The organism is Rhodomicrobium sp. R_RK_3 (genome assembly GCF_002198715.1).
GTDB lineage: Bacteria > Pseudomonadota > Alphaproteobacteria > Rhizobiales > Rhodomicrobiaceae > R-RK-3.
This window is the reverse complement of the sequence record NZ_MWLK01000006.1, coordinates 221,995-278,027: the sequence shown is the minus strand read 5'-3', so window position 1 is coordinate 278,027 and position 56,033 is coordinate 221,995. Positions and strand designations below refer to the sequence as shown.

The window sequence follows — 56,033 nt, the reverse complement described above, 5'->3', positions numbered from 1 at the left end:
TCGATGATGGGCATTACCGATTACGGCCATCGCGGCGTGCCCAACGTCTATCTGTCCGCCCCCTTGATGAGCGAGGGAAGCTGGAACGCCTCGCATTTCAAGAACGCCAGCTATGACGGACTGGCCAAAAGCTACATCGCGGCACTTGACCTCGAAAGCCAGAAACAGTCCGCCGGCAAGATTCAGCGCCTGCTTCTGGATGAGACGCCGGTCATCTTCGGCTATTTCTTCGACTTCCTGACTGCGGCAGCGAAAGGCGTGACCGGCGTTCAGCCGACCGCGATGTCCCAACTCTATCTCGATAAGGCGTCGAAGGCCTGACGGGCGGTCGCGTGCCATCTTTGCATTGGCGGGCTTGCTTTAACTGGCCTGTCTCCGGAAGGAGTGCGAGCCATCCTCAGCTTCCTCGTCCAGCGTGTTTCGCTATCGCTCGTGACCCTGTTCCTGCTCAGCGTGATGGTGTTCATCGCCGGTCAGGTGCTGCCGGGCAATGTTGGGCGGGCCATCCTCGGACCGCTGGCCGACATGCGTGCGGTCGAGTTGCTCAACACGCAGCTCGGCCTCGACCGGCCTATCCTCGTGCAGTACTGGGACTGGATCAGCAATTTCGTCCAAGGCGATATGGGCACGTCCTACATCTTCCGCGCGCCCGTCGCACCCTTCGTCTTCGAGGCGCTGGGCCATACGCTGAAGCTCGCCGCCGTCGCCCTGGTGCTTGTCGTGCCGCTCGGCATAGCCGCTGGCGTCGTAGCGGCCTTGAACGTCAATCGGCCGCTGGACCGCATCATCAGCCTCGGCGGGCTCTCGGCGACCGTGCTGCCTGAATTCGTCACCGGTATCGTTCTCATCCTCGTTTTCGGCGTCTGGCTGCAATGGCTTCCGATTTCCGCCGCCTGGCCGCCCGGCGCGGGCCTCACCACGCAGATCTATTACCTCATCCTTCCAGCTCTGCCGCTGTTTCTGGTGCTGTTCGGCTATATTGCCCGTATGGCACGGTCCGGCATGATCGAGGCGCTCGACAGCGATTATGTCCGCACGGCGGTGCTGAAGGGGCTGCCGTGGCGGACGGTGATCTGGCGGCATGCTCTGCGCAACGCGCTTCTGCCGACCATCACCGTGATCGCTTCGCAGACCACGTACCTGGTGGGCGGCGTCGTCGTCGTCGAGACGCTGTTTCGCTACCAGGGGATCGGGTCGCTGATCTTCACCGCCGCGCGCGGCAAGGATTTCCCAATCCTCGAGGCCGGCATATTGACGATCGGCATCGTGCTGTCGATCGCAACACTCCTCGCCGACCTGCTTTATTCCGTCCTCAACCCGCGCATCAGGCTGGGAGGCGGACGATGAGTGTGGAACCGGCGGACATCAGCCTTCCGGGCGATGAGGAGAAGCGGCGGGGCGGGCTGGCGCAAACGCTCGCCCTGCTCGGCCGTTCCGGGTCTTTCGTCATCGGGTTCGGCATCGTGGCATTTTGGGTCGTATGCGCTCTGTTCGGCCGGCATTTCGTGCCCTACGATCCGCTTGCCGACGACATCATCAATTCGCTGAAGCCGCCATCCGCCGAACACTGGTTCGGCACCGATCAGATCGGCCGCGACGTCTTCTCCCGCGTCATCGTCGGCTCACGCGATATCTTGATGGTCGCGCCGCTGGCGACGCTTCTGGCCACGGTCGCGGGAACGGCTCTTGGGCTGGTGACCGGTTATTTTCGCGGCATCGTGGACGAGGTCATCAGCCGCATCTTCGAAGCCTTCATGGCCGTTCCCGTGGTCATCATCGCGCTGCTGGTCGTCGTTGCGCTCGGGCCATCGACCACGACAGTGATCTGCGTAATCGGCCTCAGCTTCTCGCCGCTGATCGCCCGGACCGTGCGCTCCGCAGTCATCGCGGAACGCGAACTGGACTACGTCTCGGCGGCGAAACTGCGCCGGGAAAACACGCTCTACATTCTGTTCGTCGAGATCCTGCCGAATGTCGTCCCCTCGATCCTCGTCGAGGCGAGCGTCAGGCTCGGCTATGCCATATTCGTCGTTGCCACCTTGAGCTTTGTGGGTTTCGGCATTCAACCGCCATCGCCCGACTGGGGACTGAGCATCTCCAGCAATTACGGCATGATCGGCGGTGGCTATTGGTGGACCGTTTTGTTCGATGCGCTGGCGATCGCAACGCTGGTGATCGGAGTGAACCTCGTCGCTGACGGCGTACAGGGGGCGCTCGATGCTTGACCAGCCCGAGGTAGCGCAGATCGGCCGCGATGCGCTGACGATTGCAGGGCTGTCCGTGGCCTACCGGACGCAGGGGCGCGACAGGACGGTGCTGCGCGACCTCAGTCTGCGCATCGGTAAGGGCGAAGCCTATGGGCTGGTGGGAGAGTCCGGTTGCGGCAAGTCGACGGTCGCCCTGACGGCCGTCCGCTATCTGCCGCGCAATGGCAGCGTGACCGGCGGGCATGTCCTGGTCGATGGCGCCGACGTGATCGCGCTCGACAGTGTTTCCCTGCGCCGGATGCGGGCAAAGACGATCTCGATGGTCTATCAGGATCCGGGCAAGGCGCTCAATCCGTCGATGAGAATCGGCCGGCAGATCACCGAGATCTTCGAGCTGGCCGGTCTCGCCGCCGGCCCATCTAAGGACCGCGCCATCGATACGCTGAAGCGCGTGCGCATATCCGATCCGGTCCGCGTCATGCAGCGCTACCCGCATCAGCTTTCCGGAGGCATGCAGCAGCGGGTCGGGATCGCCATGGCGCTCGCCAGCGATCCCACCATGCTGATACTCGATGAGCCGACCACCGGGCTCGACGCCACGGTCGAGGCCGAAGTGCTCGACCTCATCGTCCAGCTTCGCCAGGAATTCCAGACGTCCTTACTGTTCATCAGCCACAATCTCGCGGTGGTGTCGCGCATGTGCGACCGGGTGGGTGTGCTCTATGCCGGGATGCTGGTCGAGGAAGGGCCGACGAAAGACCTGTTCGACAACCCGCGCCACCCGTACACGGTGGCGCTGCTGCGCTGCCTGCCGCGCGGCGGTCAGCGAAAGGATCTGGGGCGGCTCGACACGATTCCGGGCAATCTTCCCGCTCCAGGCGCGACGATCTCCGGCTGCGCGTTCGCGGATCGCTGCGCCCTGGCGGACGACCTCTGCCGCACGAAATTGCCGCCGCTGTTCGACCTGGGCGGGCGCCTGTCACGCTGCCACTATCATGACCGCGCGCTGACCCTGCCACGGACGCTGCCTGCCGAAGCGGCAAGTCCGGCCGCGGCGAAATACGACGCGCCGGTGCTCAAGGTGGACAACCTCAACATGACCTTCGGCAGCGGCAGCCATGCTTTACACGCGGTGACGGATGTGTCGCTCAGCCTGCTGCCCGGCGAGACGCTCGGGCTGGTGGGCGAATCCGGCAGCGGCAAAACCACCCTGGCGAGGATGCTCCTCGGTGTCATCGAGCCGGATCCGGGCGGACGGATCATGCTGGAGGGAAACCTCGTCGAGCCAAGCCTGGAGCGCCGGTCGTGGCAGCAGGTGAAGGCGATGCAGATCGTTTTCCAGAACCCTGACTCGGCGCTCAACCGCTCGCATCCGGTCAGCCGCATCATCGGCCGCGCCCTGCGGCGTCTCGCCGGACTGAGCGGCGCGCCTCTGAAGCAGCGGCTGCTGTCGCTCATGCAATCGGTGCGGCTGTCCGAAAGACACCTGCAGGCAAAGCCGCGACAGCTCTCGGGCGGCCTCAAGCAGCGCGTGGCGATCGCGCGGGCTTTTGCGGGCGATCCTCGTATCGTCGTTTGCGACGAGCCGACCTCGGCGCTCGACGTGTCCGTGCAGTCGGCGATCCTCAACCTGCTCGTCGACCTCCAGGCCCGCCATCATGTAAGCTACATCTTCATCTCGCACGACCTGGGCGTGGTCCGCTACCTGTCCGACAAGATCGTCGTGCTCTATCTCGGCCGCGTTATGGAGACAGGTCCCGCCGAGCAGGTGTTTTCCGGGCCGCATCATCCCTATACGGAAGCATTGCTTTCCGCGGTGCCGACCCTCGACGGGCCTGGCATGGCGCGCATCCGCCTCCAGGGGGAAATCCCGAGCGCCGTCAATCCACCGAGTGGCTGCGTCTTTCATACGCGCTGTCCGCGCAAAATCGGCCCCGTCTGCGAACAGGCGGAGCCGCCACTCGCCCGCAACCAGGCCGGCCACGCGATCCGCTGCCACATTCCGGCAGCCGAACTGGCGGAGCTGCAGACCGCGAAGACCGTTGGGCCGCAGCCGCAATAGCAATCGGAGGCGCCCGCTCTATTCAAGCTCGGCCATGTCGTCCGGCGTCGCCGCCTGCCGCGCGATCGGCCAGGGCCGGCGGTCGATGCCGGCGAACCGCGTAATGATCCAGTTCCGGAATAGCGAGATCAGCGGATCGTCGAGATCCTCGGGCCGGAGCGAGAGGAAATAGCCAAAACCATCCTTGATCTCGATCGTGCTCGGCACGCCGAGGCGCCCCTCTTGCATATCGTCGATGAACATGTCGATATCGCACAAGACGATGCCATCGCCGCGCTGGGCATATTGAACGGCGAGCGCCAGTGTGTCGAAGGTCATGCCGCGGCTGGTATCGAGCTCGACATTAACCTGCTGCGCGAAACGGGACCAAAGGTGGTTGGCCGGCTGTCCCTCGATACGGACATGCAGCAGCTCCGTCGCGCCAAGCAGATCTGCCAGCGGCCGGTCGGCGAAGCGGGCGGCAAGCTCCGGCGAACAGACGGGCGTCGCCCGCTCCATCCAAAGCAGATCGAGGATCGCGTCGCTGACCTTCGGCTTGTCGTAGAGCACCGCGACATCGACCTTCTTGGTGGGCAGCCAGGTGCCGTAGCTGCTGGAGACGTCGAGAGCAATCCCGGGAAACTCACTGCGGAATTCGTGCAGCATCTGCAGACCGAAACGCTGCAGGAAGGTCGGTGGCATGTGCACCCTCAAGACCCGCTCGTAAGCCGCGCCGTCGTTTTGGATCTCGTTGAGGATTTTTTCGATCTGGCTGAAGGATTTCTCGACGACGGGCAGCAACTTCGCGCCTGCATGCGTCAGAACCAGGCCATTGGGATTGCGGTGGAAGAGACGTTTGCCGAGGAGGTCTTCCAGACTGCCGACATGCCGGCTTATGGCGCTCTGCGTAACGCTCAGGCTTTGCGCGCCGACGGTAAAGCTGAGACGCCGGCCGACAGCCTCGAATGCACGGAGCGCATTGAGGGGGAGCCATTTCCGATCAATCACCTCGCCTCACCGGCCATGTCTTGCTGTCATGAAACGTGCTTTTGCACCCCGCCGCGGCCATGCTCCTTCCACACCACCTATCCGCGTATCATCGCCGGTCGGGACGCCGGCGACAATTGCTTTTTTCAGATGGAGGCATGAGCAAATTGAAATTGCCGGTGCCTCGGCCGCAATGAGATGCTCATTTTATTTACGGAGGATTTCAATGCGCCGCAGGCACGAACTTTGCGACCTTCTCGACGAGCGGCGCCCCGGATATTCGCTGCCGCAGCCATTCTACAATGATCCAGACATCTACGCGCTCGATATCGAGGGCGTCTTCAATGCCTGCTGGCTGATGATCGGTTTCTCGGTGGAACTGCCTAAGCCGGGCAATTATCTGGCCATGACGATCGGCCGCACGCCCGTCGTCGTGATCCGTGACCGCGCCGGCGCCATCCGTGGTTTCTTCAATAGCTGCCGGCATCGCGGCGCGCAGATCTGCCAGGACGGCACCGGGCGCGCCGCCAAGCTGGTTTGTCCGTACCACCAATGGACCTACGGCCTCGACGGACGCCTCTTGCATGCCGGCGCGATGCCCGAGAATTTCGACGCGAACGACCATCCCTTGCGGCCCATTCACGTCGAAGTGGTCGCGGGCGCGATCTATATCTGCCTAGCTCAGACACCGCCTGACTTTGCACCTTTCCGCCGCGCCCTGGAGCCGATGCTCGCGCCGCATGGCTTCGAGAACGCCAAGCTCGCCCACCAATATGTGCTGGTTGAAAAGGCGAACTGGAAGCTGGTCATGGAGAATGGCCGCGAGTGCTACCATTGTGCCGCCAATCATCCCGAACTCGGCATCAGCTTTCCGATCGGGATTTCGGCGAATATGAGCATTGAGGACGATACGCGGATGCGGGGCTATTGTCAGCGCATGGCGGCGCACGGCCTTGAGGTGGGACCGACCGACGGTTCATGGTGGCAGATTGCCCGCTTCCCCCTCAATGAGGGGATGATCTCGATGTCGCCCGACGGCGCGCCGCTGGTGAAGAAGCCGATGCTCGACCTCGACGGCGGCGACACCGGTTCGCTGCGTTTTTCGATCGAGCCGCATAATTTCTGCCATGCGCTTGGCGATTATGCCTTCATGTTCTCGGTCTTGCCGGTCGGGCCGGAGGAGACGCATGTCGTGGCCAAGTGGCTCGTTCATGAGGACGCCGTCGAAGGCGTGGATTACGACGTGCCCAGCTTGATCAACACGTGGGACATGACCAATCGCCAGGATCGCGACCTGGCCGAGAACAACCAGCGGGGAGTCAACGGCCTTGGCTATCTGCCTGGCCCCTATTCACCGAAAGCGGAGGGCCTCGTGCTGCGCTTCATCGACTGGTATTGCGAGCGGATGCGCGCCCATATCGGTGCGCCCTCGGCCAGGATCGCCGAGGTCGCATGACGGGAGAGGTGATGTTACAGCAGAGCGCAGCCGCTCATACGGAAGCCGGGATATCCGTGCGCATCCTTCCCTATGATGTGGAGGTTTTCGTGCGCCCGGGCGAGACCATCCTCGAAGCTGGCCTGCGCTGCGGCGTCGCGCTCGCAAGCTCGTGCCGCCAGGGCGTATGCGGCACTTGCAGGCTGCACAAGCTCTCCGGCGAGGTCGAGATGCATCAGAATGGCGGCCTGTTCGAGGACGAGGTGGAGGATGGCGATATCCTCGCCTGCTGCTCCTATCCGCTGACGCCGCTGGTTTTGGAGTGGGCATGAGCGAAGGCGCGCGGGTGAGCAACATGGACTCGGATGCCCCCGGTTTGCATCCCGAGACGCTGACGGTCGGGCATGGCTACGACCCGAAGGCCGCGAGCGGTGCTGCGAAGCCCCCGGTCTATCTCTCCTCGACCTTCGTCTACGGTTCCGCCGCCGAAGCGAAGCGCCTGCACGAGGCGTTTTTCGATGGCGCGGAGAATGGCGCCACCGGGCACATTTATGGCCGCCTCGGTCATCCCGGCCTGGATATCGTCGAAGCCCGGCTTGCCGCGCTAGATGGCGGGGAGGATGCGGCCTGCTTCGCCAGCGGCATGGCGGCGATTACTTCGATCATGCTCGCCTTTCTCGCGCCGGGCGACGTGCTTGCGCATACCGGCCCGATCTATGGCGGCACCGACGCGCTGCTGAATGGCGAGCTGACGCGGCTCGGCATCAAGCCTGTCGGCCTGCGCAGCGGCCTCGACCGGGAGACGCTCGCCGCCGATGCCGAACGCGCGATGGCCGAGGGCAGCGTCGGCGTGATCTGGGTGGAGACGCCGGCCAATCCCACCGCCGCCATCGTCGATATAGCGCTCGTCGCAGCCAGCGCCGGGGAGATAGGGGCCGCTCAGGGCCGCCGGCCGCTCGTCTGCGTCGACAACACCTTCCTCGGCCCCTTCGTGCAGAGCCCGCTGGCGCTCGGTGCCGATCTCTGCATGACCTCGCTGACCAAATATGCCGGCGGTCATAGCGACTTTCTTGCTGGAGGCGTCAGCGGCCCGAAGGCGCTGACCGGACGGCTGAAAATGCTGCGCACATTATTCGGCTCGACGCTCGACGCCCATTCGGCATGGCTGCTGGCGCGCTCCTTCGAGACGATGCATCTTCGCACCGCGCGCGCCGCCGAGAATGCCGCCAGGATCGCGGGCTTGCTCCGCGAGCATCCAAAAGTGTCCTCCGTCACCTATCTAGGTTTCACGCCGCCGGAGGCGCCCGCCGGAGCTGTCTTCGCGCGCCAGTGCCGCGGGGCGGGTTCGACCTTCTCCTTCCGCATCCGCGGCGACGAGGCGGCGGCTTTCCGTTTGCTGGACGCCCTCAAGGTGCTGCGTCTTGCGGTCAGTCTCGGCGGGACCGAGACGCTAATCTGCCACCCGGCCTCGACGACCCATTACGCCGTCCCGCGCGAGCGGCGCGAGGCGGTCGGGATCGACGACGCGACTTTGCGGATTTCGGTCGGTATCGAGCATGCCGAGGATCTCGCCGCCGATCTCCTCCAGGCCCTGGAGCGCGTATGATGTCCGTGATCGATGCCCACTCCATCGCAGGCAAACTGGCCGCCCCCGAAGCGACGGTCGACGTTCTCGTCGTCGGCGCCGGCGCGGCTGGGGTCGCGGCTGCGACGGAACTGGCCGAAGCGGGCCTCTCGGTTATGCTGGTCGACGAAAATCCGGTTGATGCCGCTCTGATCGGCATGGATGTTCCGCATTATTTCGGCGGGAGAGCCGGAGCGGCGGTGCAGAACAAAGGCCGCATGCTGGAGCAGGTCGTTGCCTCCGAGCCGGCTCTGGAAGGCGCATTGGCGGCGGGCGTCGAAATCCTGCTCGGGACGTCCTGCTGGGGCGTGTTCTTGCCCGGGCCTGCCACGCGCGAACTGCCCGGCGCGGTCGCCGGGCTGACGGACGATGCCCGCGCCTGGACCGTCGGCTTTCGGCGCATCGTGGTGGCGATCGGCGCGCGCGATCTCGTGGTCTATTTCGACGGCGCCGATCAGCCCGGCGTGATGGGCGCGGCGGCATTCCACGCGCTCGCCGCGCGCTATGATGCCTTCGACGGGCGCAGGCTCGTTATTTTTGGCTCGGACGAGCTGGCGCTGGCGACCGCCGAACTGGCCTTCGCGCGCGGTCTCGAAATTGCCGCCCTGATCGAGGTGGACGCAACCCCGCGGGGACCCGCGCAGCGCGTGTCGGCCTTGGCGGAGCGCGGCGTTCCCGTGCTTTGTGGACAGGTCATCAAGTCGGCTGGTCGCGGTCCGACCGGCGTCACCGGCGTTGAGATCGCGTCCCTCGATGGCGGCCCGGCGCGCACGATTGCGTGCGACACCGTTTGCCTTGCCATCGGACTTGTGCCGGTGATCGAGCTTTTCGACACGGCCGGCGTCCCGCTCGCACTGGACACCGATCGCGGTGGCTTCGTGGCAGGCAGCACTGACGGTGTTTCGACCGGCTCGCCTCTCGTCTTCGGCGCCGGGGATTGCATGGCCGTCTCCGCCGCCCTGGCCACGCGATCCGAGACGGAAGCGCATGGACGGCGCGCGGCGCGTGCGGTGCTGGCATCGCTCGGCCGGGCCGATCCGCTTGACACTTCGCCGCCCCCACGAAACGCCGACCAACTCGCCTATCAGCGGCGGGTGATGGAAGCGCTGTTGTCCACGGGCGGCCTGAACGTGCTCGCCTGTCAGTGCGAGGACGTCACCCGCGCCGATCTCCTTGGCGTTCGCGCGCCGCGTTATCTCGCCAGTCCCTCGGACAGGTCCGTCCACCGGGATCTCGCGACGCTGGCCGCCGACGGGCCCCTCAACCACGACCAGATGAAGCGCCTGACGCGTGTCTCGATGGGCCCATGCCAGGCACGGCGCTGCCGTGAGCAGGTGGCGATGCTGATGGCGATGGGCGGCGGCGTCCCACCCGAATCCATTCCCGTCGCTGGATATCGCGCGCCGGTCCGGCCGCTACCGCTCGCCGTGCTCGCAACGCTCGAGGAGACCGACGCCATGGCCGCCAACTGGCCGATCTGGTTCAGCATCGCGTCGCAATGGATCCCCTACGACCTGATCGGCACCGACGCCGAAGCGACCTTCATCGACGATCACACGCATCTGTAACCGGAGACCCCGCAATGAACCCAGGCATCGGCACCGACGCCCGGGGCCGTCCCGGCGCATCCGTCATCGTGGTCGGTGGCGGCGTCACCGGCCTTTCCTCCGCCTGGTGGCTGGCGCGGTCCGGGGTCGACGTGCTCGTCATCGACAAGGGCATCGTCGGCTGGGAGGCATCCGGGCGCAATGGCGGCGGTTGCACGCACTACCAAAGCGCGCTCTTCCACGAAGAGCAGCGCCTCTGGCCGCTGATGGACGAACTGCTCGGCTATCCGACCGAATATCGGCGCGAGCGGATCATCTTCGCGACGACGGAGCCGCTCCTCCGGATTTATCAGTCGATCGGCGAGACCATCGGCCGGCTCGGCTATGAGTGGGACCTCCTCGACGGCGACGCCGTGCGCGAGCGGGTGCCGCTGGCCGGTGACAGCGCCCTTGGCGGCATCCACCTCAAAGTCGGCGGTCACGCCAATCCTCAGCGCACGGTGCAGGCTTATGCCTGGGCGATCCAGGATCTCGGTGGCCGCATCCTTCAGCACACGCCCGTCCGTGCCATAAGGATGGCCGGCGGCAAGGTGACCGGCATCGAGACGTCTGCCGGGGTCCTTGGCTGCGATCACCTCGTCCTGGCGGCCGGACCGCAAACCGGACGGTTGATGGCGACCATCGGCATCGACGTTCCGCTCGCCGTCGCGCGCGCCGAGATGATCGTGACGGAACCGGTGCCGCTGATGCCGATCGGCGGCGTCGACGGCGAGGGGATCTACGGACGGCAGACGCTGCGCGGCAATCTCGCCTATGGTGGCGGGCCGCATGAATGGATCGAGCTGCCGGAGGATGGCGAAATGCTCTCGCGTCCTTCAACCCCGCTCCTCGGCCATCTGGCTCGGCGGCTCCGGCAGCTACTCCCGAAGGCTGGCCATGTGCGCGTGATCCGAAGCTGGGCCGGGCTCATCGAGAATACGCCAGACGGCCGGCCCATCGTCGAACGCCTCGCGGAGCCCTCCAACCTGACCTTATGCATCATGTCGAGCGTGGGCTTCGGCCTGTCTCCGGCAACTGGGCATGCCATCCGCGATCTGGTCATCGACGGCGCCTGCTCCTTCACCGATATCGCGAAATACAATCTGGCTCGCTTCGCCGGCATTCCGGCCGACTGGGCGGCACAGAAAGGCTGGAAGGCGCGCCCTTTGGAGACGGCGACATGAACAAGGCGAAAGTGATTATCGTGGGCGCCGGCATCAACGGGCTCGCCACGGCGTGGGCGCTCGTCCGCCGCGGCTATCAGGTCGAGGTCTTCGACAAGAGCGCCATTCCCAATCCCGTTGCCAGCTCCTATGACGAGCACCGCATCATCCGGCGCCACTATGGCGACTTGCAACTCTACGCCGACAGGATGCCCGAGGCTTTCCGCCTGTGGGACGAGATGTTCGCCGATATCGGCGCGCGCCATTTCGATCCGCTGCCGCAACTGCTGCTCGAGCGGGGTGACACCGGCTGGGTCAGCGCCTCGATCGCCCATCTCGACACCATCGACATCGCTTGGCGCGAAATCCCCCTCGAGGGCATCGCCCGCGCCTATCCGATGATCCGCGCGGACGGGTTGACGCGCGCCCTGGAATTCAGCGGCGGCGGCGCCCTGTTCCCGATCCGCATCCTGACCGATCTCGTCGTCCACCTCGCCGCGCGCGGCGTCGTCTTCCGCCAGGGGACGGACGTGACCTCGGTCGATCTGGAGGCCGGCCGCCTCGTCGCCAATGGCAAATCCCATTCGGCCGACCACATCGTGATCGCCGCCGGAGCTTGGGTGACGCGGCTATTGCCGGAATTGGCGCCGATCCTCGTGCCATCGCGCCAGGCGGTGATGTTTCTGGCTCCGCCACCCGCGCTCGCCCCGCTCTGGCGGGCGGCGCCGCTCATTCTCGACCTCGGCGAGCACAGCAGTTGCTACGTGCTGCCGCCTCGTCCCGGCACGCGGCTGAAGATCGGCGATCATGTGTTTACCCGCCAGGGCGATCCGGATGCCTCGCGGACGGCCACCGATGCAGATGTGGAACGGTTGATCACGGCCGGTCGCCTGGCCTTTGCCGATTTCGACAGCTACACGGTGCTGGAACGCAAGGCCTGCTATTACACGGTCACCGAAAATGAGCACTTCATCATCCGCTCTATGGGCCCGCGCGGCACAGTCATCTCAGCCTGCTCGGGACATGGCTTCAAACTGGCGCCCGTGTCGGGAGAGGAGGCCGCATCTTTGGTGAGCGGGTTTGGCTGAACGTGACGCAAGATGGGCTTGGCGCGTGGCCTTCGTGGCTCGCGCGTGCCAGGCATGTTAGGCCTTAACCGTACCATTCATCCGGTGCTTTGCGCCTATCTCGTAAACGTGATCTGCCTGCCAAGTCCTTGATAGCCCGGGGATAAGGTCTGTCTTATGGGCAAATCGCAGTTGGCGCGTACCGGCTCCCGGAACCATAACATTCCCTTTCCGTTCTATTTCAATACACGAGCAATTATATTGCCTGCGTTGGCACACGAGATGGAAAGGAAGATGGGAATGAGAGAATTGAAGCGGGTGGGAGCGGCCGCCCTGATGGCCGCCGCCCTCGCATTGGGCGCATCGGCGTCGGCAAGTGCGGCTCCGGCTGCCGGTATCGCCATAGGGCCGGCCGCCCCCACGGATGGGGCCTTGCTCCAGATCCGCGATGGCGGCGGCCGCTGGCAGGGTGGCGGCGGCGGTCGCGGCGGTCACTGGGGCGGACGCGGGCATTGGGGCGGCGGGCATGGCGGGCATTTCCGCGGACGCCATCATCGCGGCTTCCGCAATGACGGCGCCTGGATCGGGCTCGGCGTTGCCGGCGCGTTGCTGGCAGACGGCCTTTATGACGGCGACTATTATGACTACGATTCCGATGCGGGGCCGTCTTCGGGCGCTGCCGAGCGTTGCGCCGCGACGTTCAGATCCTTTGAGTGGGACACCGGCCTTTACACCACCTATGGTGGCCAGAAGCGGGTTTGCCCCTATCTCGACTGATAAGACTGAAGAAGACTGAGACTTCCGGCTGGCCAGCGCGCCAGCCTATTTTTTGCGCGGGCCCGGCGCAGCGTCGACGGCCGGAAACATGCAAATGGCCGGAGAAACCCCGGCCGTTTCAACGCGCGAAGCCCTTAAACGGCTAGCTGGTAAGATCCATCTGCGCCGGGGTGATCGCGACGGACTCGCCGCAACCGCAGGCGCTGGTCTGGTTGGGATTGTTGAAGACAAAGCCCGAGGTGAGCTTTTCCGTGCGGAAATCCATCTCGGTGCCCAGCAGGAACAGGATCGCCTTGGGCTCGATAAAGATTTTTACGCCCTTATCCTCGACCATGTCTTCATGAGGCTTTTGCGACTGGACATACTCCATCGTATATTCCATGCCCGCGCAGCCGCCCTTTTTCACGCCCACGCGCAAGCCGAGTACCGGCTCATCCGTGCTCGCCATGATCTGCTTCACGCGCGCCGCAGCGGCGTCGGTGAGGGTCAAAACCTTCGGTCGTTCCATTCTGGCCATGCGCACACCTCTTCGTCCCCTAATATGTGCGCCCTGCCGGCATGAATGCAAGTCTCCTCGTCGCGCAGGCCAGCTTTGCGCGATGTGAAAGGGTCCATCCCAAATATGCATGGCTAATTTATTGGCAGTATGATCCATTCGCGGCTAGTTTGGCCATCCGCCTTTATTGACGCCCGCATCCGCGCCGTTTCGCGCGCCTATGCTCAACCGCGACACCGCATAATGTCCCAGGCTGGTCCAGCCGGCGCCGCCCCGAACGTCCCTGTTCCGCAGGATTCCCCGCTCATCGGCATGGCCGCCGCCGTCGGCGCCTTTTTCATGCTGAGCGTGATGAGCCTGTTTGCAAAGCTGCTCAGCGCGCACCACCATGTCATCGAAATCGCCTTCTGGCGCAATCTGCTGGCGCTGACGCCGTTCCTGGTCGCCATCGTCTTCTTTGGGCAGCGCCAGCTTCTGCGAATCCAGAGCAAGCCGGGGATCGTCATCACCCGGTCGGTGGTGGCCACGGCAAGCATTCTGTTCCTGTTCGCGGCATTCTCCCTGCTGCCGATGGCCGATGCGACGTCCCTCGTGTTCACGGCCGCGCTGTTCGTGCCGATGCTGGGTTTCTTCTTCCTCGGGGAGCGCGTCGGCCTGTGGCGCTGGAGCGCGATCCTCGTCGGCTTCGTCGGCGTGCTGTTCGTGGCGCAGCCGGGCGGCGGCTGGAACCTACTCGGCATGATCTTCGGCCTCTGCGCCGCCGTGCTGAACGCGACGCTCAGCACCATGCTGCGGCTGCTCGGCCGCACCGAGAACCCGACCACGCTGACCTTCTACCTGCTGCTGATCGGTGCAATTCTCCTCGCCCCGATCATGCCCTTCGTCGCCACCATGCCCGGCCGCGACGAGATCTGGCTGCTGATCGGCCTCGGCATATCGGGCGTCTTCATGCAGCTGCTTTTGTCGACGGCGTTCAAATATGCGCCTGCCGCCCTCGCCTCGGTGTTCAGCTATACGCAGATCGTCTGGGCGACCTTTTTCGGCTGGGCGATTTTCGACGACTGGCCGTCGAGCAACATCCTGATCGGCGCTACGATCATCATCGCCTCCAGCGTCTTCGTCGTGCTGCGCGAGCGCTACCTGGCGCGCAAAGGCAAGCTGGCGCGGCCAGCCGCCGGGGAAGCTGCGGCCGGCGAATAGCTGGAGACGGTCGACGCAGCGACATCATCCCGCGCAATCGGGGACCCAATTGCGAGGCCGCTGAAACGTTTCTGGCTAAAGCTCGTCTTCGCTGTCGAGCCACTTCTCACGGACAGCCGGCGGCCGGTAATCGTGAAACCTTTCGAGCAGCCCGTTTGCGTCCTCGGCGACGAGCAGCCTGTCGCGGTCAAGCTGGGGCAGCAGGCGCTCGGCCACGGCGTGGTCGAGAAAGCCGAGTAGCCGGTCGAAATAGCCGTCGATATTTATCAGGCCGCAAGGCTTTTGGTGAAAGCCGAGCTGGCTCCAGGTGAGCACTTCGAACAGTTCCTCCATCGTGCCGATGCCGCCCGGCAGCACGGCGAAACCGTCGGACAGTTCCGACATCATCGCTTTGCGCTCATGCATCGACGCCACGATGTGGAGCGCGGTGAGCTCGTAATGCGCCAGCTCGCGGTCGACCAGCGATTGCGGGATGATGCCGATGACCTCGCCGCCGGCGGCAAGCGCCGCATTTGCCGCAACGCCCATCAGACCGACATGGGCTCCGCCATAGACGAGGCCGATGCCGCGGGAGGCGACGAGTTGCCCGAAAGCGGCTGCCGCTTGGGCGTAGGAGGCGCGGGCGCCCATGCTCGATGCGGCGAAGAGGCAGATCCGCTTCATTTCAGATTCGATTTGATGAATTGCGCCACGACGCCGACCGCCTCGTCTTCGATGCCGAGAAAGCCATGTTGGGATTTCGCCTCGCAGGGCTCCGAGATTGGCGGGCTCCCGCCCTCCAGCAGGCGGGTCTCGATCTTGGAGGCCTTGGTGAGGCGGGTCTGCAATTTCGGCATGTCCGCCGCCGGCGTGATGGCGCAGGCGTCGTCCTTGTGCGAGACAATCAGCACCGGCACGCTGACCTGTTGCAGCGCCATGCTGGCGACGCCGTCGCGATGGCTGGCGGCGATTTTCCAATCCGGCTTGGAGCGGGTGATCGTCGAAGTCAGCACGAGGCCGTCAATATTGCTCGCGCCGATGGCGCCGTTCGCCGCCGAGAACGTGCCCATGCTGGTGCCGATCAGCCAGACCGGAACATCGGCATCCTTCTTCAGATAGGCAGCGACCGCGGCGATGTCCTCGGCATGGGCCTTGCTCATGCGGAAGATGGCGTTCATGCGCTCCCTCTGATCGGACGGCGCGTCGATCACCGCCACCATCAGCCCGTGCGCCGCGAATGTCTCTCGCGTGCGCACCAGGAAATTGCCCGAGCCCCAATTCATGGCGGAGGCGCTTTTCAGCCCCAGCACGCCCTTGCCGCCCGCGAAGAGGACCACGGCGGCGACGGGCTTTTCCGGCTTGATGAGGATGAATTTCTCGGTGACGCCGCGCGGGGTCTTGATCGAGACGAGCGAGGCGTCGGCGGCCATTGCAGGCGACATGGCGATCGACAGCAAACAGATCGCCGTCAAGGCTGCAACACGACATCGCATCATTTTGTGTCCTCGACCGCTTAAATGCGCGAGGCGAGCGCCCTTTCGGGCGCGCCGCCTTTAGCGCTCGAACCGCCGGAACGTCACCCGGTGCGGGTCCGTTGCGTGCTCGCCCAATCTCCGGCGCTTGTCCTCTTCATAGGCCTCGAAATTGCCCTCGAACCATTCGACATGGCTGTCGCCCTCAAAGGCAAGGATGTGGGTGGCGATGCGGTCGAGGAAGAAGCGATCATGGCTGATGACGATGGCGCAGCCGGGGAAATCCTCCAGCGCCGCTTCCAGCGAGGACAGCGTCTCGACGTCGAGATCGTTGGTCGGTTCGTCGAGCAGCATCAGATTGCCGCCCTGCTTCAGCATCTTGGCCAGATGCACGCGGTTGCGCTCGCCGCCCGAGAGCTGGCCGACCTTCTTCTGCTGGTCGGCACCCTTGAAGTTGAACCAGCCGCAATAGGCCCGGCTCGGCACTTCTCGCTTGCCCAGCATGATCATGTCGTTGCCGCCGGAGATTTCCTCCCAAACGTTCTTCTTCGGGTCGAGGTCGTCGCGCGACTGGTCGACATAGCCCAGCTTCACCGTCTCGCCGAGCCGGATCGAGCCGCTATCGGGCTGTTCCTGGCCGACGATCATGCGGAACAGCGTCGTCTTGCCGGCGCCGTTCGGACCGATCACGCCGACGATGCCGCCCGGCGGCAGCTTGAAGGTCAAATTCTCGATCAGCAGCTTGTCGCCGAACGCCTTGTTGACGCCGTCGGCTTCCAGCACGACGCCGCCGAGGCGCTGGCCGGCGGGAATGGTGATCTGCGCCTTGCCGGTCTGCTCGCGCGCCGCCTGCTCGGCCAGTTCCTCGTAGGATTTGACGCGGGCCTTGGATTTGGCCTGCCGCGCCTTCGGGCTCGCCCTGATCCATTCCAACTCGCGGGACAGCGTGCGCTGGCGGGCCTCTTCCTCGCGGCCTTCCTGGGCGAGGCGCTTGGATTTCTGCTCCAGCCAGGCCGAGTAGTTGCCCTTATAGGGCACGCCCTGGCCGCGATCGAGTTCCAGCGTCCATTCGGTCAGGTTATCGAGGAAATAGCGGTCGTGGGTGACGAGGATGACGCAGCCGGCATAGCTTTTCAGGAAGCGCTCCAGCCAGGCGGTGGTTTCGGCGTCGAGATGGTTGGTCGGCTCGTCGAGCAGCAGGATGTCGGGTTTCGACAAGAGTAGCCGGCAGAGCGCCACGCGGCGCCGCTCGCCGCCGGAGAGCTTGGTGACGTCGGCATCGCCCGGCGGGCAGCGCAGCGCATCCATGGCCTGCTCGACCTGCGCGTCCAGATCCCACAGGTTCTGCGCGTCGATGATGTCCTGGAGCTTGGCCATCTCGTCGGCCGTCTCGTCGGAATAGTTCATCGCCAGCTCGTTGTAGCGGTCGATCAGCGCCTTCTTCTCGCCGACGCCCTCCATCGCATTGCCGAGCACGTCCTTCGTCGCGTCGAGCTGAGGTTCCTGCGAGAGATAGCCGACCTTGATGCCTTCGGCCGCCCAGGCCTCGCCGACGAATTCGGTCTCCTGGCCCGCCATGATCTTCATCAAGGTCGATTTGCCCGAGCCGTTGACGCCGACGACGCCGATCTTGGCCCCCGGCAGGAAGGACAGGCTGATGTCCTTGAGCACCTGCTTTCCGCCCGGATAGGTTTTGGAAAGTTTCTGCAGGACATAGACATATTGCGTGGCGGCCATGGGGGTCCATCGGTGCGTTGAAGGGGGTTTGACGCGGTTTTAGACCTGTGCGCGGCAATCCTCAAGGAAATCGCGCCCGTCACGGCCGAATTCGAGAAGTTTAAGGCTCGACGAAGGCGAATTTGATCCGGCTCTTGATCTGCGGCACCCGGCTCTCATGCAGCACATGCCGGATGAGCCGCTGCAATTCCGCTCGCTTGGCGCAGGTCGACTGATCCGATTGCAGCACCGCGCGGATCTTCACAAGCATGTTTACGGCGAGGAAAATATCGCCGCTGTCAAAGGCATGCGCGATGAAGTCGCTCATCGATTGCGAGGGCGCCCAGAAGCGCGGCGTTTGCCCGCTTTCGCCGGCGCCGCATTCGACCGAGATCGGAAACATCAGCGCCCGCGCTTCATTCAACTTACGCGAGAAATGCCCGTAGATCGCCTCCAACGGCAGATCGCGACCCGTATCGGGGCTTGCAAGCAGCTCGTCGAACCCTTCCGAGACCGATAGTTTGGCGGCCTTCATGTAGAGGTCCATCAGCAGCGAAGTGACTTTCGGATCAAGGATCTGCCGTCCATGCACCGGCGGCTGTGCCTTGCGCTGGACGATTCCCGCGGCGCCCGGCGGCTGCCAGCGCCAGACCAGCACCGGCTCGGCAATGTTCTTTAATTGCCGCTCTCCGATCGGCAGCAATTCTTCGCCTAGTGCATTCTTCGTTTGCATATGGATACTATGTGAGATGCAAATGCCACCCGGCGGCGCAATCTCTTCTAGCCGCACGGCAACATTAATTCCCTCGCCATGAAAATCGTTTTCCGTCAGAATAACGTCACCGAGATTAACGCCCATTCTGAAGTCGATTTGAATATCAAGCGGGGAAGCAGTCTTGCGTTCTGCCATGATGCGCTGTACATCCACAGCAAATTCCATGGCGTCCAAGGCGCTGTTGAATGCCAAAAGCGAGCCGTCCCCCATTAGACGGATCACCCGGCCCTTATACTTAGTAACCGCAGGGGTAATCACTTCCTGCTGTAGAATGCTGAGCTTAGACAGTGTGCCCAGCTCATTTTGACCCATAAGGATACTGTAGTTCACAACGTCCGCGGCTACGATGGCGGTCAACCTCCGCTCCATAGCGACCTCACTCAATGTATTTTAAATTTTGAAATTCTTGCGAGAGATACTTAGGATGAATAAACCATGGGTTGTATACAGGGATTATTTTACGTTCAATCCGTATTTGTCCGGACAGGCCCTTCGAAAGGCTGGCTCCGACTACGCGCAGTTTTCCATTAACTTTGAAGCGGGGACATCACATGCGGCAGGGTTCGGTGGGGGCAGAGATCATGAACCGTCAGTTCACAATCGCCGGTAAGACGCCGCTGAGCGCCATTCCGCTGCTTTCGACGATTTCGGCCGAGAGCCTGCGCAAGATCGAAAAGCACGCCAAGCGCATGAGCTTCGGTAAGGGCAAGGAAATCATCGCGCGCTCGGAAGATATGAACGACGTCTTCCTGCTGGTGTCGGGCATGGCGCGGGTCATGGTGTTCTCGGCGAGCGGCAAGGCGGTCGGCTTCCGGCGCATCGACGCGGGCGATCTGTTCGGCGAGTTCTCCGCCATCGACGGCGAGAAGCGCTCGGCCTCGGTCGAGGCGGCGACGCCCTGCGTGGTGCTCTGCATGGGTTCGGCGCTGTTCCGTGATCTGATGGAAAGCGATCCGGCCTTCATGAATGCGGTGCTGGGGCATCTCGTCCGGCTGCTGCGGTCGCTCACCGGGCGCATCATCGAGTTCAGCACGCTCGCCGTAAAGAACCGTATCCACAGCGAAATCCTGCGCATGGCGCGGCTGACCCATGACGGCAGCGGCGAATATCAGATCAGCCCGGCGCCGACTCATTCGGAAATCGCCGGGCGCATCAGCACGCACCGGGAGGCGGTGTCGCGCGAGATCAGCCGGCTGAAGGCGCTCGGCATCATCGAGCGGCGGGGTCGGGTGATGGCGGTGAAGGACTTCCCCCGGCTCGAGCGGATGGTGCACGAGGCGAGCGGCGAGTAACCCGACCGCGCGCTCCGATTGTGTTGGCGAAATGTCACAACCGTGCTCGAATGGGTTCGGTTGTGCAGATTGCCACTTCACACCTCCGCCCAATTGGTTAATCTCGCCTAACAACAAGAACACGGCTTAAAGCGAAAGCCCTTATCCAGCGTATTATGAATAAGGGATATATAATGCGGGTTGATTATGAGCATATTTCTTTCATAGCGCGATGTTTTTGAGGCGTTTGTAATACATAATGACCGGCCGCTTGGTCGGATGATTTGATCGAAAGCAATTAATACTGAAGCGTCCGCTTTATAAGGACCGAATATTAGATCGAAAATTGCTAGCAGCCCCCTCTGCAGCGCCACGCGCGGTGCTGCAGAACCTCCGGCCTCGGGCTGGCGGAGCTTTCCGCCAACCCGGGCTTTTCGCCTCCCGGCACCGGAAATGATTAAATCTGCTCTTCCTCCCCCGAGGGAGAGCAGTTTTTTTCTTGCAGCGTTACCGGGCCATCAGGCACATCCGGAATCTCTGGGATATGCTGGGCCCGGCCCCGGCATTCCTCATGAGACATTCACGATCTCGCCGTAGACTCGGCGGCCCGTGAGCGGGAGGGAGAGGGAGGGATGCGATGGTCGACGTGACGGCAGGCGCCAGCGGAGTGACCGGGCGGGAGTTCCGCATCGGTAAGGTGATCTCGAAATCCTTCAGCATCTTCGCCGCCCATTTCGGCACATTCTCACTCGTCGCCGGCGTCGTTTGGCTGCCGATCGCGCTCTATGGCTATTTCAGCCAGAGCGCCGATCCGAATGCCCAGGGCCTGCAGGCGCTGATCTCCTTCGTCGCGATCCTCTTCCTGCAACCGCTCTCCACCGCCATCATCCTTTACGGCGCCTTCCAGCATATGCGCGGCAGGCCCGTCCGGCTCGGCGAGTCGATCTCGCGGGGCCTCGCACGCTTCCTGCCCCTGGTCGGCGTGATGCTGCTCGCCTTGTTGGGGATCATGCTCGGCGCGCTCCTCTTCATCATCCCCGGCCTGATCTTGCTGGTGATGTGGTATGTCGCGGTGCCGGCCTGCGTGGTCGAGCGCATCGGGCCGATCGCCAGCCTCCGCCGGAGCCGGATCTTGACCAAGGGCCACCGCTGGAAGCTGTTCGGGCTCTATGTCCTTGTCGCGCTGATCAGCGGCATCGTCGGCGGCCTCTTGCCGATCGCCGGCAGGGCGGTCGGCGGCCCGGTTGGCGTGCTGCTCGCCCAATGGGTGTGGCAGGCCGTGGCGCAGGCTTTCAGCAGCGTGCTGATCGTCGTCGCCTATTACGATCTGCGCGTCGCCAAGGAAGGCATCGACATCGAGCGGATCGCCGTGGTCTTCGATTGAGGCTGAAAGCCGGCGGCGCTTTCGCCGCCGCCGCATTTGCCGGCGGGGGACCGGGACGGAGATGAGGCGTTGAAGGGTCTGGCGATTTCAGGCGCGGCGGCGCTGGCCGCTCTGGCTCCGGCATGGCGCGCCTGCGCCCAGACCGCCGCGCAGATCCAGCAGGCCGCCGCCGAAGCCATCGCCGAACTCGATTTGCAGACGGCGTTTCCCGCCAATATCGACCGCGACGCCGGCTGGTCGCTCGACCTGCCCTATATCAATTTCAGCACCTGGATGCTCTGGGCGGGCCTTGCCATCGCACTCGCCTGCGTGCTCTACGCCTTCCGCGACGAACTGCCGGTGCTGGCCGGGCTCGGCCGCTCGCGCAAGTGGCAGCAGGGGCAGAACGCCGGCGGCTCCGGCCAGGTCGACGCCGCCCGCCAAAGCGGTCTCGCGCCCGACCAGCTAGCCGCCGAGGGCCGCCATGTCGAGGCCATGCACGCGCTGCTTCTGGCCGCCATCGCCGAAATACGCCTTCGCCTCGGCGAGCCCTTCGCCGATTCGCTGACCAGCCGCGAAATCCTGCGCAGCGCCCGCCTGCCCGACGAAGGCCGCGCCTCGCTGCGCGACCTCATCACCCGGGTCGAGCTGTCCTATTTCGGCGCCTACCCGGCGGCGCAGCCCGATTATGCCGCCTGCCGCTCCAGCTTCGAGGCGCTGATGCGCGCGCTCGGCGGAGGCGCGCGCGCATGACGGCGCCCACCAACGGCCCGCCCGTCTTCGCCAGGCGATTGCTGCTCGGCTTCATCGCCGCCGCCATCGGCACTTTCGTGCTGTCGCTCTATCTGATGACTCGCGAGGATCACGGCGTCGACCGCTTCGGCCCGAGCAGTTATTCCTCGTCGGCCATCGGCTATGCCGGTATCGCCGCCGTGCTGGACACCCTCGGCCTGTCCGCCGTCAAGAGCCGCAGCAATTCGGTAAAAAAGGCGGAAGACGGCCTCTTGGTCGTCGCCGAGCCGCGCATCACCGGCGTCACCGAGACCGCCCTCCCGGCCCTGATGAAGGCCAAGAAGATCCTGTTGGTGCTGCCGAAATGGTCCGGCATCCGCGACCGCTCCAATGGCGGCTGGGTCGAGCATGTCATCGAGCGTACCGCCCTCGAAGCCGAGCGCACCCTGGCCCTCGCGCTGGCCGCGCCGAACGTCGCCCGCGTCGAGAAGGTGGAGGGCTGGACCACCAACACCATCGGCCCGGCGCCCGGCATCAGCGCGGGCGTGCATCTGATGAAGTCCGACAAGCTGACCCCGCTGGTCGCCGCCAAGGAGGGCATTCTGCTCGGCGAGATCCGCGACGGCGGGCGCCGCATCTGGGTGCTGTCCGACCCCGATGTGCTCAACAACCAGAGCTTCGGCGCCGAGGGCAAGGGCGCGCTGTTCGGCGTCGAGATGATGAAGGCGCTGCGCGGCGGCGCGGGCCCCATCGTCTTCGACGAGACCGTACATGGCTTCGTCTCGCGGCCGGCGGCGGCGGCGAAGCTGCTTTTCGAATTCCCTTATGTCGTTGTGACCATTCTCGCCGGCCTCGGCGCGGGGCTGCTGCTCTGGGCGACCATGGGCCGCTTCGGTCCGCCGGAAGCCCCGCCGGCTCCGCTGGTCGCGGGCAAGCAAGGGCTGGTCGACAATGTGGCGCGGCTGATGGAATTCGGCGGCCATGAAAAGCTGATGGTGCGCCGCTATGTCGAGGTCACCATCCGCGACGCCGCGCGCCAGTTGCACGCGCCGAAGGGATTGCCGCAATCGGAGATGATCGCCTGGTTGCGGCGCACCGCCGAGGCGCGCAATGTCGGCCGCGACAGCACGGCGATCTTCCGCCGCGCCGACGAACTGATCGAGGCCCGGGGGGCGGGCGACCTGTCGCCATTCGTCGACGTGGCCCAGGATATTTACCGATGGAAGCAGGAGATTTTGGATGGACCTTCAAGACATCCGCGCCGTGACCGAGGGGGTTCGCGGTGAAGTCCGGAAGGCGGTCGTCGGCCAGGACGAGGTGATGGACCTGATGCTGACCAGCCTGCTGGTCGGCGGCCATGTCCTGCTCGAAGGCGTCCCCGGCACGGCGAAAACGCTTCTGGCGCAATCCTTTGCGGCGAGTCTTGCCCTGCATTTCGGCCGCATCCAGTTCACGCCCGACCTGATGCCCGGAGACGTGCTCGGCACCAATCTGTTCAACTTCCAGACCAACGCCTTCATCCTGACCAAGGGCCCGATCTTCACCCAGGTGCTGCTGGCCGACGAGATCAACCGCGCCCCGCCCAAGACGCAGGCCGCGCTGCTCCAGGCCATGAACGAGCGCGCCGTCACCATCGACGGCAAGGACCATGCGCTCGGCGATGATTTCATGGTGGTGGCGACGCAAAACCCGATCGAGCAGCAGGGCACCTATCCGCTGCCCGAGGCGCAGCTTGACCGCTTCCTGTTCAAGATCGTCATCGGCTATCTCGGCCGCGAGGAGGAGCAGGATGTGGTGCGCCGCCACGGCCACCGCTCGGCCATGCCGCGCCTCGCCGATTTCGGCCTGCGCCAGATCGCCGACGGCCGCATCCTCGCCGACGCGCGCGCCTCGGTCGAGACCATCCGCCTGACCGACGCGCTCATCGGCTATATCGTCGATGTGATCCGCGCGACGCGCGAGCATTCCTCGCTGGAAGTCGGCGCCTCGACCCGCGCGGCCAATATGCTGGCCTCCGCCGTCCGCGCCTACGCCGCCTTGCAGGGCCGCGATTTCGTCATCCCGGACGACATTAAGACGCTCGCGGTCCCGGTGCTGCGCCACCGCGTGGTGATGTCGCCCGGCGGCGAGATCGAGGGGCTGACAGCCGACAAGGTGCTGCGCGACATTCTCGAACAGATCCCGGCGCCCAGATGATCCGGCCGACGCGCCGCGCTGTCCTCCTTTTCGCCTGCGGCATTCCCGTGGCGCTGATCGCCATCGCCACCGATCCGGCGCTCTGGCAGCTCGGCCTCTATGTCGGCGCGCTGGCGCTGCTGGCGGTGCTGGCCGACGCGGCGCTGGCCTATCCGACGCGCGCGCTAAATGTCGGCATCGTCACGCCGGAGAAGATTTTCATCGGCGAAGCGGGAGCCGTCGCCGCGACCGTCGCGCCATCCGGCTATCAATGGCCGGCCCGGTTCGAGCTGCTGCTGGAGCAGACCGGCGATGTGCAGCTCGCCCGCATTCTGCCGCTCGATGTCGCGTCGAAAAGCGGCGGCGTCATCGAGCTGCCCGTCATTCCCAGGCGGCGCGGCATCGTCAATGTGGAGCGGCTGTGGCTGCGCTGGCGCGGACCGCTCGGCCTCGCGCAGCTTTCGACCACCGTCGAGATCGGCCGCAGCATCGACGTCGTTCCGAACATTCGCGGCGTGCAAAAAGCCGAGCTGCAATTCATCGCCCATGACGCCATCTTCGGCGAAAAGGTGCAGCAGAAAGGCGAGGGCACCGAATTCGAGGCGCTGCGCGAATACCGCCCCGGCCTCGACATCCGCTTCATCGACTGGAAACATTCCGCGCGGCACCGGAAGCTCGTCTGCAAGGAATTCCGCACCGAGCGCAACCATCCCGTCGTGCTGGCCTTCGACACCGGCCATCTGATGCTCGAGCCGCTGAACGGCATCCCGCGCCTCGACCACGCCATCAACGCCGCGCTTCGGCTCGCCTGGCTGTCGCTCAGGAGCGGCGATCTCGTCGGCATTTACGGCTTCGATTCCGGCATCCGCCATTATTCGCAGCCGGTGCGCGGCACGCGCAGCTTCTCCCGCATCCAGCGCGCCACCGCCCAGCTCGACTACCACACCCAGGAAACCAATTTCACTCTGGCGCTGGCCGAGCTGAACGCCCGGCTGAAGCGGCGGGCGCTGGTCATCATCTTCACCGATTTTGTCGACACCACCACGGCGGAACTGCTGATCGAGAGCATGCAGCGCGTCGCCAACCGGCATGTCACCGTCTTCGTCACCCTGCGCGACAGCTATTTGCAGGAAACCGTCGACAAAGCGCCGAGCCGCTTCGAAGATGTGGCAAAGGCCGTCATCGCGCAGGATTTTCTCAATGACCGCACCATCGTGCTGGAACGGCTGGCCCGCATCGGCGTGCAATGTCTCGACGTGCCGAGCCATGCGCTGCCGGTCGGCCTCATCAACCGCTATCTGCAGATCAAGCAGCGGGGTCTGATCTGATGGACGGCACCGCCCGCAGCGAACCGGACGAGACGCGGATTAGCGCCGAGCCGCCGCGCCCGCAGGTCGTGCTGCGCTCGAGCGAGTTCCGCAAGAAGCGCGAGGAGGATTGGCGCGCGCTGGAAGTGCTGATCGACCGGGCGGAGCGGCGCGGCATCCGCTCGCTGAGCGCGGTCGATGTGCAACGCCTGCCGGTGCTCTACCGCTCGGCGGTGTCGTCGCTGTCGGTCGCCCGCTCGATCGCGCTCGACCGCAACATGCTGGCCTATCTTGAAAATCTATCCCTGCGCGCCTTCCTCGTCGTCTACGGCCCGCGCAGTTCGCTGCTCGACGGGCTGAAGCGCTTCTTCGCCCGCGACTTCCCGCGCGCCGTGCGCTCGGCCGGCCCGCATCTGCTGATCGTCACCCTCGCCATGATCGCGGGCGTCGCCGCCGGGTTCATCCTGACGGTCGGCGACGAGGATTGGTTTTCCGCCCTGGTCCCCGCGGGTCTGGCGGCGGATCGCGGGCCGGAAAGCACGCGCGAGGACCTGCTGACCAAGGAGATCTTCGCGCCCTGGCAGGGAGCGGCGCACGCCTTCGCCATCTTCGCCAACACGCTGTTCCAGCACAATACGATGGTCGGCATCCTGTCCTTCAGCCTGGGCCTCGCGGCGGGTATCCCGACCGTGCTGCTGATGGTCTATAACGGCCTGATCCTCGGCGCCTTCGTCGCGCTGCATTACAATCGCGGCCTGACCTACGAGATCATCGGCTGGCTCTCCATCCACGGCGTCACCGAGTTCACCGCCATCCTGCTCTGCGGCGCGGGCGGCCTGGTCATCGCCGACAAGATGCTGTTCCCCGACCGCTTTTCGCGGCTGCAGAGCCTTGCCGTGCACGGCCGCGTCGCCGCCCAGATCGTCATCGGCGCGGTGCTGCTGTTCTTCATCGCCGCGATCCTGGAAGGCGGCTTCCGCCAGTTCGTGCAGAGCACCGAATTGCGCTACGCCATCGGCTGGGGCATCGGCGGCCTGTGGCTGGGCTATTTCCTGCGCGCAGGACGGAGGCGCGGCTGATGGCGTCTCCCGCTCAACCCACCGACATCCTGCCCGCCGCCGGCCGCAATCACCGCGAGATCATCAGCCCGGAAGGCGTGCCGCTGTCGGTCGAGCTGGCCGATTTCGGCGAGCGCGCCGTCGCCTTCACCATCGATTTCATCCTGCTGAACGCGGCGATCCTGCTGCTCTATCTGCCGCTCTCCTATCTGGTGCTGCTGGATTTCGGCGGCGCCATCCTGACCGGCGTGATGATGTTCGTCGCCTTCCTGGTGCGGAACACCTATTTCCTGCATTTCGAGCTGGCCTGGCGCGGCTCGACGCCCGGCAAGCGCATCACCGGCCTGCGCGTCATCGACCGGCGCGGCGGCCCGCTCTTGCCCTCCGCCGTGATCGCCCGCAACCTGACCCGCGAATTCGAGATCTTCATGCCGCTGATCGTGCTGCTCTCGATCGGCGGCGTCGAGACGGGCAATGTCGCGCAATGGCTGTCCTTCGCCTGGATCCTCGCTATCGGCGCCATCCCCTTCCTCAACCGCGACCGCATGCGCGGCGGCGACCTGATCGCCGGAACGATGGTGATCGCCCTGCCGCGCCGCGCGCTCTTGTCGGACCTTGCCCAGCGCGACGCCCTGTTCAGCTTCACCGACAAGCATCTGACCGCCTATGGCGCCTATGAATTGCAGGTGCTGGAGGAGATCTTGCGCGGCGCCCAGACCGAGGCCTATTCCGCCGACATGCTGCGCCAGGTCGGCGAGAAGATCCGCCGTAAGATCGGCTGGCGCGAGCCGGTGCCGCTGGAGAGCGAGGCGATGTTCCTGCGCGATTTCTATACGGCCGAGCGGGCGTTCCTCGAGCGCGAGCAGCTTTTCGGGAAGACCAAGGTCGACAAATACAGCCAGCCGGTGCGGCGGGTCTGAGCCGGGAGCGGTGCGTGCTCAAACGACGCCATCCGCCCCGATTCGCAGCCGTTCCCTCTCCCATGGGCAGACGGTTAGGGTGAAGGGGGGAATGCCTATCCGATAGTTTGCAACTCCTCACCCGGCACGCTTTCAGCGCGCCACCCGCTCCCACTGGGAGACGGGAAGAAGCGGCGCGCTTCCGGACCGGCACTCAATGCCGCGGCTGCCGGTTGAGCGCCTTGAGCGCCCAGCGCAATTGGCGGTCGGTGGCGCGCAGGCGGACTTCGTCGGAGGCGAGCGCCGCCAGCGCCAGCAGGGTCTGCGCGCGCTCATCGTCGAGCCGGCGCGGCGCGTAGTCGAGGACGCAGATCGAGCCGAGCGCGAAGCCGTCCGGGTCGACGACCGGCGCGCCGGCATAGAAGCGGAAATTCGGCCCGCCGGCCACCGCCGGATTGTCCGCGAATTCCCGGTCGCGCGCCAAATCCTCGACCGCATACATGTCGCGCTGCAGGATGGTCCGGTTGCAGAAGGCCCAGCTTCGCGGCGTCTCCGTCAGCTCCAGCCCCTGGCGCGACTTGAACCATTGGCGGGTGGGCGTCAGCAGCGTCATCAGCGCGACCGGCGCCTCCAGCACGTGGCCGGCGAGCCAGGTGAGCCGGTCGAAGGCTTTCTCCGGCGCCGTATCGACGAGGCCCGAGCGCTCCAGCGCCGCAAGCCGCTGGCCCTCATTCGCCGCCAGCGGATAGGGCGGCGGTTCTCCGGTCCAGGCGGCGGCGTCCTGCTTCTGCATGCCGCGCAAGAGCGCGGGCAGCGCCTCCGGCGACGGCACGCGCGTCAGCCCCCGCGCCGCCGCATCCGGGCCGCCGACCAAAATTACGCGCGTATGCCCCAGCGCCGGATTGGCCGCCAAATGACTGCCAAAAGCCAAGCGCTCCGCGCCCTCGTCGCGCAGATCGATGATGACGGCGGCCGGAAGGCCCGATCCGATGGCGACGGAGGCCGAATACAGCTCGCTATGCGTCTCGAGGCTGTATCCGCCGACGGCCGAGAGCGCATCGTAGGAGGAAAGCCGTTCCGGCGAGGCGAGGACGAGCACGAGGGCCGATGCAGAAGCCTCGGCGGGCGCGGGCTGATCCATCAGCGCCAGCACATCGGCCCGGTCGATGCGGCGGTGTCCGCCGGGGGTCTTCCACGAGCGCAGCGTTCCACCTTCGACCAGCAATTGGGCGGTGCGCACCGAAATGCCGAGCAGCTTCGCCGCCTGCGAGGTGGTCAAAACCTCCCGCTCCCTGTCCGTCATCCGCTCCGAATCCAAACTTGTCTCGCCTTTTTCCACGCCGCGGGGACTGGCCGCAGCCCTTCATCTATACACCCGGCCCGCCGCGATCCAGTGCGCGCCGTTCGCCTTGCAACCAATTTAGGCGCATTTTGCCGCAACGCAAGAAATTTGATAGATTTGATAAAATTGCTAAATATGATACCGAGCTTGGCGTTGATAATTTCAATCGAAGGTGTGCCAGATGGTTTTGAATATCGTCACGGGATCCATTGCCGGCCCGGCCCGCATCGGCGGAGCGAAGGCCGACGGCCATTTTGATTTCATCGTTTGCGGGGCCGGCCCCGGCGGGTCGGTCGTCGCGGCGCGGCTGGCCGAGAACCCCGAGGTGAGCGTCCTGCTGATCGAGGCGGGCGGCAGCGACGACGTGCCGGAAGTGATGAATCCCGGCCAATGGCCGCTCAATCTCGGCTCCGAGCGCGACTGGGGCTTTGCCGCCGAGCCCAATCCGCATCTGAACGGCCGGGCCATCCCGCTCAACATGGGCAAGGTGCTCGGCGGCGGCTCGAGCATCAATGTGATGGTCTGGGCGCGCGGGCATCAGAACGATTGGGAGCATTTCGCCGCCGAATCCGGTGATCCCGCCTGGGGCTATGAGTCGGTGCTCGGGATCTATCGCCGCATCGAGGATTGGCGGGGCGAAAGCGATCCGCTGCGCCGGGGCGTGGGCGGACCCGTTCACGTGCAATCCGCCGCCGATCCGCAGCCCATCGCCCTCGCCATGGTCGAGGCCGCCCGCTCGCTAGGCCTGCCCGCCTTCGAGTCGCCCAATGGCGCGATGATGGAAGGGCGCGGAGGCGCCGCGATCTCCGATCTCATCATCCGGGACGGGCGGCGATCCTCGATATTCCGCTCCTATGTGCAGCCGCGCCTCGGGCAGCCCAATCTCACCGTCCTCACCCATGCCGTGGTGAGCAAGCTGTTGTTTTCGGGACGCTCGGTCATCGGCGTCGACGTCGTCAGGGGCATGGAGCGCTTCCGCTACATGGCCGGGTCGGAGGTGGTGCTCTCGCTCGGGGCGATCAACACGCCCAAGCTGCTGATGCAGTCCGGCATCGGGCCGCAGGACGAGCTTCAGCCGCATGGCATCGAGCTGATCCAGCATCTGCCGGGCGTCGGCCGCAACCACCAGGACCATGTCTCGTTCGGCTGCATCTTCGAATATACCGAGCCGCAGCCGGTCGGCCATGGCGGCTCCGAGGCCTCGCTCTATTGGAAGAGCGACGCCAGTCTCGACCTGCCCGACATGTTCCACTGCCAAGTCGAATTCCCCGTGCCCAGCGCCGAGACCGCATCGCTCGGCGTGCCCGCGCATGGCTGGACCATGTTCGCCGGATTGGCCCATCCCAAGAGCCGGGGCTCGCTGCACCTGACCGGGGGCGATGTCGATGATCCGATCCGGATCGAGGCCAACACGCTCTCGCACCCGGATGATCTGAGGCTCGCCTTCGCCAATATCGAGCTTTGCCGCGACCTCGGCAACGACGCCGCCTTCGCCGGGCTGGTCAAGCGCGAGGCTCTTCCCGGCAAGCTGGGCGCGGCGGACATGGAGGCTTACGCCCGCAATGCGGCGGTCACCTATTGGCATCAAAGCTGCACCGCCAAGATGGGGCGGGATGCGATGTCGGTGGTCGACCACCGGCTGAAGGTCTACGGCATCGATCGGCTGCGCATCGCCGACGCCTCGATCATGCCCGACGTCACCAGCGGCAACACCATGGCCCCTTGCGTCGTCATCGGCGAACGGGCCGCCGAGATGATCCGGGCGGAACACCGGATCTAGGCCGGGTTCGTATGAGAGACCCGGCCAGCAGGTCGCGATCTTTCGCAGCCTCCGAAAGGGCGCAGGCTTGCCCTCTCCCATGGGGAGAGGGCGGCGCGCGCCGGGTGAGGGGGTAATGCCTATCGATGAGGCGAGGCCCTGCCTTAACGATAGGGATTACCCCTCACCCTAACCCTCTCCCCATGAAGACCTTTGCAAAACTTCGATTCCTTCGCCCCGGCCGTTAGAGCCGGGGCCCACTCGCCTCTCCACTTGCCGCAGCAATAGCTGAATATGATTGGGNGCCGCAGCAATAGCGGAAATATGATTGGGTCCCGGCTCGGCCTGACGGCCGTCCGGGACGACGGGGAGAGGACCTTCTATACGCAAAGGTCTCCATGGGGAGAGGTCGGCGCGCCAGCGCCGGGTGAGGGGGTAATGCCTATCGGATAATCCGCAACGGGTCGCCGGGATGCGAATCGCGGCCGCGTTCGGTTGAACTTCACGCGTCTAAGAGCCCTCCACGATCCGCAGCCGGACTCCCTCTCCCTTGGGAGAGGGTTGGGCTGCGGCACGGAGCGGCGTGTCGCCTCAAACCAAAAGATTCCCGCGCGAACCCCACCGATCCCCCGCGTCGCGCCTAGCTCCGTCTGCGGCGCTCGCGGACAGGGTCGGTGGATTGGCGGTAGTCGCTCGGGAAATCTGCGCCGACGCCCCCGGACGCCGGGCGCATCTGCGGCGGATAGGGCGGCTGCTGTTGTTGCTGCTGTTGCTGCGGCGGCGACGGCGGCGACGGCGGCTTGCGGTCGCTCGAGGAGAGCAGCGGATCCATTTCCGAGAGACGGCCGCGCAGGGATTGCGCCTCGCGCGCGGCGTTGGCCGGGACCGGCTTCTGGCCGCCGCTGGGGCCCGCGGCGGGCTTCGGGGCGCCGGCAGGCCCGGAAGCGGGCTTCTGCTTCGGCTTGGCGGGGGCCGGGGCGGAGGAGCGCAGCGGGCTGAGCGCCTTCAGCGTGCTGCCGATGGCGGCGCCGGCCTTGGACGGAGCCTGCGCGGCGGCGCCCACCTTTTTCCTCAGCGAGGCGAAAAGGCCGGAGCGCTTCTTGGCGCGCGGGGCCGGCCGCGGTTGCGGCGGAGCGACCGGCACCGGCAGACCGTAAGTGCCCTTGCTGGCGGCGGGAGCCGGCGCGGGCTCCGGAGCCGGCCTCGGCAATTGCGGCACCTCGCGCTCGACGGGCGCCTCCAGCGCCAGGGTCTCGTCCTCGGGCTTCCGCTTCTTCAGCTCGCGCTTGGCGTCGCGCTTGTTCGACTTGGCGAGCGCATTCAACAGGTTCATCACCTCGCGCTCGGTCATCGGCTCGCCGAAATAGAAGCCTTGCGCGTAATCGCAGCCGAGCGCGCGGACATAGGCGACGTCCTCCTCGCGCTCCATGCCGACGGCGACGACATCCTTGCCGAGCTCGCGCGCCATGGCGAGGGCCGCGCGCAGCACGACGGCGCCGGATTTGTTGTCACTGCCATGGCTGATCAGCGAGCGGTCGATCTTGATGGTGTCGACCGCGAGGCGGTGCAGATAGGAGAGCGAGGAATAGCCCGCGCCGAATTCGTCGAGCGCGAGCCCCGCGCCCAGCCCCTTCAGCCAGTCGAGAATCTCGATGGCCTGTTCGGGGTTCTCCATGATGAGCGACTCGGTGACTTCGAGCCTCAGGCAGCCCTTAGGCACGCTCTCGCGGCCGATGATCAGGCGCAGATCCTGCACCAGCTCCTGCTTGAACAGGTGGCGGCTCGACACGTTGACGCTGACGAAGAGCGGATCGTCATTGCGCGGCAAAGTGCGGTGCCAGCGCGCGACCTGCCGGACGGCGCGCTCCATCACATAGGAGCTGAGTTCGGAAATCTGGCCGGTCTCTTCGGCGACGGGGAGGAATTCGGAGGTGCTGAGCGAGCCGAGTTTTGGATGCTGCCAGCGGACCTGCGCGGCAAAGCCGGCAAGCTGCTCGTCGCCGAGCCGCATGATCGGCTGATACAGCACGCGGATCTGGCGCTTCTCGATGGCCTGCTTGAGGTCGTTCTCGATGGTCTCGCGCTCGCCGCGCTCGCCGCGCATTTCCGGCTTGTACAGCTCGATGCGGTCGGCGCCGGAGCGTTTTGCGCGGTACATCGCGGTTTCCGCCTCGCGGACGAGGTCGGCGGGCGTCGCCTGCTGGCCGTCATAGACGGAGATGCCGATGCTGCCGGTCAGCACCACGTCGCGGCCGGCGATCTTCATCGGCGCGCGCAAGGAACGGCGCACGCGCTCGGCCAGCATGGCGATATGGCGCGGCTCGGTCTCGGCGGAAAGCAGCACGGCGAATTGCTCGGAGCCGATGCGGGCGAGCGTATCCTGGGGCCCCAGATGCCGCGACAGCCGGCGCGAGATGGTCAGCAGCATCGAGTCGGAGACGGCGAAATCGGTGGTGCGGCTGATGGTCTGGAAGGTGTCGATGTCGATATAGAGCACGGTCGGCTTGGAGCCGTCCTCATGCGCGCGGGCGATGGCGCAATGGGTGCGGTCGAGGAACAGCTCGCGGTTCGGCAGGCCGGTCAGGCTGTCGTGGATGGCGTTATGCAGCAGCCGTTCCTGCGCCCGCTTCTGGGCGGTGACGTCGCGCAGGAGGCCGGCGCAGCGCAGCGCGCGCGTCTGGCGGGTGGTGACGGCCTGGGCGCGCAGCTCGTAATGCAGATAGCTGCCATCGGCGCGGCGCAGGCGGAATTCGGTGGTGATCTCGCCGCCCTGCTTCTCGCGGATGCCGGCCAGGATCAGCCGCATCCGCTCGCGGTCGGAGGCGTGCAGATGCTGCAGCCAGTCCTCGGCATTGCCGCGCAGCGTGCCCGGCGGATGGCCGAGCGCGGCATCGACATCGGGGCCGACGAAAATGTCGTCGCGCCGCACGTTCCATTCCCAGACCGAGGCGCCGGAGGCTTCCAGCGCCACGACGCGCATCTGAAACTCGCCGGATTCGTCGCCATAGACATGCTCGCCGGTGTGGAAGGCGTATTGCGTGACGGTGAAGCTCAAGAGCGCGACGATCAGCACGAGGCCGGCGTCGAGCGCGGGCACGATCACGTCGCCGGAGAGCTGGCCGAGGATGGTGACCGCCGCGCCGAACAGCCAGACCAGGAACAGCATCCAGGTCGGCAAAAGCGACAGCGCGCGCTCCTGGCCTCGCAAGGCAAGCACCGTCATCAAGAGCGAGCCCATCACCGCGATCGGCACGTAGGAGATGCGGGCAAGGCCGGAGGCGAGCCGGGCGTCGATCAGGGCGAAGCCGATCAGGAAAAGCTGCGCGGCGACCCAGACGCCGAAGACCACGGCGAGCGAGGTGTGCCAGCGCCTGAGCTGCAGGAAGATGTAGATGAACATCACCACGCTGGCGGCGATGGCGGCCTCTGTCGCCGCTCGGTAGACGGCGTTATCGGTGGCGCTGAGCTGGAACAGCTTATGCCAGAAGCCGAAATCGACGCAGAGATAGGCGACGACGCTCCAGGCGACCAGCGCGGCGGCCGGGAAGATGGTGTTGTGGTTGGCGCCGAAAATCGCGGTCAGGTAGATCGCCAGCACGCCGGCGATGCCGAGCAGAATGCCGTTGAACAGCGTCAGGTCGAGGCTCTTCTTGCCGAAGATCGACGGGTTGGCGAGGTAGAGGCGCGGGAAGCCGGCGCCGCTCAGCTCGACGATATAGGTGACGGTCGAGCCCGGCTCGAGCACCAGCTTGTAGACGTCCGCATAGTCGTTCTCGACGCCCTCCGGCTTGAAGCCGAGCGAGACGGTGACGTTCTCGATGCGGGGCGCGTCGAGGTCCGGCCAGATCACATGCGAGCCGACCATGTCGTAGCGCTGGGCCATCAGCCAGAGCGTGACGGCCTGGTCGGTCGGATTGTTGAGGGCAAAGATCGCCCAGTTCGGATTGGTGCCCTCGGTCTTGGCGGAAACCGACATGCGGCCGGCGACGCCGTCCTGGCCGGCGGCGGTCTCCAGGCTCAGGCGGTCGCCGCGGCCTTCATAGAGCTCGCCGAGCAGCGTGATGTCGATGCGCTCCTGGTCCGGGCCGATGACGATGGCTTCGAGCGCCTGGGCCGGCACGGCAAGGCCGAGCCACAAGCCGCCGAGCAAAAGCAGGGCGAGCGGAAGCGCTCCGGCCCGCAGGCGCGCCACGGCACGCGCCAGCCCGATGACGGCCCTCATCCCCTTGGTGACAGACATCCCAACGGTCCCTTCGCCCCAGGCGCTCCCGGCATTCACGAACGCAAATTGTCGTCTATGGCCGCGTAGAGCAGGTGATCTTGCCATAGCCCGTTGATCTTGAGGTATTTACGAGCGAGCCCCTCATGCAGAAAGCCGCAACTTTCCAAAAGCCTTCGCGACGCCTCGTTCGTCGGCAGACAAGCGGCCTCGAGACGATGGAAGCCAAGGGTGTCGAACACGAACGGTACGAGAATGCGGAGCGCAGCCGTCATATACCCTTGCCTGCTATAGGGTGCGCCGACCCAATATCCAATCGAAATCGACTGGCTCACGCCCCTGCGGGCGTTGGTGAGCGTCGCCCCGCCGAGCAGTTTGTTATCACCGTTTCTCAACAGAAAAAAGGCATAGCCCACCCCATCGCGCATATCGCGCTGGTAATGGCGGAGGCGCCGCCGGTAAGCGGAGCGCGTCAGCTCGTCATAGGACCATTCCGGCTCCCAGGGCCGGAGGAATTCCTGGCTCATGCCGCGAAGCTGCGCCCATTCCGCGTAGTCCGACATTTGCGGCACGCGCAGCCATACACGGTCACCCCTGACCAGTGGGCCGCTCTCACTTAACGGAACCGAGCGCAAGAACGCCATGCGCAAAACTCCTTAGGCTCAATTTATGTCTTGTCACATATCCGGACGGAAAACCGAACTGAGCGCGAGCAGGTTTCCCAGAAATAACTAATGTATGGTTTCACGGGCGGAACTGTCCTCGACCGAGCCGCGCAGGCGCTCGGAGACGCCGGCGGGACCGACGCTCGCCGTGACGGGCTGTTTCATGGTGGCGAAGCTGGCGGCGAGCGCTCCGACATCGCCGGCGCTGACGCTGTCGATGCGCTCGATCAGCTCGGCGGTGGTCAATTGGCGGCCGAAAACCAGGGTGTCGCGGGCAATCTGCCCGGCGCGGGCTTCGGAGCTTTCCAGGCTCATCAGCAGGGAGGCCTTGAGCTGGGCTTTCGCCCGCTGCAATTCGGGGGCGTTCGGTCCTTCGAGCGCGACGGCGCGCAACTCCTTCATGATGACCTCGACCAGCTCTTCAATCTGGGTATTGCCCGTCGCCGCATGCACGCCGAACAGGCCGCTATCGGAGAACCCCCAGCCGAAAGCGTGAATATCGTAACATAAACCGCGCCGTTCGCGCGCTTCCTGAAACAGCCGCGAGGACATGCCGCCGCCGAGCAGCACGGAATAAACGAGCGAGGTGAAATAGGCGTCGTCGCGGAACGAGGGCGCCTCGAAGGCGATGACGATATGGCTCTGCTCGAAGCGCCGCGTCAGGCTGCGATGGCCGCCGCCGAAGCGGGCGGGCTCATAGGGGCGGCCCTCGGTTGCCGGGAAGGAGGCGAACAGCGCCTCGGCCTGGGCGGCGATGGCGTCATGGTCGACGGCGCCGGCCGCGCCCAGCACCATGCGCGGCGCGGCATAGGCGGAATGCCGATAGGCGGCCAGATCCTCGCGCGTCAAGGCGCGGACGCTGCCGGGCGTGCCGAGGATGGTGCGGCCGAGCGGCTGGTTCGGATATGCGGCTTCCTGCGCCAGTTCGAAGACGAGATCGTCGGGCGCATCCTGGACGGAGGCGATTTCCTGCAGAATGACCTCCTTTTCGCGCTCCATGTCCTCTTCGGCAAAGAGGGGATTCTGCAGGATGTCACCGAGAATCTCGAGGGCGAGCGGCACGTGCTCGCGCAGCACGCGGGCGAAATAATCGGTGGTCTCGAAGCTGGTCATGGCGTTGACTGCGCCGCCGACCGCCTCGATTTCCTCGGCGATCTGCAGGGCGCTGCGGGTGGGCGTCCCCTTGAAGGCCATGTGTTCCAGGAGATGGGCAAGGCCGTGCTCGCGCGCCAGTTCGGAGCGGGCGCCGGTGTTCACCCAGACGCCGAGCGAGGCGGTCTCCAGATGCGGCATGTTGCAGGTTACGACGCGCAGGCCATTGGCCAGCGTGGTCATTTCGATCGTCATGGTCAGGCCCCTTTCAAGGGCGTGCGGGCGCGCTCGCGGATGAGCCGGCCGACCGCATCGGTCTTGGCATCGGCGGTGATGAAATCTTCGCGGCCGGACAGCGCTCTTTGCAGGCGCTCCGGGATTGCGGGAATGCGGCCGGTCGCACGCTCGACCGCTTCGGGAAATTTGGCCGGATGGGCGGTCGACAGCACGATCATCGGCGCGGAGGCGTCCTGGGGCTCCTTCGCGGCCGCGGCGAGCGCGACGGCGGTGTGCGGGTCGGCGAGATAGCCGGTCTCGGCATGGACGCGGCGCATGGTCTGCGCGGTCTCGGCCTCGTCGGCGCGGTGGGCGGAGAAGATGGCGCGCATATGCGCCAGTTCGCCGGCAGCGAGGGCGAAGGCGCCGGTCTCGGCGAATTCGGCCATCAGGGCGCGCACGCGCTCGGGGTCGCGGCCGCTTGCCTCGAAGATCAGCCGCTCGAAATTGCTGGAGACCTGGATGTCCATGCTGGGGCTGGCGGTCGCCACCACGCCGCGCGGCTCGTAGCGGCCGGTCGCAAGCGTGCGGGCGAGAATGTCGTTGCTGTTGGTGGCGATGACGAGGCGGGCGACGGGCAGGCCCATGGCGCGGGCGGCGTAACCGGCGAAGATGTCGCCGAAATTGCCGGTCGGCACGCAGAAGCGCATGGAGCGATGCGGGCTGCCGAGCGCGGCGGCGGCGGTGAAATAATAGACGGTCTGGGCCATGATGCGGGCCCAGTTGATCGAGTTCACCGCCGAAAGCTGCACCGCGTCGCGGAAGGCCAGATCGCCGAACAGCGCCTTCACGATGCCCTGGCAGTCGTCGAACGTGCCCTTGACGGCGACCGGGTGAACGTTGGGCGCGCCTGACGTGGTCATCTGGCGGCGCTGGGCGTCGCTGACGCGGCCGTCGGGGAACAGCACGAACAGGTCGATGGCGTCGCGGTTCTTGAAGGCTTCGACGGCGGCGGCGCCGGTGTCGCCGGACGTCGCGGCGAGGATGGTGACGCGCTGGCCGGAACGCTTCAGCGAGCGGTCCATCAGCCGCCCGAGGAGCTGCATGGCCAGATCCTTGAAGGCGAGCGTCGGGCCGTGAAAGAGCTCCTGCAGCCACAAGTTGTCGCCAAGCTGCACCAGCGGTACGGTCGCGGCATGGGCGAAATCGCGATAGGCCGCCGTCACCAGCGCCGCGAATTCGTCAGCCGGGATCGCGTCCGCGACGAGCGGCTGCATGAGGCCGGCGGCGGCTCGCGGGTAGCTCAGACCGGCCAGCCCGGCGATTTGGGGCGGAGTGACGCTCGGCCAGCTATTGGGAACGTAGAGGCCCCCGTCGCGGGCCAGCCCCGCCATGAGCACGGCCTCGAAATCGAGGGTTTGCGCCTGGCCGCGCGTGCTGATGTAGTTCAAGCGAAAGTCCTTTGAGGAATTGGGAAACTGTGGCGGGAGACTATACGCTGGATTCCCGCTCCGCAATCTCCGCGTGACCCGCATCAGGGCCGGGCGCAATCCGGCGTTTGCGCGTGTAAATTATGAAAACAACCAGCAATGTGGCCGCCAGACCGAACCAGGTCAGCGCATATTCCAGATGCCGGTTGGGAATCTCCAGCCGGGTGACGCCCCCGCGCGGCCAGTTGCCGGGAACGGGGGCCGCTTCCGCCTCGACGACGAAGGGCTGCGCCTTCGCGGCCAGGTCCGGCGGCAGCGTCGCGATCATCGCCGGGATGTCGCGCCAGAACCAGCGATTGGCGGCGGGCGCATTATCCGGCGTAAACCAGCCCGGTGTCTCCGAGCCGCGGGCGAGGCCGACCAGTTCGACCGTCTCCTCGATCTGGCCGCGCTTGCGGTCCTTCGGCTCCTTCAGCCATTCTGGCACGAAACCGCGATCGACCAGCACGATTTCGCCATTGCCGGTCTGCAACGGCGTCAGGATCTGCCAGCCGGCCTGACCGTCGAGCACCGTATAGAGATGGCGCTCATAATCGTGCAGGAAGCGGCCGACCAGCACCACGCGGTAATAGTCGATGTCCCGGTCCTTGGCCCAGTGCTGCTTGGCCGTCGTCAGCGAGATCGGCTCGTCATGTACGCGGGCATCGATCCGGCTCAGGATGCCGAGCTTCCATTCGCGCCGGTCGAGCTGCCATTTGCCGAGCGCCAACAGCACGACGAGGCCGATCAGCGTCATCACCAGCGGCACCGACAGCAAGCGGTGGGAGATCGGGCTTTTCTCAGACATCGCCATCGGCGCGCCGTCCCTCCGCGGCCCTGTATCGATATTGCAGCGCGACGAGCGTCGCCTTGAACGGCCGCAGCAGAAGGAGCGGCAGCGCGAGTCCCAGCGGCAGCCAGAGCGCGGCGTGAACCCAGAGCGGCGGCTTGTAGGCGATCTCGACGAGGAGCGCGGCGCCCGTCAGCGCAAAGCCGGCGACCAGGATGATGAACACCGCCGGGCCGTCGCCGGAATTGGCCGCATCATAATCGAGGCCGCAGGCGTCGCAATGGTCGGCGAGGCCGAGAAAACCTTTGAACAGCTTGCCCTCGCCGCAGCGCGGGCAACGTCCCATCAGGCCGGCATAGAGCGGCGAAACGGTCGGCGGGCCCTGGCGGTCGATCTCATTCATCACGGCGATCATCAATAGGCCCCGCCTTGGCCGCCGTCACGCTCAATCCGCAAGGCGAAACTGCCTCGCCGTGGCGTGACGGGATCGGCGTCAGGCGCCTATTGCACGGAGCGGCCATTGTGCAATTGCGGCTGCGGCACGGATGTGGCGGCGTCCCGGAGCCGACCGGCGGCGGCGTCGCGCGACATGTCGTGCTCGATGAGGGCGGTCGCGACCATGGTCAGGATGACGGCAGCGGCGAACATATAGATGCCGGGCATCGAAGTGGCGTCGGCGATGTTGGTGTGCTTGGCGTAGAAGATCACCAGCGACAGGACCAGCACGTCCAGCATCGACCATTTGCCGAGCCAGGACAGCCGCCGGAACCAGATCCCGGCGCGGTCCGGCTCGACCTGGCGCATGGCGTAGAGCGCCAGCAGATAGAGCAGCTTGATGAACGGGAAGACGATGGAGAACACGCTGATGATCGCGGCGAGCACGACCTCATCGGCAAGATAGAGCTCGCGCACCACGGAAACCAGCGAATGCACGTCGGTCCAGATATAGAACCGCGTCAGCCGGATGATCGGCAGCGTCAGGCCGAGGACGAGACAGACCGTTGCGGCGACGATAAGAAGCCCGAGCAGAAAGGACTGCCTGCTGCTGCCGCTCATCGGGTCCTGTCTCTCCCGGCCATTGACGCGTCCTGCGGGCGAGGCCGGGATGCCGGCGCTCGCGGCGGGCATGGGAAAAGACGGGGGCGTCACGCCACCGCCTTGGAGACCTCCACGCCCTTCTCGGCCAGATGCTGCTCGAGTTCGCCCGACTGGAACATCTCCGAAATGATGTCGGCGCCGCCGACGAACTCGCCCTTCACATAGAGCTGCGGAATGGTCGGCCAGTTGGTGTAAGCCTTGATGCCTTCGCGCACGCTCATGTCTTCGAGGACGTTGATGTCCTTGAAGTCGATGCCGAGATAATTCAGGATCTGCGTCACGCGGCCGGAGAAACCGCATTGCGGCATCTCTTTGGTGCCCTTCATGAACAGCACCACATTATTGGTCTTGACCTGCTGATCGATCCAGCTCTGTACAGTCTCGGGGCTCATAGTGATCCTTTCGTCGGTGTAAACGCTCTCGCCGTCGCGCCTGCCGGCCGCGGCCCAGTCTCATCCGCGTTTGTTATATGGTACACGAGTTTGCGGATTACGCCCATCGGCTCGAAATGGCAAGCCGGAGCGCGGCGCGCAAGCCCGGATCGGTTTCATCGCCGCGGCCTTACGGCTAGTCCGGCGCGCCCGTCTGCAAGGCGAGAGCGTGCAGCGCGCCGCCCATATTGCCGCGCAGCGCATCGTAGATGATCTGGTGCTGCTGCACGCGCGACTTGCCGCGAAATGATTCCGAGATCACCTGGGCGGCGTAATGGTCGCCGTCGCCCGCCAGATCCTTGATGGTGATCTCCGCGTCGGGCAGTCTGGCGCGGATCAGGTCTTCGATTTCCTTGGCGCTCATCGGCATGGGAGTGACCTTCGAATGGATTCTGCCTTCGAGTCTAAACCAATTCAGCGCTCGCCGAAATAGCGCGGGAACCACGCTTCATGCTCGCCGCGCAGGCGCGCGAGCGGCAGCGGGTCCTCGCCGGGGAGCGCGATGCGGTCGCCGCCGGTCACGCCGATGATGCGGGCGGGAACGCCTGCTGCGCCCGCGCGGGCGACGATGGCGGCGGCGGCATCGGCATCGACGCCGAGCAGATAGCGGCCCTGGTCCTCGCCGAAATAAAGGGCGTGCAGCGGCAGATCGGCGGGCGCGGCGGTCAGTTCGAAGCCGGTATTGCCCGCGAGCGCCATTTCCGCGAGAGCAACCAGCAGGCCGCCGTCGGAGACGTCATGCACGGTATGGCACAGCCCCAGGCGGATCAGCATCCGGACGAGGTCGCCGGCGCGCTTCTCGGCGTCGAGATCGACCGGCGGCGGCGCGCCGTTGAATGCGCCGGTGGCGATCAACTGGTAGATCGACTGGCCGAGATGCCCGCTCGCCGCGCCGAGCAGCACGATGGTCTGGCCCGGCTCGAAGCCGATCGAGGCGCGGGCGGCAAGGTCCGGGATCAGGCCGATGGCGCCGATGCCGGGAGTCGGCGGGATGGCGACGCCGTTGGTTTCGTTATAGAGCGAGACATTGCCCGAGACGACCGGGAAGGCGAGCGCCCGGCAGGATTCCGCCATGCCTTGGATGCAGCCGACGAATTCGCCCATGATCTCCGGCCGCTCCGGATTGCCGAAATTCAGGCAGTCGGTGACGGCGAGCGGGTCGGCGCCGGTGGCGGTCAGGTTGCGCCAGCTCTCGACGATGGCCTGGCGGCCGCCTTCGAACGGGTCGGCAAAGCAATAGCGCGGCGTTACATCGCAGGTGAGCGCGAGGCCCTTCTTGGTGCCGTGCACGCGGACGATGGCCGCATCGCCGCCGGGGCGCTCGACCGTATCGGCCATGACCATGTGGTCATATTGCTCCCAGATCCAGCGGCGCGAGGAGAGGTGGGGCGAGCCCATGAGCTTGAGCAGCGCCTCGGTCGCCGAATTGGCGGCGGGCACCTCGTCCGCGCCGATCAGCGGCAGCGGCTTCCTGAGCTGATAGGGGCGCTCATAGACCGGCGCTTCATCGGCCAGCGCCGGGATCGGAATGTCGGCTTCCAGCACGCCGCGATGGCTGACCTGCAAGCGGCCGGTCTCGGTGGTCTCGCCGATGACGGCGAAATCCAGCTCCCATTTCTTGAAGATGGCGGCGGCCAGCGGCTCGGAGCCGGGGCGCAGCACCATCAGCATCCGCTCCTGACTCTCCGAGAGCATCATCTCGTACGCGTTCATGCCCGTCTCGCGCTGCGGTACGTGGTCGAGATTCAGCGCGATGCCGACGCCGCCCTTGCTGGCCATTTCGACCGAGGAGGAGGTGAGGCCCGCCGCGCCCATGTCCTGGATGGCGATGATGGCGTCTTCCTGCATCAGCTCGAGGCAGGCTTCCAGCAGCAGCTTTTCGGCGAACGGATCACCCACTTGCACGGTCGGGCGCTTTTCCGCCGAGGCGTCGTCAAACTCGGCCGAGGCCATGGTGGCGCCGTGAATGCCGTCGCGCCCGGTCTTGGAGCCGACATAGACGACCGGATTGCCCGCGCCCGCCGCCGCCGAATAGAAGATGCGGCCGGTCGGCGCGATGCCGACGCACATGGCGTTGACGAGGATGTTGTTGTTGTAGCGGGCGTCGAAATTCGTCTCGCCGCCGACGGTCGGCACGCCGATGGCGTTGCCGTAATCGCCGATGCCGCCGACGACGCCGGCCACCAGATGGCGCGTCTTGGGATGGTCCGGCGCGCCGAAGCGCAGCGCGTTCAGATTGGCGACGGGGCGCGCGCCCATGGTGAAGACGTCGCGCATGATGCCGCCGACGCCGGTCGCCGCGCCCTGATGCGGCTCGATATAGGACGGGTGGTTGTGGCTCTCCATCTTGAAGATGGCGGCGAGCCCGTCGCCCAGATCGACCACGCCGGCATTCTCGCCCGGCCCCTGGATCACCTGCGGCCCCGTGGTCGGCAATTGCTTCAGCCAGACGCGCGAGGATTTATACGAGCAATGCTCCGACCACATCACCGAGAAGATGCCGAGCTCGGTGGGGTTCGGATGGCGGCCGAGCAGCTCGACCAGCCGGAGATATTCGTCGGGCTTGATGCCGTGTTCGGCGATCTTGGCGGCGCTTGGCGCTGCTTGGGTCTTCTCGGGCGAATCTGCCGTCATGCCAGGGTCCAGTCTGATGGGTGCGCCCCGATGCGACGTCACATCCGACGGCTTTGGGCAATCGCGGCGGGGCAATGTGAGCGGGGCGGATTCAGCGCCGCCCTGCCTGGAGATCTATACGCGTTCGCGGCTCGGTCAACGGACAGGCTGCGGTTTGTGGCTCACCCCTCACCCGGTCGCTTCGCGCCCGCCCTCTCCCGGAGGCTTCGTCTTGTCGTTCGCCGTAAAGGCTCACGATGGGCGGAGAGGGCCAAAAAACGAGAGGCGCCTTACTTGCCCTCTCCCCTCGAGGGAGAGGGCTCCCGCCGTCAGGCGGGTGGGTGAGGGGGCTGCTTTTTCGTCCGCTGGCGAACCCAATGCTAGTCGACGTCTTCCTGATCGAGCTCGAACTCGGCGATGCCCTGCTTCAGCATTTCCGGCGCCTCTTCCAAGAACTCGTCCTCGTCGTAATATTCGACGTAAGGCGGGAAATAGCCGCCATCATCGACATCGTCCTCGGCCTGATCCTCGCCGAGCGTCGACTGGAAGGTGACGCTGCTATCCTCGTTGATGGTGATCGTCGCCAGCTTTTCCTTGCCGGGCAGATGGGTGATGGCGATGGACGGCTCGGCGCCATCGTTGAGGGTGAATTCCAGGCGGCGGCTCTGGATCTTGTCCTTCAGCTTGCCATGCAGCGCGGCGGTCGCGGATTTCAGGCCCGCCGCGTCCATCTTCGGCATCTGCAATTCGCGTTTCAATTGATCGACTTCGTCATCAAATCCCATAACAGCTCTCCTTGTGTGTTTGAAAGTCGTGAGCGGCAGAAAGCCGCTACTGAAGACCGTTGATCAGGGATTCAAAGAACGGGCGTCCATCGCTGCCGCCCAGATCCTTCTCGATCATGCGCTCGGGATGCGGCATCAGGCCCAGCACGCGGCGGCTCTCGTCGTAGAGCCCGGCGATGTTGCGGCGCGAGCCGTTCGGATTGGCCTCCGGCGTGATCTCGGCGTCGGGCCCGCAATAGCGGAAGGCGACGCGCCCCTCGCCCTCGAGCCGGTCCAGCGTTTCCTCATCGGCGAAATAATTGCCGTCCTTATGGGCGATCGGCAGGCGGATCGCGCGATCCGCCGGGTAGAGCTTGGCATAGAGCGTATCGGTGCGCGCCGCGCGCACATGCACATCCTTGCAGATGAATTTCAGCGAGGCGTTGCGCATCAGCGTGCCCGGCAGAAGGCCGATCTCGGTCAGCACCTGGAAGCCGTTGCAGATGCCGAGCACCGCGGTGCCCTGGCGCGCCTTGGCCGCGACCGCGCGCATGACCGGCGAATGCGCCGCCATGGCGCCGGAGCGCAGATAGTCGCCATAAGAGAAACCGCCCGGCAGAACGATCAGGTCGCTATCGGGAAGCTTGCTGTCGCCGTGCCAGACCATGCGCGGCGCCTTGCCCATGACGGCTTCGAGCGCCACCGCGACGTCGCGATCGCAGTTCGATCCGGGAAAGACGATGACGCTGGCTCTCATGCATCCCCCAGCTCATAGCGGTAATTTTCGATGACCGGATTGGCGAGCAATTCCTTGCACATCCGCTCCAGAGCGGCGCGGGCGCGGGCCGGATCGGTCTCGTTCAGCTCGACTTCGATGAACTTGCCCTGGCGCACGTCACTGACGCCCTCGATGCCGAGGCTTCCGAGCGCGTTGGCGATCGCCTTGCCCTGCGGGTCGAGCACGCCGTTCTTCAATGTTACAGTCACGCGGGCCTTCATGGCGCACCCTTTATGCCGATGCCTGTTCGATAGCGCCCGGTCGCTCCGGCCAGTCGGAACGGGGCCCTATCGTCTTGCGGATCATGGTCTTTGCCACAAAATCGGTCCCCGATCCTGCGGATCATGCCTAGCCTATTTGGAGCGCACCAGCACCGGGCCGGAGGCCTTGGGCTGGCCATTCTCCACAAGAATGCCGAGACGGCGCGCCACCTCCTGATAAGCCTCGACCAATCCGCCCAAATCGCGGCGGAAGCGGTCCTTGTCGAGCTTATTCTTGGTCTCGATGTCCCACAGGCGGCAGCAATCCGGGCTGATCTCGTCGGCGAGCAGCACGCGCACCATTTCGTTGTCGAACAGCCGGCCGAATTCGATCTTGAAGTCCACCAGACGAATGCCGATGCCGAGGAACAGACCCGAGAGGAAATCATTGATGCGCAAGGCCAGCGCCATGATCTCGTCGATTTCCTGCGGATTGGCCCAGCCGAACGCGGTGATGTGCTCCTCGGAGACCATCGGATCGCCCAGCTTGTCGTTCTTATAGTAGAACTCGATGATCGAGCGCGGGAGCTGGGTGCCCTCTTCCAGGCCGAGGCGCTGCGCGATCGAGCCGGCCGCGGTGTTGCGCACCACGACTTCGAGCGGGATGATCTCCAATTCCCGGATAAGCTGCTCGCGCATGTTCAGCCGGCGCATGAAATGCGTCGGGACACCGATTTCGCCAAGGCGCGTGAACAAATATTCCGAAATCCGGTTGTTCAGGACGCCTTTGCCCTCGATTCGCTCGTGCCGCTTGCCATTAAAGGCGGTGGCGTCATCCTTGAAATGCTGGATCAGGGTGCCGGGCTCGGGTCCTTCGTAAAGGATCTTCGCCTTCCCCTCGTAGATCTTGCGACGCCGGTTCATCGGGATCGAACCTCGCTATGGTCAAATGCAAAACGGCCGCGTAGCGTAAAGCACGCGGCTTTCGAGATATGGCATATATGGCGTGACGGCAGGGCGAACAAGCGGACAGCGTCATGGCTTCGCATGGGCGTTCGCGGTCCCCGGCTCGAGTCATGCCCCTAGGCAGGGCGACCCTAGCGGTTTTGAGCCCATGAAACAATCTTTTGATGAAATGCCGATGAACGGGTCCACCCGCGTTGAATTGCCTGGCGTGGCGCGTTATGTCACATCATTCTTGCCGGGGTGTGCGATTTGAGGCTGCGTGCGCCTTGGCCTGCAGGATTGGAGAGGATTGCCGATGACGACCTTCGAGGAGCGGGAAAAGGGTTTTGAGCGCAAATTCGCCCATGACGAGGAGCTGCGGTTCAAGGCAACCGTGCGCCGCAACAAGCTTTTCGGGCTGTGGGCGGCGCAGAAGCTCGGCCTGTCCGGCGATGAGGCCGAGGCCTATGCCAAGACCGTGGTGAAGGCCGATTTCGAGGCGCCGGGCGATGACGACGTGCTGCGCAAGGTGCGCGGCGATCTGGCCGCCAAAGGTGTCGATATGTCCGACAGCGAGTTGCAGCGCGTGCTGAGCGAGATGATGGTCGAGGCGATGCGGCAGATCGAAGCCGACAAGGCGTCCTAGCATGAATGCGGAGGTCGGCGGCGGCCCGATTCGCGCAAAAGTGGCGGCGGGCAAGCCGCTGTTCAACGCCTGGCTGTCGCTGGGCGCGGCCTTCGCGGTGGAACTGGTGGCGGAGGCCGGGGCCGACCTCGTCACCATCGACCAGCAGCACGGCATCGGCGGCCATGCCGAGATGATGGGCTGCCTGACCGCGGCGACGGCGGGCGGCGTTCCGGCGCTCGTCCGCGTCTCGGTGAATGACAGCGGGCTGATCGGCCGGGCGCTGGACGCCGGCGCGCATGGCGTGATCTGCCCGATGATCAACACCGCCGAGGACGCCGCCGCCTTCGTCGGCTCGGTGAAATTCCCCCCGCTCGGCCGCCGCAGCCTCGGGCCGTTCCGCGCCCGGCTCGCCATGCCCGATTATTTCCGCGCCGCGAACGGCTGGACCATCGCCTGCGGCCAGATCGAAACGCGGACCGCGCTCGGCAATCTCGACGGGATATTGTCGACCGCCGGGCTGGACATGATCTGCGCCGGGCCGAACGATCTGGCGCTGACCCTGTCCGGCGGCGCCCATAGCGACATCCGCGCGCCCGAAGTCATCGAGGCGCTGGATCTGCTGCTGGCGAAATGCAGGGAACACGGCGTCATCAGCGCCATCTTCGCGAACGACGCCGCCTATGCTAAATCCATGATCGCCAAAGGCTGGCAAGTGGTGACGATCTCGACGGAAGCGCGCTGGCTGAGCGAGGGCGCCAGAGCCGCACGCCGCGTGATCGACGGGGTGGAGTAAGAATACGACGGGCCAAGCGCTCTCTCCGAGTGGGAGAGGGAAAGAATGCCGATGCGGCGAGTACCGGCGCTATGGAAAGACGGGGCATATTCTGGCGGCGATGCCGCCGTTGGGGGACGTGTCATGAGTATTGTTTATAATCTGCTGCTGCTTGCGCTGGTCTTCGTCGTTCTGAAAACCATCCAGATCGCCTTCGATTTCAGCTACAGCACCTATAAATCCATCACCATCCATAAAAGCATGCAGCACGCCTTCAATCCCGGCCTCGGCTACCGGCTGAAGCGCGGGCTGGTCGGCGACATCGTCTATTTCATCGCCGGCATCGTCGTGGCGGTGAATGCCGACGCCATCCGCGCGCTTATTGCGGGAGCGTAGGCGACAGGCGGGTGACGACCGGCTGGGTGACGACGACCGCCTGATGCTGCTCGTCCTGGATCCAGCGGGCGAGCAAGCCGCCGAGCACGCCGCCGAGGATCGGCGCCAGCCAGAACATCCAGAGCTGCCCGATGACATCGGAGCCGCCGTACATCGCCGCCGCCGTCGAGCGCGCGGGGTTGATCGAGGCATTGTCCACCGGGATCGCGATCAGGTGGCAGAGCGTCAGCATGAGGCCGATGGCCAGCGGCGCGAGCATTTTCGGCGCGCGCTCCGAGGTCACGCCGACGATGACGAAGACGAACAGCGCCGTCAGCACGATCTCGGCGACGAAGACCTGCGACATGCCGAAGAACTTGCCGCCAAAGGCGTTGGAGACCTGGGTGAAGCTGTTGAAGGTCCCGTCCGCCGGAGCCCCCGACAGGATGAGCGCCAGCACGCCGGCGGCGGCGCAGCCGCCGAGCAGTTGCGCGACGATGTAGCCGGGCGCTTCCGATGGCTTGAACCGGCCGGCCGCGACCAGTCCCAGCGTCACCGCCGGATTGAAATGCCCGCCGGAAATATGGCCGACCGCGTAGATCATCGCCAGGATCGAAATCCCGGCGGCGAGCGCGACCGCGATCAGCCCGGCCGAGGGCGCGGAGAACAGCGCGGTGCCGCAGATCGCCAGGATGAGTGAGAAAGTACCAACGAACTCGGCAGCCAGGGCTTTGTGAAACACGTCCGGTCTCCTGTGTTCAGGAGCGGATTATTGCGGGGCGGGGTTAGGATTTGATGGGCGAATTGGGTGGGATTTTAAGGGCTGCGTAGATGAATGCGAAAAGCCCGGCGGGATGAACCGCCGGGCCGCTGTGAAGCCTCTATCGCCGCCAATTAGTAGCAATAGCGGCGGTGGTGCCACCAGTAATAGCCATCCGGGCATCCGAACGGGAAGAACCCGTAGAAATGGCGATGACGGCGGTGGCCGTAATAGCGGCGATGGCGATGCCCGCCGTAATAATGGCGTCCGCGATGGCCGCCGAAATGGCGGCGTCCGCCGCCGCGATGGCCCCAATGACGGCCGCGGCGGTGGTCGCGGACCTGTTCGAGCAGCGGCTTTGTCGCCGACGGGGCGACATCGACGGCCGGCGCCACAGCCGGGGCGGCGTTGGCGGCGGGAGTGGTGGAAAATGACGCGCCCATGGCTAGCAGCATGGCGCCAATAAAGATCGATTTTCGCATCTGGACCTCTCAATCGTAGCTACCCGCGTCTGCGCGCATCTACGTGCATGGGGAGCTTAGGTACAAATACGGACGAAAGGCAGCAAACGTTCCAGTTCTCACGGGAAGTTGACGGCATTGATACAAATACGTCCAAGGTTGCAGAGATTGCGGAGGATGCAACCCACGCAAATTCAAGCAGAATCGAGGCATATTTCCATAATTTATGTCATCTATATATGACAACGGCATAAATAATTACAAATTTACTCGGGAACCTACGGGGCGCAGGCAGGTTTATGAATTACGCCACCGCGAAACACCGTAATTACGGCAAGTGCTTTCGGGAAAATCTGCAAAGGCTGCGCGAGACCGCTGCCGAGGGGCCGGATTGAGCGATAGCCTTTGCAACGCTGGCGGTTTTATGCGGCGCCGAAGACCCGGCCGAAGATCTCGTCCACCGCCTTGGTATGATAGCCGAGGTCGAACAGCGCCTCGATCTGCTCCGGCGTCAGCGCTTTCGCGACCTCGGCGTCGGCCTTCAGCAGCGTCATGAAATCGCCGCCGCCCTGCCAGCTTTGCATGGCGCTCTTCTGCACCAGGCGATAGGCGTCCTCGCGGCTGACCCCGGCCTGGGTCAGCGCCAGCAGCATGCGCTGCGAATGCACGATGCCGCCGAGCTTGTCCAGATTCGCCTGCATCCGCTCCGGATAGACCACCAGCTTGTCGATGACGCCGGCGAGCCGCGCCAAGGCAAAGTCCAGCGTCACGGTGGCATCCGGGCCGATCATGCGTTCGACCGAGGAATGCGAAATGTCGCGCTCATGCCAGAGGGCGACGTTTTCCATGGCCGGCAGCGCATAGGCGCGCACCATGCGGGCAAGGCCGGTCAGGTTCTCCGTCAACACCGGATTGCGCTTATGGGGCATCGATGACGAGCCCTTCTGGCCGGGCGAGAAATATTCCTCCGCCTCGCCGACTTCGGTGCGCTGCAAATGCCGGATCTCGATAGCGAGGCGCTCGACCGACGATGCGATCACGCCGAGCGTCGCGAAATACATGGCGTGGCGGTCGCGCGGGATGATCTGGGTGGAGACCGGCTCCGGCTTCAGGCCGAGTTTTTCCGCGACATAGGCTTCGATGCGCGGGTCGATATTGGCGAAAGTCCCGACCGCGCCGGAGATCTTGCAGGTCGCGACCTCGGCGCGCGCCGCAACCAGCCGCTCCCGGCCGCGCGCGAATTCGGCATAGGCATAGGCGAGCTTGACGCCGAATGTGGTCGGCTCGGCGTGGATGCCATGGCTGCGGCCGATGGTGACGGTGTTCTTATGCTCCAGCGCCCGGCGCTTCAGGGCCGCCAGCAGTGCGTCGACGTCCGCAATCAGCAAATCGGCGGCGCGGACGAGCTGGACGTTCAGGCAGGTGTCCAGCACGTCGGAGGAGGTCATGCCCTGATGCACGAAGCGGGCTTCCGGGCCGACATGCTCGGCAAGGCTGGTCAGGAAGGCGATGACGTCATGCTTCACCTCGCGCTCGATCTCATCGATGCGGGCGATGTCGAAGCCGCCGCGCGCCCGCACCGCCTGCGCCGCCTCGCGCGGCACGATGCCCAGCTCCGCCATGGCTTCGGTGGCCAGCGTCTCGATCTCCATCCAGATGCTGAAACGGGTTTCCGGCGACCAGATGTCGGCCATTTGCGGCCGGGAATAGCGTGGGATCATGATGGTGTTCCAAAGCAGAATTCGTGGCGACCCCTCACCCGCCCGCGTCGGCGGGAGCCCTCTCCCGCAAGGGGGCAAGGCAGGGCCTCGTTCCTTTTGGCCCTCTCCCCTCGCGGGAGAGGGCGGGCGCGAAGCGACCGGGTGAGGGGGCTTTCGCGCGCGAGACTAATGAGTTTGTCCCTCATTGGCCAGCGCCAGGCGGTAAGCCTTCAGCAGCGCGGCCAGTTCCGGCGTCGGCGGCTTGCCTGAGGTGAAGATCGCCCGCCCCGGATCGCGCGCGGCGCCGACGCCGACGGCAAAGCCGAGATCGGCGAGCACATTGGCGGTGCGGCGAGCAATCGCGGGCGCCGGGTCGAGCCAGGCGACCGGCCAGGGCGCCAGCCGCTCGAACTGCTCCAGCAGCAAGGGATAATGCGTGCAGGCCAGCACCACGACGTCGGTGCGCGCGCCGTCCGCCTCGATGAAGCAGGGCGCGATCTCGGCCAGGATCGCGGCATCCTCGACCTCGCCGCCGGTCATGATCGTCTCGGCAAGGCCGGCGAGCTTCGAGGAACCGGCGAGCGTAAACGTCCGCCCCTGGCCGAATTCGGCGATCAGGGCGCGCGTGTAATCCCGCCGCGCCGTCGCCGAGGTGCCGAGCACGGAGACCAGGCCGCTGCGGCTCAGAAGCGCGGCCGGCTTCACCGCCGGCACCGTGCCGACGATGGGCTGGCGAAATGCCGCGCGCAGGGCCGGCAGCACGGCGGTCGAGGCGGTGTTGCAGGCGACGACGATGGCGTCGGGCGCGAATTCGGCGACTGGGGCGGCCAGAACCTCGCAGGTCCGCGCGATCAGCGCGTCATCGGCCAGCGCGGAATAGGGAAAGCGCGCATCGTCGGCCAGATAGGCGACGTCGGCTTCCGGGACGGATTGGCGGAGCGCGCGCAGGACGGTCAGCCCGCCCAGCCCGCTATCGAAAATCAGAAGGCGCGGCGCGCGCGATTGCGGCATGGCCCCTCGGCTTCGGTCAGAGTGCGATGAGATCGATCGCGCTCCCATAGCCCACAATTACGGCCACGGCAAACGGTGGGTCACGGCGAGATAGCGGCCGTCCGGCTCCTCGAAGCCGCGCTTGGTGTACAGCACCAGCACCGCCAGGGTGGTCTCCTCGTCGCCGTCATAGGCGTAGACGTCCGAAATCGCATAGCTGAGCGGACAGCCGCGGCCGGGCGGCAGCTGCTGCTCGTCGTGGAGAATGGCGGGCTCCTCCCCCTTGCGCTCCAGCCGCAGCGTAAAGCCTTTCGGCGGTATGTCGAGCTGCTTGGCGCAATCCTCCGAGGCGATCGGCTTCTCGTTCAGGATCAAAGTCACGGGCTCCTGGTCTGGCGCGGCAAAGCGATAGGTGACGTTCACCACCACCCGGTGCGGATCGGCGCTGAGCTCATTGCGGGGATTGCTGGCCAGATCGATGCCCGGTTCGGTGATGCGAAGCCTGCTCAGCAAGCGCTGCGCCTGACGCCGCGCTGCCCTGCGCACCTGGGCGAGGCTCGCCCTTTGACTGACCGACGATTTGCGGATAGGGGTGCCGGGCACCGGGCTGTCATTCTCGCTGTCGATGATGAAAATTTCGGCATAGGCGCCATCGACGGCGTCGAACATCCCATATTGCTCGAAGGCGAAATAGCGCCCGTCGGTCGAGAAGCCGATAACGCTGCGCGAGGCATACTCGCCGCCACGAGCATTTGATGTGGAAAGGGCCGACAGAAGTAGGATAATTAGGACAGTGCGTTCGATATATCTGATCGCGGTCATGCGGGCAGCCTTTGCGGCGAAACGCGCCTTGCTCGACCGATGCGGGCGAACCGATCTTAGGCAGCCGGTCTAAACAAAAGGCAAAGGAACTTGTATGGTCGCAGTCGAGGGGGACGCGGCGAGCCAGCCGGTCGAGAGCCGCGCGCAATTGGCGGCCTATTTGGAATCCGGCGGCAAGCCGCAGGAGGCATGGCGGATTGGCACGGAGCACGAGAAATTCGGCTTCCATACGGCAGACCTGTCGCCGGTGCCTTATGACGGCCCCTCGGGCATCGCCGCGCTTCTGCATGAGATGGGCAAGCGCTTCGGCTGGGAGCCGGTCTATGAGGGCGAGAACATCGTCGCGCTGAAGGACCCGAGCTGCGATCTCGGCGGCTCGATCACGCTGGAGCCGGGCGGGCAATTCGAATTGTCGGGCGCGCCGGTGCGCGACCTGCACGAGACCTGCGCCGAAGTGAACACCCATCTCTATCAGGTCCGCGACGCCGGCAGCGCGCTCGGCATCGGCATGCTGGGCCTCGGTTTTTCGCCGAAATGGACGCGCGCCGAGGTGCCGCGCATGCCGAAGGGGCGCTATGGCATCATGTCGGCCTACATGCCCAAGGTCGGCAAGCTCGGCCTCGACATGATGTACCGCTCCTGCACGGTGCAGGTGAATCTCGACTTCGCCGATGAAGCCGACATGGTCAAGAAGCTGCGCGTCAGCCTCGCGCTGCAGCCGGTCGCCACGGCATTGTTCGCCAATTCGCCCTTTACCGAGGGCAGGCCGAACGGCTTTCTGTCCTTCCGCAGCCAGGTCTGGCTCGACACCGACAAGGCGCGCACGGGCATGCTGCCCTTCGCCTTCGAGGACGGCATGGGTTTTGAGCGCTATGTCGACTACGCGCTCGACGTGCCGATGTATTTCGTCTACCGCGATGGCCGCTATATCGATGCCTCCGGTGCCTCCTTCCGGGATTTTCTGGCCGGCAAGCTGGCGCAACTGCCCGGCGAGCGGCCGATCATGTCCGACTGGACCGATCATCTCACCACGCTGTTCCCCGAAGTCCGCCTGAAGAAGTTTTTGGAAATGCGCGGCGCCGATGGCGGACCGTGGCGCCGGCTCTGCGCCTTGTCCGCGCTGTGGACGGGCCTCCTCTACGACCGCGCCAGCCTCGACGCCGCCTGGGCGCTGGTCAAGGACTGGACCGCCGAGGAGCGCCAGGCCATGCGCGACGCGGTGCCCCGGCGCGCGCTCTATACGCCGTTCCGTGACGGGACGATCCTGCCGATCGCCCGCGACATGGTCGAGATCGCCAAGCAGGGGCTGGCGCGGCGCAACCGCCTGAACGGCTCCGGCGACGACGAGACCATCTTCCTGGAGAGCCTCGAAGAGATCGTCGCCAGCAAGATGACGCCCGCCGAATTGCTGCTGCAGAAGTTCGAGCATGAGTGGAAAGGCGATATCGACCGCATCTTCACGGCCGAAGCCTATTAGAGACACCGTTTGAAAAGCGTGGCGCCTTCGCAACTTGACGTTGTATCGCTACGTGAATCACGCATCTATGCCGAGAGCAGGCCGCAATCCGCGTCGAGCATCGAAGCGGAGGCCTACCATCGGAGGGCTGGATGCCGCGCAAGGACCGGGTTGCCGCGATTTTGATGGCGGGGTGCGTTTCGTGCGTTGGCGGGCTCGCTCCGGCGGAGGCGCAAGACGCCGGAACGCCGGAAGGCGCCGCGATCCTCCCTGGCGATAAGTTCGGGCCGTGGATCGAGTTCGGCGGCTTCGGCTCCAACCGCAGCGATGCCGAGCGCGGCGAGGCGACCTTATGGGCGCCGCTGATGCAGGACGGCCGCTCGCTGGTGTTCACCGACATTCGCGGCAGCTTCATGGACGAAACCACCCGGGAGGGCAATTTCGCGCTCGGCTTCCGCTATGTCGGCGACAATGGTTGGAACCCGGGCGTCTGGGTCAGCTATGACCGGCTGCATTCGCAATATGGCCAGGATTTCAACCAGATCTCCTTCGGCCTCGAAGCGCTGTCGGCCAATTACGATCTGCGCCTCAACGGCTACGCGCCTGTGAACACCTCCGAATTCGTGTCCAATACCACCACCGCCGGAACGGGCGGCGGTCTTGAGGTCATCGACGGCGATCTGCTGTTCGTGCCGGGGCTGTCGACGCTCAACAGCCTGTATGAGCTCGCCTTTTGGGGCCTCGACGGCGAGGTCGGCTTCCGGGTGCCGCTGGAGCGGTTCGGCTTCGGCTTCGGCCTCGAGCCCTCTGTCACCGGCAGCCTGAAGGATGGCGAGGCGCCGCCCGCGCTGCGCTATAACGATCTGCGTATCTTCGTCGGCGGCTATTATTTCGATCATGACGAGTTCCGCGATCCCATCGCCGGCCCCCGGGTCAGGGCGGAATGGCGGGTTGAGAACTTTTTGGAGGATTGGCAGGGTTCCCGCCTGACCTTCGAGGCCGGCTACCAGACCGATGACGTGCGCGACGATCAGGTCGAGGTCGGGCTGCGGCTGCGCATCCCGCTCGGCGGCAAATACGCGACGCCCTTCTACGCCCTCTCGCCGCAGGAACGGCGGATGACGGAAGGCCTGCGCCGCGACCGCGACATCGTCACCGAGACCAGGGTCGTGCGCAGCACGCTCGGCGGCGGACCGCCCCAGCCGGTCGAAGATGCCGTCACCGGCGTCGATTTCGACAGCATCACCTTCGTGCAGAACGGCGTCGACCTGACCGCCGCGCTCGCCGCCGCCGGGGGCAACGCGCTGCTGGTCGCGTTCGGCGGCGCCACCAATTTCGGCCCGACCGTGATGGTGGCCAATCAGACGCTGCTCGGCGGCGGCGGTCTGCTGCAGGTGCGCAGCCGCACCACGGGCCTGCTCTACACTTATGCGGCGCCAGGCACACGGCCGACATTCCAAGCCGATCAGGCGCCCGGCATCACGGCGGCCAACAACGCGCATATCAAGAGCGTGAACATTACAGGCGGCGCCATCGGCATCCTGGCCCAGGGTCCCGACCGGGTTGTCGTGGACGACGCCAATATTACAGGCTCCGTGTTCGGCCTCTCCAGCAATGGCAGCGGGTCCACCCTCACCGTGCGCAATTCGTTCATATCGGGCGGGAGCGCCGGCATCGTGTCGGGAGACTCGAACCAGACGCTGCTGATCGAGAACAATGTCTTTGACAATCTGGGGACGGGCGTCGTCATCGGCGACGCCTCCGGAGGGGTCACCAGCGCCAATATTACCGCGATCGGCAACACCTTTACGGGCGCCTTCACCAACTATCTCCTGACCTTCCCCAACGGCACCGTCAATCAGCTTGCCGGGAGCGTCGGCAATGTGGATGCCACCACCGTGAGCAATGGCATCTGCATCAGAGACTTCTTCATGACGCTGAACGGGTCCATCCAGTTCGTGGGCGGCCAGCGCGCCTCGGCAACGACCTGCGCCATCCCTTAGGGCATTGCCGCGGCCGCGAGCCGGGATCTGACGAAAACGCGCGCCAATGCAAGGAAGCCGGCGCGCGTTTTGTGTGAAATCTAAGGGTCACGGCTATTGAACGGGTTCGCAGCCAAGTCCCCTCTCCCCTGGGAGAGGGCTAGGATGAGGGGTTCGTGCCTCACCGATAGTCTACAACCCCTCACCCGGCGCGCTTCGCGCGCCACCCTCTCCCATGGGAGAGGGGAGGCTCCACGCATCGGATGCCGAGAATGATGTCGGCGCTGGACGATGCCGGCGGCGTTCCCGTCCGCGAAGCCGAGGGAAACGCGAACCCCGGCTCAAGGCCGGGGCGATGCGATAATCCGATGGACGT

The 56,033-nt window shown here is 65.2% G+C and carries 53 protein-coding genes (1 of these 53 running past the window's edge); 27 read left to right on the top strand and 26 right to left on the bottom strand.

Annotated features, from left to right (window positions below; translation table 11 throughout):
• From BLEFHOIH_RS03325 to BLEFHOIH_RS03310, 4 genes are all read left to right on the top strand, one after another.
• Positions 1–321, top strand: the end of a protein-coding gene (locus BLEFHOIH_RS03325) for an ABC transporter substrate-binding protein (protein WP_088343065.1). 1,344 nt of this gene lie to the left of the window's left edge; 321 of the gene's 1,665 nt are visible here — the last part of the coding sequence; the start codon falls outside the window, past its left edge; its stop codon occupies positions 319–321.
• Between the two features lie 72 nt (positions 322–393).
• Complete coding sequence (locus BLEFHOIH_RS03320) at positions 394–1,347, top strand: ABC transporter permease (RefSeq protein WP_088343151.1); 954 nt, start codon at positions 394–396, stop codon at positions 1,345–1,347.
• Positions 1,344–2,225 carry an ABC transporter permease gene (locus tag BLEFHOIH_RS03315; protein ID WP_088343064.1) on the top strand — a complete coding sequence of 294 codons (882 nt, stop codon included), beginning with the start codon at positions 1,344–1,346 and terminating at the stop codon, positions 2,223–2,225. The genes BLEFHOIH_RS03320 and BLEFHOIH_RS03315 overlap by 4 nt, the downstream gene beginning before the upstream one ends.
• Positions 2,218–4,269, top strand: coding sequence for a dipeptide ABC transporter ATP-binding protein (locus BLEFHOIH_RS03310; RefSeq protein WP_088343063.1), 2,052 nt, complete (start codon positions 2,218–2,220; stop codon positions 4,267–4,269). The genes BLEFHOIH_RS03315 and BLEFHOIH_RS03310 overlap by 8 nt, the downstream gene beginning before the upstream one ends.
• A gap of 18 nt (positions 4,270–4,287) precedes the next feature.
• Here BLEFHOIH_RS03310 and BLEFHOIH_RS03305 read toward each other — a convergent pair whose 3' ends face one another.
• A complete protein-coding gene (locus BLEFHOIH_RS03305) occupies positions 4,288–4,962 on the bottom strand; it encodes a LysR substrate-binding domain-containing protein (protein ID WP_280950635.1) in 675 nt (224 codons plus the stop codon).
• Positions 4,963–4,989: 27 nt separating this feature from the next.
• Between BLEFHOIH_RS03305 and BLEFHOIH_RS27150 the strand changes: the two genes are divergently transcribed.
• The 8 genes from BLEFHOIH_RS27150 to BLEFHOIH_RS03270 all read left to right on the top strand — a co-directional run bounded on the left by BLEFHOIH_RS27150 (position 4,990) and on the right by BLEFHOIH_RS03270 (position 12,887).
• The gene (locus BLEFHOIH_RS27150; RefSeq protein ID WP_245296849.1) at positions 4,990–5,397 is read left to right on the top strand and encodes a hypothetical protein; all 408 of its coding nucleotides are present in this window, start codon (positions 4,990–4,992) and stop codon (positions 5,395–5,397) included.
• A gap of 64 nt (positions 5,398–5,461) precedes the next feature.
• Positions 5,462–6,691: an aromatic ring-hydroxylating dioxygenase subunit alpha gene (locus tag BLEFHOIH_RS03300; RefSeq protein ID WP_088343062.1), complete on the top strand. Its 1,230-nt coding sequence runs from the start codon at positions 5,462–5,464 to the stop codon at positions 6,689–6,691.
• A gap of 11 nt (positions 6,692–6,702) precedes the next feature.
• Positions 6,703–7,002, top strand: a complete 300-nt coding sequence (locus BLEFHOIH_RS03295) for a 2Fe-2S iron-sulfur cluster-binding protein (protein WP_170936970.1) — start codon at positions 6,703–6,705, stop codon at positions 7,000–7,002.
• Positions 6,999–8,276 (top strand): cystathionine gamma-synthase family protein, encoded by a 1,278-nt coding sequence (locus BLEFHOIH_RS03290; RefSeq protein WP_245296848.1) that lies wholly within the window; start codon positions 6,999–7,001, stop codon positions 8,274–8,276. Before BLEFHOIH_RS03295 ends, BLEFHOIH_RS03290 begins: the two co-directional genes overlap by 4 nt.
• Positions 8,276–9,862, top strand: coding sequence for an FAD-dependent oxidoreductase (locus BLEFHOIH_RS03285; protein ID WP_095407235.1), 1,587 nt, complete (start codon positions 8,276–8,278; stop codon positions 9,860–9,862). The genes BLEFHOIH_RS03290 and BLEFHOIH_RS03285 overlap by 1 nt, the downstream gene beginning before the upstream one ends.
• A 14-nt stretch (positions 9,863–9,876) precedes the next feature.
• Positions 9,877–11,064 (top strand): FAD-binding oxidoreductase, encoded by a 1,188-nt coding sequence (locus tag BLEFHOIH_RS03280; RefSeq protein WP_088343059.1) that lies wholly within the window; start codon positions 9,877–9,879, stop codon positions 11,062–11,064.
• Positions 11,061–12,131, top strand: coding sequence for an FAD-dependent oxidoreductase (locus tag BLEFHOIH_RS03275; protein ID WP_088343058.1), 1,071 nt, complete (start codon positions 11,061–11,063; stop codon positions 12,129–12,131). The genes BLEFHOIH_RS03280 and BLEFHOIH_RS03275 overlap by 4 nt, the downstream gene beginning before the upstream one ends.
• Positions 12,132–12,287: 156 nt before the next feature.
• A complete protein-coding gene (locus BLEFHOIH_RS03270) occupies positions 12,288–12,887 on the top strand; it encodes a BA14K family protein (protein ID WP_088343057.1) in 600 nt (199 codons plus the stop codon).
• Between the two features lie 142 nt (positions 12,888–13,029).
• Here BLEFHOIH_RS03270 and sufA read toward each other — a convergent pair whose 3' ends face one another.
• Positions 13,030–13,395 carry a Fe-S cluster assembly scaffold SufA gene (gene sufA, locus BLEFHOIH_RS03265; RefSeq protein WP_088343056.1) on the bottom strand — a complete coding sequence of 122 codons (366 nt, stop codon included), beginning with the start codon at positions 13,393–13,395 and terminating at the stop codon, positions 13,030–13,032.
• Positions 13,396–13,626: 231 nt separating this feature from the next.
• Here sufA and BLEFHOIH_RS03260 point away from each other — a divergent pair, with 231 nt between their 5' ends.
• Positions 13,627–14,583, top strand: coding sequence for a DMT family transporter (locus tag BLEFHOIH_RS03260; protein WP_170936969.1), 957 nt, complete (start codon positions 13,627–13,629; stop codon positions 14,581–14,583).
• 75 nt (positions 14,584–14,658) lie between these two features.
• Here BLEFHOIH_RS03260 and BLEFHOIH_RS03255 read toward each other — a convergent pair whose 3' ends face one another.
• The 4 genes from BLEFHOIH_RS03255 to BLEFHOIH_RS26060 form a co-directional block, all read right to left on the bottom strand.
• On the bottom strand, positions 14,659–15,246 hold the full coding sequence (locus tag BLEFHOIH_RS03255) for a TIGR00730 family Rossman fold protein (protein ID WP_088343054.1): 588 nt from the start codon (positions 15,244–15,246) through the stop codon (positions 14,659–14,661).
• Positions 15,243–16,034 carry a hypothetical protein gene (locus tag BLEFHOIH_RS03250; protein ID WP_088343053.1) on the bottom strand — a complete coding sequence of 264 codons (792 nt, stop codon included), beginning with the start codon at positions 16,032–16,034 and terminating at the stop codon, positions 15,243–15,245. Before BLEFHOIH_RS03250 ends, BLEFHOIH_RS03255 begins: the two co-directional genes overlap by 4 nt.
• Before the next feature lie 81 nt (positions 16,035–16,115).
• Entirely contained in the window at positions 16,116–17,771 is a 1,656-nt protein-coding gene (ettA, locus tag BLEFHOIH_RS03245) for an energy-dependent translational throttle protein EttA (RefSeq protein WP_088343052.1), read from the bottom strand.
• A 100-nt stretch (positions 17,772–17,871) separates the two neighbouring features.
• A complete protein-coding gene (locus tag BLEFHOIH_RS26060; protein ID WP_125461562.1) occupies positions 17,872–18,882 on the bottom strand; it encodes an adenylate/guanylate cyclase domain-containing protein in 1,011 nt (336 codons plus the stop codon).
• A 224-nt stretch (positions 18,883–19,106) separates the two neighbouring features.
• Here BLEFHOIH_RS26060 and BLEFHOIH_RS03235 point away from each other — a divergent pair, with 224 nt between their 5' ends.
• The 8 genes from BLEFHOIH_RS03235 to BLEFHOIH_RS03200 all read left to right on the top strand — a co-directional run bounded on the left by BLEFHOIH_RS03235 (position 19,107) and on the right by BLEFHOIH_RS03200 (position 27,351).
• Entirely contained in the window at positions 19,107–19,817 is a 711-nt protein-coding gene (locus tag BLEFHOIH_RS03235; RefSeq protein ID WP_170936968.1) for a Crp/Fnr family transcriptional regulator, read from the top strand.
• 616 nt (positions 19,818–20,433) lie between these two features.
• Positions 20,434–21,180, top strand: a complete 747-nt coding sequence (locus BLEFHOIH_RS03230) for a hypothetical protein (RefSeq protein ID WP_088343049.1) — start codon at positions 20,434–20,436, stop codon at positions 21,178–21,180.
• 69 nt (positions 21,181–21,249) lie between these two features.
• Entirely contained in the window at positions 21,250–21,912 is a 663-nt protein-coding gene (locus BLEFHOIH_RS03225) for a hypothetical protein (protein WP_088343048.1), read from the top strand.
• A complete protein-coding gene (locus BLEFHOIH_RS03220; protein ID WP_088343047.1) occupies positions 21,909–23,177 on the top strand; it encodes a hypothetical protein in 1,269 nt (422 codons plus the stop codon). The genes BLEFHOIH_RS03225 and BLEFHOIH_RS03220 overlap by 4 nt, the downstream gene beginning before the upstream one ends.
• Entirely contained in the window at positions 23,131–24,087 is a 957-nt protein-coding gene (locus BLEFHOIH_RS03215; protein ID WP_088343046.1) for a MoxR family ATPase, read from the top strand. The genes BLEFHOIH_RS03220 and BLEFHOIH_RS03215 overlap by 47 nt, the downstream gene beginning before the upstream one ends.
• Positions 24,084–25,394, top strand: a complete 1,311-nt coding sequence (locus tag BLEFHOIH_RS03210) for a DUF58 domain-containing protein (protein WP_088343045.1) — start codon at positions 24,084–24,086, stop codon at positions 25,392–25,394. The genes BLEFHOIH_RS03215 and BLEFHOIH_RS03210 overlap by 4 nt, the downstream gene beginning before the upstream one ends.
• A complete protein-coding gene (locus BLEFHOIH_RS03205) occupies positions 25,394–26,452 on the top strand; it encodes a stage II sporulation protein M (RefSeq protein ID WP_245296847.1) in 1,059 nt (352 codons plus the stop codon). Before BLEFHOIH_RS03210 ends, BLEFHOIH_RS03205 begins: the two co-directional genes overlap by 1 nt.
• A complete protein-coding gene (locus BLEFHOIH_RS03200; protein ID WP_088343044.1) occupies positions 26,452–27,351 on the top strand; it encodes an RDD family protein in 900 nt (299 codons plus the stop codon). Before BLEFHOIH_RS03205 ends, BLEFHOIH_RS03200 begins: the two co-directional genes overlap by 1 nt.
• A 193-nt stretch (positions 27,352–27,544) precedes the next feature.
• On the opposite strand, the gene BLEFHOIH_RS03195 is transcribed toward BLEFHOIH_RS03200, so the two are convergent.
• Entirely contained in the window at positions 27,545–28,633 is a 1,089-nt protein-coding gene (locus BLEFHOIH_RS03195) for an excisionase family DNA-binding protein (RefSeq protein WP_088343043.1), read from the bottom strand.
• A 220-nt stretch (positions 28,634–28,853) separates the two neighbouring features.
• On the opposite strand from BLEFHOIH_RS03195, the gene BLEFHOIH_RS03190 reads away from it, so the two are divergent.
• Complete coding sequence (locus BLEFHOIH_RS03190) at positions 28,854–30,452, top strand: GMC family oxidoreductase (RefSeq protein ID WP_088343042.1); 1,599 nt, start codon at positions 28,854–28,856, stop codon at positions 30,450–30,452.
• Between the two features lie 619 nt (positions 30,453–31,071).
• Here BLEFHOIH_RS03190 and BLEFHOIH_RS03185 read toward each other — a convergent pair.
• The 14 genes from BLEFHOIH_RS03185 to purC all read right to left on the bottom strand — a co-directional run bounded on the left by BLEFHOIH_RS03185 (position 31,072) and on the right by purC (position 45,690).
• Complete coding sequence (locus BLEFHOIH_RS03185) at positions 31,072–34,671, bottom strand: sensor domain-containing phosphodiesterase (RefSeq protein WP_170936967.1); 3,600 nt, start codon at positions 34,669–34,671, stop codon at positions 31,072–31,074.
• Between the two features lie 35 nt (positions 34,672–34,706).
• Positions 34,707–35,294, bottom strand: a complete 588-nt coding sequence (locus tag BLEFHOIH_RS03180; protein WP_088343147.1) for a GNAT family protein — start codon at positions 35,292–35,294, stop codon at positions 34,707–34,709.
• A gap of 87 nt (positions 35,295–35,381) precedes the next feature.
• Complete coding sequence (locus BLEFHOIH_RS03175) at positions 35,382–36,662, bottom strand: pitrilysin family protein (RefSeq protein ID WP_088343040.1); 1,281 nt, start codon at positions 36,660–36,662, stop codon at positions 35,382–35,384.
• A 2-nt stretch (positions 36,663–36,664) separates the two neighbouring features.
• Complete coding sequence (thrC, locus tag BLEFHOIH_RS03170; RefSeq protein ID WP_088343039.1) at positions 36,665–38,074, bottom strand: threonine synthase; 1,410 nt, start codon at positions 38,072–38,074, stop codon at positions 36,665–36,667.
• Positions 38,075–38,114: 40 nt separating this feature from the next.
• Positions 38,115–38,906 (bottom strand): SURF1 family protein, encoded by a 792-nt coding sequence (locus BLEFHOIH_RS03165; protein ID WP_088343038.1) that lies wholly within the window; start codon positions 38,904–38,906, stop codon positions 38,115–38,117.
• A complete protein-coding gene (locus BLEFHOIH_RS03160; protein ID WP_088343146.1) occupies positions 38,893–39,285 on the bottom strand; it encodes a DUF983 domain-containing protein in 393 nt (130 codons plus the stop codon). Before BLEFHOIH_RS03160 ends, BLEFHOIH_RS03165 begins: the two co-directional genes overlap by 14 nt.
• A 98-nt stretch (positions 39,286–39,383) precedes the next feature.
• A complete protein-coding gene (locus BLEFHOIH_RS03155) occupies positions 39,384–39,938 on the bottom strand; it encodes a paraquat-inducible protein A (RefSeq protein WP_170936965.1) in 555 nt (184 codons plus the stop codon).
• Between the two features lie 89 nt (positions 39,939–40,027).
• Positions 40,028–40,372 carry a Grx4 family monothiol glutaredoxin gene (gene grxD / locus BLEFHOIH_RS03150; protein WP_088343036.1) on the bottom strand — a complete coding sequence of 115 codons (345 nt, stop codon included), beginning with the start codon at positions 40,370–40,372 and terminating at the stop codon, positions 40,028–40,030.
• A 175-nt stretch (positions 40,373–40,547) separates the two neighbouring features.
• Positions 40,548–40,781, bottom strand: coding sequence for a BolA family transcriptional regulator (locus BLEFHOIH_RS03145; protein ID WP_088343035.1), 234 nt, complete (start codon positions 40,779–40,781; stop codon positions 40,548–40,550).
• A gap of 44 nt (positions 40,782–40,825) precedes the next feature.
• Entirely contained in the window at positions 40,826–43,045 is a 2,220-nt protein-coding gene (gene purL, locus BLEFHOIH_RS03140; protein ID WP_088343034.1) for a phosphoribosylformylglycinamidine synthase subunit PurL, read from the bottom strand.
• Positions 43,046–43,404: 359 nt separating this feature from the next.
• Complete coding sequence (locus tag BLEFHOIH_RS03135) at positions 43,405–43,809, bottom strand: hypothetical protein (protein WP_088343033.1); 405 nt, start codon at positions 43,807–43,809, stop codon at positions 43,405–43,407.
• Between the two features lie 46 nt (positions 43,810–43,855).
• A complete protein-coding gene (purQ, locus tag BLEFHOIH_RS03130; protein ID WP_088343032.1) occupies positions 43,856–44,545 on the bottom strand; it encodes a phosphoribosylformylglycinamidine synthase subunit PurQ in 690 nt (229 codons plus the stop codon).
• Positions 44,542–44,787 (bottom strand): phosphoribosylformylglycinamidine synthase subunit PurS, encoded by a 246-nt coding sequence (purS, locus tag BLEFHOIH_RS03125; RefSeq protein ID WP_088343031.1) that lies wholly within the window; start codon positions 44,785–44,787, stop codon positions 44,542–44,544. The genes purQ and purS overlap by 4 nt, the downstream gene beginning before the upstream one ends.
• Before the next feature lie 132 nt (positions 44,788–44,919).
• Positions 44,920–45,690 carry a phosphoribosylaminoimidazolesuccinocarboxamide synthase gene (gene purC, locus BLEFHOIH_RS03120; RefSeq protein ID WP_088343030.1) on the bottom strand — a complete coding sequence of 257 codons (771 nt, stop codon included), beginning with the start codon at positions 45,688–45,690 and terminating at the stop codon, positions 44,920–44,922.
• A gap of 337 nt (positions 45,691–46,027) precedes the next feature.
• Between purC and BLEFHOIH_RS03115 the strand changes: the two genes are divergently transcribed.
• The 3 genes from BLEFHOIH_RS03115 to BLEFHOIH_RS03105 all read left to right on the top strand — a co-directional run bounded on the left by BLEFHOIH_RS03115 (position 46,028) and on the right by BLEFHOIH_RS03105 (position 47,507).
• Positions 46,028–46,357: a DUF1476 domain-containing protein gene (locus tag BLEFHOIH_RS03115; protein ID WP_088343029.1), complete on the top strand. Its 330-nt coding sequence runs from the start codon at positions 46,028–46,030 to the stop codon at positions 46,355–46,357.
• A 1-nt stretch (position 46,358) separates the two neighbouring features.
• Complete coding sequence (locus tag BLEFHOIH_RS03110; RefSeq protein WP_088343028.1) at positions 46,359–47,132, top strand: aldolase/citrate lyase family protein; 774 nt, start codon at positions 46,359–46,361, stop codon at positions 47,130–47,132.
• A 123-nt stretch (positions 47,133–47,255) separates the two neighbouring features.
• A complete protein-coding gene (locus BLEFHOIH_RS03105; protein WP_088343027.1) occupies positions 47,256–47,507 on the top strand; it encodes a hypothetical protein in 252 nt (83 codons plus the stop codon).
• On the opposite strand, the gene BLEFHOIH_RS03100 is transcribed toward BLEFHOIH_RS03105, so the two are convergent.
• The 5 genes from BLEFHOIH_RS03100 to BLEFHOIH_RS03080 form a co-directional block, all read right to left on the bottom strand.
• Entirely contained in the window at positions 47,491–48,228 is a 738-nt protein-coding gene (locus BLEFHOIH_RS03100) for an aquaporin (RefSeq protein ID WP_088343026.1), read from the bottom strand. The genes BLEFHOIH_RS03105 and BLEFHOIH_RS03100 overlap by 17 nt on opposite strands.
• 152 nt (positions 48,229–48,380) lie before the next feature.
• Positions 48,381–48,728 carry a hypothetical protein gene (locus tag BLEFHOIH_RS03095; protein ID WP_088343025.1) on the bottom strand — a complete coding sequence of 116 codons (348 nt, stop codon included), beginning with the start codon at positions 48,726–48,728 and terminating at the stop codon, positions 48,381–48,383.
• 401 nt (positions 48,729–49,129) lie between these two features.
• Positions 49,130–50,428, bottom strand: a complete 1,299-nt coding sequence (gene purB, locus BLEFHOIH_RS03090; protein WP_088343024.1) for an adenylosuccinate lyase — start codon at positions 50,426–50,428, stop codon at positions 49,130–49,132.
• Between the two features lie 165 nt (positions 50,429–50,593).
• Positions 50,594–51,418 (bottom strand): glutamate racemase, encoded by an 825-nt coding sequence (gene murI, locus BLEFHOIH_RS03085; protein ID WP_088343023.1) that lies wholly within the window; start codon positions 51,416–51,418, stop codon positions 50,594–50,596.
• Positions 51,419–51,475: 57 nt separating this feature from the next.
• On the bottom strand, positions 51,476–52,219 hold the full coding sequence (locus BLEFHOIH_RS03080) for a DUF2259 domain-containing protein (protein ID WP_088343022.1): 744 nt from the start codon (positions 52,217–52,219) through the stop codon (positions 51,476–51,478).
• A 94-nt stretch (positions 52,220–52,313) separates the two neighbouring features.
• On the opposite strand from BLEFHOIH_RS03080, the gene BLEFHOIH_RS03075 reads away from it, so the two are divergent.
• Complete coding sequence (locus BLEFHOIH_RS03075) at positions 52,314–53,696, top strand: glutamate--cysteine ligase (RefSeq protein ID WP_088343021.1); 1,383 nt, start codon at positions 52,314–52,316, stop codon at positions 53,694–53,696.
• 131 nt (positions 53,697–53,827) lie between these two features.
• Positions 53,828–55,678: a right-handed parallel beta-helix repeat-containing protein gene (locus tag BLEFHOIH_RS03070; RefSeq protein WP_088343020.1), complete on the top strand. Its 1,851-nt coding sequence runs from the start codon at positions 53,828–53,830 to the stop codon at positions 55,676–55,678.
• Positions 55,679–56,033 lie beyond the last annotated feature (355 nt).

Excerpts from the sequence above, each read along its gene's own strand:
- BLEFHOIH_RS03310 (WP_088343063.1), top strand. The coding sequence starts at position 2,218 with ATGCTTGACCAGCCCGAGGTAGCGCAGATCGGCCGCGATGCGCTGACG.
- BLEFHOIH_RS03165 (WP_088343038.1), bottom strand. The coding sequence starts at position 38,906 with ATGGCGATGTCTGAGAAAAGCCCGATCTCCCACCGCTTGCTGTCGGTG.
- BLEFHOIH_RS03110 (WP_088343028.1), top strand. The coding sequence starts at position 46,359 with ATGAATGCGGAGGTCGGCGGCGGCCCGATTCGCGCAAAAGTGGCGGCG.
- BLEFHOIH_RS03185 (WP_170936967.1), bottom strand. The coding sequence starts at position 34,671 with ATGTCTGTCACCAAGGGGATGAGGGCCGTCATCGGGCTGGCGCGTGCC.
- BLEFHOIH_RS03075 (WP_088343021.1), top strand. The coding sequence starts at position 52,314 with ATGGTCGCAGTCGAGGGGGACGCGGCGAGCCAGCCGGTCGAGAGCCGC.
- BLEFHOIH_RS03095 (WP_088343025.1), bottom strand. The coding sequence starts at position 48,728 with ATGCGAAAATCGATCTTTATTGGCGCCATGCTGCTAGCCATGGGCGCG.
- BLEFHOIH_RS03145 (WP_088343035.1), bottom strand. The coding sequence starts at position 40,781 with ATGCCGATGAGCGCCAAGGAAATCGAAGACCTGATCCGCGCCAGACTG.
- BLEFHOIH_RS03270 (WP_088343057.1), top strand. The coding sequence starts at position 12,288 with ATGGGCAAATCGCAGTTGGCGCGTACCGGCTCCCGGAACCATAACATT.
- BLEFHOIH_RS03260 (WP_170936969.1), top strand. The coding sequence starts at position 13,627 with ATGTCCCAGGCTGGTCCAGCCGGCGCCGCCCCGAACGTCCCTGTTCCG.
- BLEFHOIH_RS03210 (WP_088343045.1), top strand. The coding sequence starts at position 24,084 with ATGATCCGGCCGACGCGCCGCGCTGTCCTCCTTTTCGCCTGCGGCATT.
- BLEFHOIH_RS03205 (WP_245296847.1), top strand. The coding sequence starts at position 25,394 with ATGGACGGCACCGCCCGCAGCGAACCGGACGAGACGCGGATTAGCGCC.
- BLEFHOIH_RS03105 (WP_088343027.1), top strand. The coding sequence starts at position 47,256 with ATGAGTATTGTTTATAATCTGCTGCTGCTTGCGCTGGTCTTCGTCGTT.
- BLEFHOIH_RS03290 (WP_245296848.1), top strand. The coding sequence starts at position 6,999 with ATGAGCGAAGGCGCGCGGGTGAGCAACATGGACTCGGATGCCCCCGGT.
- BLEFHOIH_RS03215 (WP_088343046.1), top strand. The coding sequence starts at position 23,131 with ATGGACCTTCAAGACATCCGCGCCGTGACCGAGGGGGTTCGCGGTGAA.
- BLEFHOIH_RS03200 (WP_088343044.1), top strand. The coding sequence starts at position 26,452 with ATGGCGTCTCCCGCTCAACCCACCGACATCCTGCCCGCCGCCGGCCGC.
- BLEFHOIH_RS03135 (WP_088343033.1), bottom strand. The coding sequence starts at position 43,809 with ATGGGATTTGATGACGAAGTCGATCAATTGAAACGCGAATTGCAGATG.
- murI (WP_088343023.1), bottom strand. The coding sequence starts at position 51,418 with ATGCCGCAATCGCGCGCGCCGCGCCTTCTGATTTTCGATAGCGGGCTG.
- BLEFHOIH_RS03315 (WP_088343064.1), top strand. The coding sequence starts at position 1,344 with ATGAGTGTGGAACCGGCGGACATCAGCCTTCCGGGCGATGAGGAGAAG.
- purC (WP_088343030.1), bottom strand. The coding sequence starts at position 45,690 with ATGAACCGGCGTCGCAAGATCTACGAGGGGAAGGCGAAGATCCTTTAC.
- sufA (WP_088343056.1), bottom strand. The coding sequence starts at position 13,395 with ATGGAACGACCGAAGGTTTTGACCCTCACCGACGCCGCTGCGGCGCGC.
- BLEFHOIH_RS03300 (WP_088343062.1), top strand. The coding sequence starts at position 5,462 with ATGCGCCGCAGGCACGAACTTTGCGACCTTCTCGACGAGCGGCGCCCC.
- BLEFHOIH_RS03220 (WP_088343047.1), top strand. The coding sequence starts at position 21,909 with ATGACGGCGCCCACCAACGGCCCGCCCGTCTTCGCCAGGCGATTGCTG.
- BLEFHOIH_RS03160 (WP_088343146.1), bottom strand. The coding sequence starts at position 39,285 with ATGAATGAGATCGACCGCCAGGGCCCGCCGACCGTTTCGCCGCTCTAT.
- BLEFHOIH_RS03295 (WP_170936970.1), top strand. The coding sequence starts at position 6,703 with ATGTTACAGCAGAGCGCAGCCGCTCATACGGAAGCCGGGATATCCGTG.
- purQ (WP_088343032.1), bottom strand. The coding sequence starts at position 44,545 with ATGAGAGCCAGCGTCATCGTCTTTCCCGGATCGAACTGCGATCGCGAC.
- BLEFHOIH_RS03235 (WP_170936968.1), top strand. The coding sequence starts at position 19,107 with ATGAACCGTCAGTTCACAATCGCCGGTAAGACGCCGCTGAGCGCCATT.
- purS (WP_088343031.1), bottom strand. The coding sequence starts at position 44,787 with ATGAAGGCCCGCGTGACTGTAACATTGAAGAACGGCGTGCTCGACCCG.
- BLEFHOIH_RS03230 (WP_088343049.1), top strand. The coding sequence starts at position 20,434 with ATGGTCGACGTGACGGCAGGCGCCAGCGGAGTGACCGGGCGGGAGTTC.
- BLEFHOIH_RS03080 (WP_088343022.1), bottom strand. The coding sequence starts at position 52,219 with ATGACCGCGATCAGATATATCGAACGCACTGTCCTAATTATCCTACTT.
- BLEFHOIH_RS03280 (WP_088343059.1), top strand. The coding sequence starts at position 9,877 with ATGAACCCAGGCATCGGCACCGACGCCCGGGGCCGTCCCGGCGCATCC.
- BLEFHOIH_RS03155 (WP_170936965.1), bottom strand. The coding sequence starts at position 39,938 with ATGAGCGGCAGCAGCAGGCAGTCCTTTCTGCTCGGGCTTCTTATCGTC.
- BLEFHOIH_RS03190 (WP_088343042.1), top strand. The coding sequence starts at position 28,854 with ATGGTTTTGAATATCGTCACGGGATCCATTGCCGGCCCGGCCCGCATC.
- BLEFHOIH_RS03180 (WP_088343147.1), bottom strand. The coding sequence starts at position 35,294 with ATGGCGTTCTTGCGCTCGGTTCCGTTAAGTGAGAGCGGCCCACTGGTC.
- BLEFHOIH_RS03070 (WP_088343020.1), top strand. The coding sequence starts at position 53,828 with ATGCCGCGCAAGGACCGGGTTGCCGCGATTTTGATGGCGGGGTGCGTT.
- grxD (WP_088343036.1), bottom strand. The coding sequence starts at position 40,372 with ATGAGCCCCGAGACTGTACAGAGCTGGATCGATCAGCAGGTCAAGACC.
- BLEFHOIH_RS03255 (WP_088343054.1), bottom strand. The coding sequence starts at position 15,246 with ATGAAGCGGATCTGCCTCTTCGCCGCATCGAGCATGGGCGCCCGCGCC.
- BLEFHOIH_RS03195 (WP_088343043.1), bottom strand. The coding sequence starts at position 28,633 with ATGACGGACAGGGAGCGGGAGGTTTTGACCACCTCGCAGGCGGCGAAG.
- BLEFHOIH_RS03115 (WP_088343029.1), top strand. The coding sequence starts at position 46,028 with ATGACGACCTTCGAGGAGCGGGAAAAGGGTTTTGAGCGCAAATTCGCC.
- purL (WP_088343034.1), bottom strand. The coding sequence starts at position 43,045 with ATGACGGCAGATTCGCCCGAGAAGACCCAAGCAGCGCCAAGCGCCGCC.
- BLEFHOIH_RS03285 (WP_095407235.1), top strand. The coding sequence starts at position 8,276 with ATGTCCGTGATCGATGCCCACTCCATCGCAGGCAAACTGGCCGCCCCC.
- ettA (WP_088343052.1), bottom strand. The coding sequence starts at position 17,771 with ATGGCCGCCACGCAATATGTCTATGTCCTGCAGAAACTTTCCAAAACC.
- BLEFHOIH_RS03275 (WP_088343058.1), top strand. The coding sequence starts at position 11,061 with ATGAACAAGGCGAAAGTGATTATCGTGGGCGCCGGCATCAACGGGCTC.
- BLEFHOIH_RS03175 (WP_088343040.1), bottom strand. The coding sequence starts at position 36,662 with ATGACGATCGAAATGACCACGCTGGCCAATGGCCTGCGCGTCGTAACC.
- purB (WP_088343024.1), bottom strand. The coding sequence starts at position 50,428 with ATGATCCCACGCTATTCCCGGCCGCAAATGGCCGACATCTGGTCGCCG.